The 53,646-nt window shown below is 72.7% G+C and carries 62 protein-coding genes and 2 pseudogenes (2 of these 64 cut by a window edge); 29 read left to right on the plus strand and 35 right to left on the minus strand.

The window, feature by feature from the left end; genetic code table 11:
• Together alr and JYK18_RS26005 are read left to right on the plus strand one after the other, a co-directional pair.
• Positions 1–715 carry the 3' portion of an alanine racemase gene (gene alr / locus JYK18_RS26000; RefSeq protein WP_206806108.1) on the plus strand. It extends 398 nt beyond the left edge of the window, so 715 of the gene's 1,113 nt are visible here — the last part of the coding sequence; its start codon lies off the left edge, out of view; its stop codon occupies positions 713–715.
• On the plus strand, positions 712–1,686 hold the full coding sequence (locus JYK18_RS26005) for a D-alanine--D-alanine ligase family protein (protein WP_206806109.1): 975 nt from the start codon (positions 712–714) through the stop codon (positions 1,684–1,686). Before alr ends, JYK18_RS26005 begins: the two co-directional genes overlap by 4 nt.
• Before the next feature lie 9 nt (positions 1,687–1,695).
• On the opposite strand, the gene JYK18_RS26010 is transcribed toward JYK18_RS26005, so the two are convergent.
• From JYK18_RS26010 to JYK18_RS26045, 8 genes are all read right to left on the minus strand, one after another.
• Positions 1,696–2,193 (minus strand): nitroreductase/quinone reductase family protein, encoded by a 498-nt coding sequence (locus JYK18_RS26010; RefSeq protein ID WP_206806110.1) that lies wholly within the window; start codon positions 2,191–2,193, stop codon positions 1,696–1,698.
• Positions 2,193–2,798 carry a TetR/AcrR family transcriptional regulator gene (locus JYK18_RS26015; protein ID WP_307796062.1) on the minus strand — a complete coding sequence of 202 codons (606 nt, stop codon included), beginning with the start codon at positions 2,796–2,798 and terminating at the stop codon, positions 2,193–2,195. The genes JYK18_RS26010 and JYK18_RS26015 overlap by 1 nt, the downstream gene beginning before the upstream one ends.
• 41 nt (positions 2,799–2,839) lie before the next feature.
• Positions 2,840–4,123 (minus strand): phosphopyruvate hydratase, encoded by a 1,284-nt coding sequence (gene eno / locus JYK18_RS26020; RefSeq protein WP_206806111.1) that lies wholly within the window; start codon positions 4,121–4,123, stop codon positions 2,840–2,842.
• A gap of 117 nt (positions 4,124–4,240) precedes the next feature.
• Entirely contained in the window at positions 4,241–4,915 is a 675-nt protein-coding gene (locus tag JYK18_RS26025; protein WP_206806112.1) for a DUF6766 family protein, read from the minus strand.
• Positions 4,915–5,292 carry a hypothetical protein gene (locus JYK18_RS26030; RefSeq protein WP_206806113.1) on the minus strand — a complete coding sequence of 126 codons (378 nt, stop codon included), beginning with the start codon at positions 5,290–5,292 and terminating at the stop codon, positions 4,915–4,917. The genes JYK18_RS26025 and JYK18_RS26030 overlap by 1 nt, the downstream gene beginning before the upstream one ends.
• Before the next feature lie 52 nt (positions 5,293–5,344).
• Entirely contained in the window at positions 5,345–5,764 is a 420-nt protein-coding gene (locus tag JYK18_RS26035) for a CBS domain-containing protein (protein WP_206806114.1), read from the minus strand.
• Between the two features lie 56 nt (positions 5,765–5,820).
• A complete protein-coding gene (locus JYK18_RS47625) occupies positions 5,821–6,951 on the minus strand; it encodes an ANTAR domain-containing protein (protein ID WP_307796063.1) in 1,131 nt (376 codons plus the stop codon).
• A 4-nt stretch (positions 6,952–6,955) separates the two neighbouring features.
• Complete coding sequence (locus JYK18_RS26045) at positions 6,956–7,897, minus strand: SDR family oxidoreductase (RefSeq protein ID WP_206806115.1); 942 nt, start codon at positions 7,895–7,897, stop codon at positions 6,956–6,958.
• Between the two features lie 107 nt (positions 7,898–8,004).
• Between JYK18_RS26045 and JYK18_RS26050 the strand changes: the two genes are divergently transcribed.
• Positions 8,005–8,643, plus strand: coding sequence for a TetR/AcrR family transcriptional regulator (locus JYK18_RS26050; RefSeq protein WP_206806116.1), 639 nt, complete (start codon positions 8,005–8,007; stop codon positions 8,641–8,643).
• Positions 8,644–8,652: 9 nt separating this feature from the next.
• On the opposite strand, the gene JYK18_RS47630 is transcribed toward JYK18_RS26050, so the two are convergent.
• The 6 genes and pseudogenes from JYK18_RS47630 to JYK18_RS47640 form a co-directional block, all read right to left on the minus strand.
• Entirely contained in the window at positions 8,653–8,910 is a 258-nt protein-coding gene (locus JYK18_RS47630) for an SDR family oxidoreductase (protein WP_277992301.1), read from the minus strand.
• Entirely contained in the window at positions 8,907–9,377 is a 471-nt protein-coding gene (locus JYK18_RS47635) for an SDR family NAD(P)-dependent oxidoreductase (protein ID WP_277992302.1), read from the minus strand. The genes JYK18_RS47630 and JYK18_RS47635 overlap by 4 nt, the downstream gene beginning before the upstream one ends.
• Before the next feature lies 1 nt (position 9,378).
• Positions 9,379–9,666, minus strand: coding sequence for an SDR family oxidoreductase (locus JYK18_RS46915; protein WP_307796064.1), 288 nt, complete (start codon positions 9,664–9,666; stop codon positions 9,379–9,381).
• 58 nt (positions 9,667–9,724) lie between these two features.
• Positions 9,725–9,883: pseudogene (locus JYK18_RS46920) on the minus strand (SDR family NAD(P)-dependent oxidoreductase); the annotation flags it as partial.
• Entirely contained in the window at positions 9,880–10,224 is a 345-nt protein-coding gene (locus JYK18_RS46925; protein WP_242582095.1) for an MFS transporter, read from the minus strand. The pseudogene JYK18_RS46920 and the gene JYK18_RS46925, both read right to left, overlap by 4 nt.
• A gap of 154 nt (positions 10,225–10,378) precedes the next feature.
• Positions 10,379–10,513 (minus strand): hypothetical protein, encoded by a 135-nt coding sequence (locus JYK18_RS47640; protein ID WP_277992303.1) that lies wholly within the window; start codon positions 10,511–10,513, stop codon positions 10,379–10,381.
• A 98-nt stretch (positions 10,514–10,611) separates the two neighbouring features.
• On the opposite strand from JYK18_RS47640, the gene JYK18_RS46930 reads away from it, so the two are divergent.
• The 3 genes from JYK18_RS46930 (at position 10,612) to JYK18_RS26080 (ending at position 13,139) form a co-directional block, all read left to right on the plus strand.
• Positions 10,612–10,752 (plus strand): hypothetical protein, encoded by a 141-nt coding sequence (locus tag JYK18_RS46930; protein WP_242582097.1) that lies wholly within the window; start codon positions 10,612–10,614, stop codon positions 10,750–10,752.
• Between the two features lie 186 nt (positions 10,753–10,938).
• Positions 10,939–12,129, plus strand: a complete 1,191-nt coding sequence (locus tag JYK18_RS26075) for a fatty acid--CoA ligase family protein (protein ID WP_307796065.1) — start codon at positions 10,939–10,941, stop codon at positions 12,127–12,129.
• Positions 12,111–13,139 (plus strand): alcohol dehydrogenase catalytic domain-containing protein, encoded by a 1,029-nt coding sequence (locus tag JYK18_RS26080; protein WP_307796066.1) that lies wholly within the window; start codon positions 12,111–12,113, stop codon positions 13,137–13,139. The genes JYK18_RS26075 and JYK18_RS26080 overlap by 19 nt, the downstream gene beginning before the upstream one ends.
• On the opposite strand, the gene JYK18_RS26085 is transcribed toward JYK18_RS26080, so the two are convergent.
• Positions 13,136–13,702, minus strand: a complete 567-nt coding sequence (locus tag JYK18_RS26085) for a TetR/AcrR family transcriptional regulator (protein WP_307796067.1) — start codon at positions 13,700–13,702, stop codon at positions 13,136–13,138. The two genes, JYK18_RS26080 and JYK18_RS26085, sit on opposite strands and share 4 nt — an antisense overlap.
• A gap of 112 nt (positions 13,703–13,814) precedes the next feature.
• Between JYK18_RS26085 and JYK18_RS26090 the strand changes: the two genes are divergently transcribed.
• From JYK18_RS26090 to ykgO, 3 genes are read left to right on the plus strand one after another with little or no spacing between them, the layout of a single operon-like run.
• On the plus strand, positions 13,815–14,987 hold the full coding sequence (locus JYK18_RS26090) for an acyl-CoA dehydrogenase family protein (RefSeq protein ID WP_206806118.1): 1,173 nt from the start codon (positions 13,815–13,817) through the stop codon (positions 14,985–14,987).
• On the plus strand, positions 14,974–15,978 hold the full coding sequence (locus tag JYK18_RS26095; RefSeq protein ID WP_206806119.1) for a phosphotransferase family protein: 1,005 nt from the start codon (positions 14,974–14,976) through the stop codon (positions 15,976–15,978). The genes JYK18_RS26090 and JYK18_RS26095 overlap by 14 nt, the downstream gene beginning before the upstream one ends.
• A 54-nt stretch (positions 15,979–16,032) precedes the next feature.
• A complete protein-coding gene (gene ykgO, locus JYK18_RS26100) occupies positions 16,033–16,155 on the plus strand; it encodes a type B 50S ribosomal protein L36 (RefSeq protein ID WP_206806120.1) in 123 nt (40 codons plus the stop codon).
• Positions 16,156–16,203: 48 nt separating this feature from the next.
• Here the strand turns inward: ykgO and JYK18_RS26105 are convergent, their stop codons facing one another.
• The 5 genes from JYK18_RS26105 to JYK18_RS26125 are packed head-to-tail and all read right to left on the minus strand — an operon-like array spanning position 16,204 to position 22,655.
• Positions 16,204–17,646: a tryptophanase gene (locus JYK18_RS26105; RefSeq protein ID WP_206806121.1), complete on the minus strand. Its 1,443-nt coding sequence runs from the start codon at positions 17,644–17,646 to the stop codon at positions 16,204–16,206.
• A gap of 1 nt (position 17,647) precedes the next feature.
• On the minus strand, positions 17,648–18,802 hold the full coding sequence (locus tag JYK18_RS26110; protein WP_206806122.1) for a cation:proton antiporter: 1,155 nt from the start codon (positions 18,800–18,802) through the stop codon (positions 17,648–17,650).
• The gene (locus tag JYK18_RS26115) at positions 18,795–20,159 is read right to left on the minus strand and encodes a tryptophan 7-halogenase (RefSeq protein ID WP_206806123.1); all 1,365 of its coding nucleotides are present in this window, start codon (positions 20,157–20,159) and stop codon (positions 18,795–18,797) included. Before JYK18_RS26115 ends, JYK18_RS26110 begins: the two co-directional genes overlap by 8 nt.
• Positions 20,156–21,892: a non-ribosomal peptide synthetase gene (locus JYK18_RS26120; protein WP_206806124.1), complete on the minus strand. Its 1,737-nt coding sequence runs from the start codon at positions 21,890–21,892 to the stop codon at positions 20,156–20,158. The genes JYK18_RS26115 and JYK18_RS26120 overlap by 4 nt, the downstream gene beginning before the upstream one ends.
• On the minus strand, positions 21,885–22,655 hold the full coding sequence (locus JYK18_RS26125; RefSeq protein ID WP_206806125.1) for a thioesterase II family protein: 771 nt from the start codon (positions 22,653–22,655) through the stop codon (positions 21,885–21,887). Before JYK18_RS26125 ends, JYK18_RS26120 begins: the two co-directional genes overlap by 8 nt.
• Positions 22,656–23,091: 436 nt before the next feature.
• On the opposite strand from JYK18_RS26125, the gene JYK18_RS26130 reads away from it, so the two are divergent.
• The gene (locus JYK18_RS26130; RefSeq protein ID WP_307796068.1) at positions 23,092–24,279 is read left to right on the plus strand and encodes a sialidase family protein; all 1,188 of its coding nucleotides are present in this window, start codon (positions 23,092–23,094) and stop codon (positions 24,277–24,279) included.
• A 112-nt stretch (positions 24,280–24,391) separates the two neighbouring features.
• Positions 24,392–25,228 carry a trans-aconitate 2-methyltransferase gene (locus JYK18_RS26135; RefSeq protein WP_206806126.1) on the plus strand — a complete coding sequence of 279 codons (837 nt, stop codon included), beginning with the start codon at positions 24,392–24,394 and terminating at the stop codon, positions 25,226–25,228.
• On the opposite strand, the gene JYK18_RS26140 is transcribed toward JYK18_RS26135, so the two are convergent.
• The 4 genes from JYK18_RS26140 to JYK18_RS26155 form a co-directional block, all read right to left on the minus strand.
• A complete protein-coding gene (locus JYK18_RS26140; protein WP_206806127.1) occupies positions 25,225–25,569 on the minus strand; it encodes a DUF6292 family protein in 345 nt (114 codons plus the stop codon). The genes JYK18_RS26135 and JYK18_RS26140 overlap by 4 nt on opposite strands.
• A 92-nt stretch (positions 25,570–25,661) precedes the next feature.
• Entirely contained in the window at positions 25,662–25,871 is a 210-nt protein-coding gene (locus JYK18_RS26145; RefSeq protein ID WP_206806128.1) for a DUF2945 domain-containing protein, read from the minus strand.
• Positions 25,872–25,923: 52 nt separating this feature from the next.
• Positions 25,924–26,172, minus strand: coding sequence for a hypothetical protein (locus JYK18_RS26150; protein ID WP_206806129.1), 249 nt, complete (start codon positions 26,170–26,172; stop codon positions 25,924–25,926).
• Positions 26,173–26,213: 41 nt separating this feature from the next.
• Positions 26,214–27,083, minus strand: a complete 870-nt coding sequence (locus tag JYK18_RS26155; protein WP_206806130.1) for a manganese catalase family protein — start codon at positions 27,081–27,083, stop codon at positions 26,214–26,216.
• Between the two features lie 161 nt (positions 27,084–27,244).
• Between JYK18_RS26155 and JYK18_RS26160 the strand changes: the two genes are divergently transcribed.
• Complete coding sequence (locus JYK18_RS26160; protein ID WP_206806131.1) at positions 27,245–27,706, plus strand: DUF4383 domain-containing protein; 462 nt, start codon at positions 27,245–27,247, stop codon at positions 27,704–27,706.
• Between the two features lie 106 nt (positions 27,707–27,812).
• On the opposite strand, the pseudogene JYK18_RS48320 reads toward JYK18_RS26160, so the two are convergent.
• Positions 27,813–28,196, minus strand: a pseudogene (locus JYK18_RS48320) (GAF domain-containing protein); the annotation flags it as partial.
• Between the two features lie 55 nt (positions 28,197–28,251).
• On the opposite strand from JYK18_RS48320, the gene JYK18_RS26165 reads away from it, so the two are divergent.
• Positions 28,252–29,256 carry an iron-containing redox enzyme family protein gene (locus JYK18_RS26165; RefSeq protein ID WP_307796069.1) on the plus strand — a complete coding sequence of 335 codons (1,005 nt, stop codon included), beginning with the start codon at positions 28,252–28,254 and terminating at the stop codon, positions 29,254–29,256.
• Here JYK18_RS26165 and JYK18_RS26170 read toward each other — a convergent pair.
• The 4 genes from JYK18_RS26170 to JYK18_RS26185 form a co-directional block, all read right to left on the minus strand.
• Entirely contained in the window at positions 29,245–29,457 is a 213-nt protein-coding gene (locus tag JYK18_RS26170; protein WP_206806132.1) for a CDGSH iron-sulfur domain-containing protein, read from the minus strand. The two genes, JYK18_RS26165 and JYK18_RS26170, sit on opposite strands and share 12 nt — an antisense overlap.
• Entirely contained in the window at positions 29,441–30,127 is a 687-nt protein-coding gene (locus JYK18_RS26175) for a methyltransferase (RefSeq protein ID WP_206806133.1), read from the minus strand. Before JYK18_RS26175 ends, JYK18_RS26170 begins: the two co-directional genes overlap by 17 nt.
• A 97-nt stretch (positions 30,128–30,224) precedes the next feature.
• Entirely contained in the window at positions 30,225–31,028 is an 804-nt protein-coding gene (locus JYK18_RS26180; RefSeq protein ID WP_206806134.1) for a GAF and ANTAR domain-containing protein, read from the minus strand.
• A gap of 16 nt (positions 31,029–31,044) precedes the next feature.
• Complete coding sequence (locus JYK18_RS26185) at positions 31,045–32,004, minus strand: NAD-dependent epimerase/dehydratase family protein (protein WP_206806135.1); 960 nt, start codon at positions 32,002–32,004, stop codon at positions 31,045–31,047.
• Between the two features lie 41 nt (positions 32,005–32,045).
• Here JYK18_RS26185 and JYK18_RS26190 point away from each other — a divergent pair, with 41 nt between their 5' ends.
• The 14 genes from JYK18_RS26190 (at position 32,046) to JYK18_RS26255 (ending at position 47,226) form a co-directional block, all read left to right on the plus strand.
• A complete protein-coding gene (locus JYK18_RS26190) occupies positions 32,046–32,921 on the plus strand; it encodes a polysaccharide pyruvyl transferase family protein (protein WP_206806136.1) in 876 nt (291 codons plus the stop codon).
• Positions 32,918–33,745, plus strand: a complete 828-nt coding sequence (locus tag JYK18_RS26195) for a glycosyltransferase family 2 protein (protein WP_206806137.1) — start codon at positions 32,918–32,920, stop codon at positions 33,743–33,745. Before JYK18_RS26190 ends, JYK18_RS26195 begins: the two co-directional genes overlap by 4 nt.
• Complete coding sequence (locus JYK18_RS26200) at positions 33,742–34,629, plus strand: glycosyltransferase family 2 protein (protein ID WP_206806138.1); 888 nt, start codon at positions 33,742–33,744, stop codon at positions 34,627–34,629. The genes JYK18_RS26195 and JYK18_RS26200 overlap by 4 nt, the downstream gene beginning before the upstream one ends.
• A 65-nt stretch (positions 34,630–34,694) precedes the next feature.
• A complete protein-coding gene (locus tag JYK18_RS26205; protein ID WP_206806139.1) occupies positions 34,695–35,657 on the plus strand; it encodes a glycosyltransferase in 963 nt (320 codons plus the stop codon).
• Positions 35,658–35,679: 22 nt separating this feature from the next.
• Positions 35,680–36,888 (plus strand): glycosyltransferase, encoded by a 1,209-nt coding sequence (locus tag JYK18_RS26210; protein WP_206806140.1) that lies wholly within the window; start codon positions 35,680–35,682, stop codon positions 36,886–36,888.
• A 71-nt stretch (positions 36,889–36,959) separates the two neighbouring features.
• Positions 36,960–38,582: a carbamoyltransferase C-terminal domain-containing protein gene (locus JYK18_RS26215; protein WP_206806141.1), complete on the plus strand. Its 1,623-nt coding sequence runs from the start codon at positions 36,960–36,962 to the stop codon at positions 38,580–38,582.
• Entirely contained in the window at positions 38,579–40,039 is a 1,461-nt protein-coding gene (locus tag JYK18_RS26220) for an HAD-IIIA family hydrolase (protein ID WP_206806142.1), read from the plus strand. The genes JYK18_RS26215 and JYK18_RS26220 overlap by 4 nt, the downstream gene beginning before the upstream one ends.
• Positions 40,036–41,073, plus strand: coding sequence for a glycosyltransferase family 9 protein (locus JYK18_RS26225; protein WP_206806143.1), 1,038 nt, complete (start codon positions 40,036–40,038; stop codon positions 41,071–41,073). Before JYK18_RS26220 ends, JYK18_RS26225 begins: the two co-directional genes overlap by 4 nt.
• Positions 41,070–41,642: an SIS domain-containing protein gene (locus JYK18_RS26230; protein ID WP_206806144.1), complete on the plus strand. Its 573-nt coding sequence runs from the start codon at positions 41,070–41,072 to the stop codon at positions 41,640–41,642. The genes JYK18_RS26225 and JYK18_RS26230 overlap by 4 nt, the downstream gene beginning before the upstream one ends.
• Complete coding sequence (locus JYK18_RS26235) at positions 41,639–43,015, plus strand: PfkB family carbohydrate kinase (RefSeq protein WP_206806145.1); 1,377 nt, start codon at positions 41,639–41,641, stop codon at positions 43,013–43,015. The genes JYK18_RS26230 and JYK18_RS26235 overlap by 4 nt, the downstream gene beginning before the upstream one ends.
• Before the next feature lie 20 nt (positions 43,016–43,035).
• Positions 43,036–43,722 carry an SDR family oxidoreductase gene (locus tag JYK18_RS26240; RefSeq protein WP_206806146.1) on the plus strand — a complete coding sequence of 229 codons (687 nt, stop codon included), beginning with the start codon at positions 43,036–43,038 and terminating at the stop codon, positions 43,720–43,722.
• Positions 43,719–44,654 (plus strand): glycosyltransferase family 9 protein, encoded by a 936-nt coding sequence (locus tag JYK18_RS26245; protein WP_206806147.1) that lies wholly within the window; start codon positions 43,719–43,721, stop codon positions 44,652–44,654. Before JYK18_RS26240 ends, JYK18_RS26245 begins: the two co-directional genes overlap by 4 nt.
• The gene (locus tag JYK18_RS26250) at positions 44,647–45,945 is read left to right on the plus strand and encodes a UDP-glucose/GDP-mannose dehydrogenase family protein (protein ID WP_206806148.1); all 1,299 of its coding nucleotides are present in this window, start codon (positions 44,647–44,649) and stop codon (positions 45,943–45,945) included. Before JYK18_RS26245 ends, JYK18_RS26250 begins: the two co-directional genes overlap by 8 nt.
• A 9-nt stretch (positions 45,946–45,954) precedes the next feature.
• Complete coding sequence (locus JYK18_RS26255; RefSeq protein ID WP_206806149.1) at positions 45,955–47,226, plus strand: aldehyde dehydrogenase; 1,272 nt, start codon at positions 45,955–45,957, stop codon at positions 47,224–47,226.
• A gap of 517 nt (positions 47,227–47,743) precedes the next feature.
• Here the strand turns inward: JYK18_RS26255 and JYK18_RS26260 are convergent.
• The 4 genes from JYK18_RS26260 to JYK18_RS26275 are packed head-to-tail and all read right to left on the minus strand — an operon-like array spanning position 47,744 to position 49,097.
• Positions 47,744–47,908 (minus strand): hypothetical protein, encoded by a 165-nt coding sequence (locus JYK18_RS26260; RefSeq protein WP_206806150.1) that lies wholly within the window; start codon positions 47,906–47,908, stop codon positions 47,744–47,746.
• On the minus strand, positions 47,905–48,081 hold the full coding sequence (locus tag JYK18_RS26265) for a DUF2795 domain-containing protein (protein WP_206806151.1): 177 nt from the start codon (positions 48,079–48,081) through the stop codon (positions 47,905–47,907). The genes JYK18_RS26260 and JYK18_RS26265 overlap by 4 nt, the downstream gene beginning before the upstream one ends.
• Positions 48,082–48,092: 11 nt before the next feature.
• Complete coding sequence (locus JYK18_RS26270; protein ID WP_206806152.1) at positions 48,093–48,896, minus strand: SDR family oxidoreductase; 804 nt, start codon at positions 48,894–48,896, stop codon at positions 48,093–48,095.
• 9 nt (positions 48,897–48,905) lie between these two features.
• Positions 48,906–49,097, minus strand: coding sequence for a hypothetical protein (locus tag JYK18_RS26275; protein ID WP_206806153.1), 192 nt, complete (start codon positions 49,095–49,097; stop codon positions 48,906–48,908).
• A gap of 169 nt (positions 49,098–49,266) precedes the next feature.
• Between JYK18_RS26275 and JYK18_RS26280 the strand changes: the two genes are divergently transcribed.
• The gene (locus tag JYK18_RS26280) at positions 49,267–49,764 is read left to right on the plus strand and encodes a sigma factor-like helix-turn-helix DNA-binding protein (RefSeq protein ID WP_206806154.1); all 498 of its coding nucleotides are present in this window, start codon (positions 49,267–49,269) and stop codon (positions 49,762–49,764) included.
• On the opposite strand, the gene JYK18_RS26285 is transcribed toward JYK18_RS26280, so the two are convergent.
• Entirely contained in the window at positions 49,727–50,215 is a 489-nt protein-coding gene (locus tag JYK18_RS26285) for a bifunctional nuclease family protein (RefSeq protein WP_206806155.1), read from the minus strand. The two genes, JYK18_RS26280 and JYK18_RS26285, sit on opposite strands and share 38 nt — an antisense overlap.
• 43 nt (positions 50,216–50,258) lie before the next feature.
• The gene (locus JYK18_RS26290; protein WP_206806156.1) at positions 50,259–51,248 is read right to left on the minus strand and encodes an NAD-dependent epimerase/dehydratase family protein; all 990 of its coding nucleotides are present in this window, start codon (positions 51,246–51,248) and stop codon (positions 50,259–50,261) included.
• Between the two features lie 163 nt (positions 51,249–51,411).
• On the opposite strand from JYK18_RS26290, the gene JYK18_RS26295 reads away from it, so the two are divergent.
• A protein-coding gene (locus JYK18_RS26295; RefSeq protein ID WP_206806157.1) for a discoidin domain-containing protein crosses the window boundary here: on the plus strand, positions 51,412–53,646 show its 5' portion. Its footprint extends 855 nt past the window's final position; 2,235 of the gene's 3,090 nt are visible here — the first part of the coding sequence; its start codon is at positions 51,412–51,414; its stop codon lies beyond the right edge, outside the window.

Below are 53,646 nucleotides of genomic sequence, written 5' to 3' on the forward strand. Positions count from 1 at the left end.
ACTGGCCCGCGACGGCGCGGCCCCGGGCGACTGGCCCGCGCTGGTGGCCGCCGCCCGGCGCGCCGAGGCCGACGGGCGGATCACCGTGGCCGGCGTGATGGGGCACCTGGCGATGGCCGCCGAACCGGGGCACGCGGCGAACGAGATCGGGCGGCTGGCCTTCCTGCACGGGGTCGACCTGGCCGTCCGGGCCGGGTTGCGCCCGTCGGTGCGCCACCTGGCCGCCACCGCCGCCGCGCTCACCGATCCCGGCACGCACCTGGACCTGGTCCGGATCGGGGCCGGGCTGGTGGGCATCGACCCGAGCGGCACCACGCGCCTGCGGTCCGCGCTGCGGCTCACCGCGCCCGTGGTGCAGGTGCGCCGGGTCCCGGCCAGGGTCGGGATCGGCTACGGGCACACGTACGTGACCGATCGGGCGACCACGCTCGCGTTGTTGCCGCTCGGGTACGCCGACGGCCTGCCGCGCGTGGCGTCCGGGCGGGCGGAGGTGCAGCTGGCCGGTCGCCGTCGCCGGGTGGTCGGGGTGATCTCGATGGACCAGATCGTGGTGGACCTCGGCGACGAGCCGGTCGAGCCGGGTGCCGAGGCGGTGGTGTTCGGCCCGGGTGACCACGGTGAGCCGACCGTCGAGGACTGGGCGGGCTGGGCGGACACCATTCCGCACGAGATCGTCACCGGGATCGGCGCGCGCGTGCGGCGGAGCGTCCGATGAGCGCGCGGCTCCGGGTGGCGTTGATCGGCGGCGGGCAGAACTGCGAGCACGAGGTGTCGCTGGCTTCCGCGGCCTCGGTGCGCGCGGCGCTCGACCCGGCGCGGTACGAGGCCGTGCCGTTGACCATTCTCCGCGACGGCCGGTGGCTGGGCCCGGACGAGGAGGCGCTCGGTTCGTCGGCGGCCGACAGCCTGGCGGCGGCGCTCGCGGTGCTGGCCGGGTGCGATGTGGTCCTGCCCCTGCTGCACGGACCACGCGGGGAGGACGGCACGCTCGCGGCGTTGTGCGAGCTGGCGGGGCTTCCGTGCGCCGGTTCGCCGACGCGCGCGGGGGCGCTCACGATGGACAAGTGGGCGACCAAGCTGGTGGCCGAGGCGGTCGGCGTGCGGACCGCGCCGGGGAGGCTGGTCACCGAGGCCGAGGCGGCGGCCGTGCTGTTCGACGGGCCGGTGGTGGTCAAGCCGGTCGCCGCGGGGTCGAGCTTCGGCGTGTGCCTGGTGGAGACCGAGGAGGCGCTCGAACCGGCGTTGCGGGCGGCGCTGGCCCTGGACGACCGGGTGCTGGTGGAGCAGGTGGTCCGCGGCCGGGAGATCGATGTCGCCGTGCTCGACGACCCGGACCACGGGCGGCGGGTGGGGCCGCCACTGGAGATCCTGGTGGCGCAGCCCCTGTTCGACACCACGACGAAGTACGACGGGAGCGCGGAATTCGTGATCCCCGCGCCGCTGACCGGGACCGAGTCGAAGGCACTGACCGAGGCGGCGCTGCGGGTCTACGACGCACTGGGCTGCCGGGGTCTCGCGCGGGTCGACTTCTTCCTGACCGCGGAGGGGCTGGTGCTGAACGAGGTCAACACGATGCCGGGGCTGACCGCGGAATCGCAGGTGCCGAAGATGTTCGCCGCCGAAGGCCTGCCGTACCCGGAGTTCCTGGACCGCCTCATCCGCTCGACGCCGGGACTCGCCCGCTGAGGACCGGGACTAGTGGCGGCGGAGGACCACCACCGGGATCTCCCGGTCGGTCCACGCCTGGTACTTGGCGAAATCGGCGTAGAGCTCGACCAGGCGCGGCCACAGTTCGGCCCGTTCGCCGGCGTCGGCGACCCGCGCGCGGACCGGCACCGGTGCCTGCTTCTTCAGGTGCACCCGGGTTTCGGCGTCGGCGCGGAGGTTGAAGTACCACTGCGGGTGCTTCGGCAGGCCGCCTTGGGAAGCGACGATCACGAACTCGTCGTCGTTGGCGCGCAAATAAAGCAGCGGCGTGACGAACCGGCGGCCGGAGCGCCGCCCGCGGTGTTCCAGCAGCAGCGTCGGCACCGGTTTGCGGAAGCCCGCGCCGATCCGCCAGGTGCTGCCCACGCGACCGCCGGTCAGGGTGAACACCCGGACCTGGACCCGCGCCATGAGCTTCATCAGCTTGGCGACCACCGGGGAATCCAGGCCCTTCGGCGCGTCCTCCGGCAGGCTGAACCGTCCCATCACTGCCTCCTCGTTTCGGGCGGGCCCGCGAACACGGCGGTGACCAGGTCGACGAGCTGCTCGACCACGGCGTCCCGGCTCCACCTGCCGGTGCCGGAGTCCAGCAGCCGCTGGGTCCGGCCGAGGTCGCCGAGCACGGTGAGCGTCAGGTTCATCGCCTGCGTCAGGCGGAAGTGCAAGGTCGCGTCGTCGGCATCCGGGCTCACTTCGCGCAGCGACCGCACAAACGCCGCGTTGCGGTCGAGGAACGGCTCGGCGATCACGGCCAGCCGGTCGTCTCCCTCCACCAGCAGCCTGCCGACCAGGCGGATCCAGTGCTCGCCACCGGAGCGCAGCACCGCGAGGACCGGCTGGACGAAGGCCCGCGCGAGTTCGCGCTCGGTGGGCGTCAGGTCCGCCAGCAGCGAGTCGCGCTCGTCGGACACCTGGGCGGCGCGGCTCCGGAGCACCGCGTCGAGCAGGCCGCGCTTGCCGCCGAAGTGGTAGTGCACCGCGGCGACGTTGGTGTCGGCGGCCTGCATGATGCCGCGCATCGACACCGCGTCGACGCCCTGCTCCGCGAAGAGGCGCTCGGCCGCGGCGATGAGCCGTTGTTCGGTGCTCACCGCCGCAGCCTATCAACTGATTGAATCGCGCGATAGAACCCTCAGCGGCGGCCGATGACGGTCTGGCTGCCCGCGTAGCGGGCGTCGCCGCCCAGCTCCTCTTCGATGCGGATGAGCTGGTTGTACTTCGCGGTGCGGTCGGAGCGCGAGAGCGAACCGGTCTTGATCTGGCCGCAGTTGGTGGCCACGGCCAGGTCGGCGATGGTGGTGTCCTCGGTCTCGCCGGACCGGTGCGACATCACCACCGAGTACCCGGCCTTGTGCGCGGTTTCCACCGTGGTCAGGGTTTCGGTGAGGGTGCCGATCTGGTTGACCTTGACCAGGATCGAGTTCGCGATCCCGCGGTCGATGCCGTCGTTGAGCAGGTTCACGTTGGTGCAGAACACATCGTCGCCGACCAGCTGGACGCGGTCGCCGATGGAGTCGGTGAGCTGCTTCCACCCGGCGAAGTCGTCCTGGGCCACACCGTCCTCAATGGACACGATGGGGTAGCGGGCGGTGAGGTCGGCGAGATAGGCCACGTGCTCCTCGACGCTGCGCTTGCGGCCCTCACCGGTGTAGTCGTAGACCTCGCCGGTGTAGAACTCCGACGCGGCCGGGTCGAGCAGCAGCGCGATGTCCTCGCCGGGGGTGTAGCCGGACTGCTCGATCGCGCGCAGCACGAACTCCAGCGCTTCGTCGGCCGAGTTGAGGTTCGGCGCGAAACCGCCTTCGTCGCCGACGTTGGTGCCGTGCCCGGCTTCGTGCAGCGACTTGCGCAGGGTGTGGAACACCTCCGAGCCCATCCGCACGGCCTCGGCGAAGGTCTGGGCGCCGAGCGGGCCGATCATGAACTCCTGGAAGTCGATCGGGTTGTCCGCGTGCGCCCCGCCGTTGATGATGTTCATCATCGGCATCGGCAGCAGGTGCGCGAACACCCCGCCGACGTACCGGTACAGCGGCAGCCCGCTGGCGTTCGCGGCGGCCTTGACCACGGCGAGCGAGGTGCCGAGCGTGGCGTTGGCGCCGATCCTGGCCTTGTTCGCGGTGCCGTCCAGCGCGATCAGCGCGCGGTCGACCTCGGCCTGCGCCTCGGCTTCGAGCCCGACGACCGCCTCGGCGATCTCGGTGTTCACCGCCTCGACCGCCTTGCGCACGCCCTTGCCGTGGAAGCGGTCCTTGTCCCCGTCGCGCAGTTCGACGGCTTCCTTGGTGCCGGTGGACGCGCCCGAGGGCACGATGGCCCGGCCGAGCGAACCGTCCGCGAGTTCGACGTCCACCTCCACGGTCGGATTGCCCCGGCTGTCGAGTACTTCGCGGCCCCGGACACGGGTGATCGCGGTCATTGCACACTCCTCGCTGAGTCGGCGCCGGACGTGGCGCGCGGGGGCGGCGCCACGTTGAGCCGCGAAAGCAGGGCGAGGCTAGCAGAAGATCGCTGAATCGATCACGAGCCGAACGGGTCAGCCGGTTTCGTCGGTGGCCGCGTGCGGGGCGCCGACCGGTTTCGACTCGGGGGAGCCGCGCTGGCGCAGGTAGACCGAGAGCACGGCCATCGAGCCGAGGGCGAGGAACTCGGACTGCCAGTTCTGCAGCGAGCGGTTCCAGAAGTCGGCCGAGACGAGGTAGTCCGGCCAGGTGACCGGGTCGGCGAAGGCGAGCAGCTGCTCGGCGTTGTAGGCGGACAGCCCGGCGATCGACTGCGCGGTCCAGGTGGCCAGGAACAGCAGGCCCATCACCAGGCCGAGCGACCGGGAGAACACCGCGGTGCGCCAGCCGCCCGCGCGGGCCCACTTCGGTGAGCGGGCCGTGGCGTGGGAGCCGACCATCTGGTCGCGGTTGCTTTCCGGGCCGATTCTGTTGGCCGGCTTGGATTCCGGGGAGCCGCGCTGGATCAGGTAGACGGTGGCGACCACGTAGAGCAGGAACTGGAGGTACTCGGACTGCCAGTTCTCGGCCACGTCGACGGCGAAGTCCGCCGAGGTCAGGTATTCGAGCAGGCCGGTCGGGGCGCCGCCACCGGCGATCTGGCGGTCGTTGAAGTCGGCGTGCCCGGCGAACGCCTGCCCGATCAGGGCGAGCAGGAACAGCAGCCCGAACGCGAGGCTGAGTCCGTTGTCGCGCAAGAACTTCCGCATCACGGGCCACCGATGAGACAGCGGTAGGGGGCGTCCGCCGTGGTGGGCGTGCAGCCACCGCCGGTGATCCGCCAGCCGTCCTCGAACTGGTGCAGGAACAGGGTTTCCGCCCCGGTCCTGGCTTGGGCATCGGAACCCCACACCACCACGTCGGCCACGCTGCCGCCCGGGGACCGCAGCGTGGGCAGCACGTCGGCGCAGGGCTCACGCCCGTGCCGGGTCAGGTCTTCCAGCGCCCGGGGCGAAAGCAGCCCGCAGGCGGTGGCCGGATCGGCGTCGAGGAACTGCTGTGCGGTGGATCCCACGCCTGGATCCGCCGCCGGGGCGCACCCGGCCAGCAGGAGCGCCCCCGCGATCGGCGGCAAAATCCAACGCACGCCTCGAAAATACTCGCGTGCGCGGGGTACCGCGCGGTGAAGCGGTACCCGATCAGGCGTCGTAGGACAACGCCTCGACCAGTTCACCGGTGCTCGGGTTCGGCAGTGCCCTGGCCACGTCGGCCTGGCTCACCACGCCCACCAGCGTGTGGCCGTCGATCACCGGCAGCCGGCGCACGCGGTGCTCGGTCATCGTCCGCAGGATCTCGTCCGCGGAGTCGTCCGCGCCGATGGTCACGGCCTCGCCCTGGGCGAGTTCCCCGGCGGACAGCGCCCGCACGTCCTTGCCCTCGGCGAGCACCTTCACCACGATGTCGCGGTCGGTGAGCATGCCCTTGAGCTTGTTGTCCTCGCCGCAGATCGGCATCGCGCCGACCCCGAGTTCGGCCATCTTCTTGGCCGCGTCCAGCGCGGTGTCCGACGAACGCACGCAGGTCGCGTCGGCGGTCATGATGTCCCTGGCGGTGGTCATCGATCGTCCTTCCGCTCGGTTTCCTTCTTCCCCAGCGGTACCCGCCGCAGCGCGCCTCACACACTCAGCTCGTCGCGGCGGGCGACGAGCGTGGCGGCGACGTCGGCGAGCTTGACGTTGATGTCCTGCGAAGTGCGGCGCAGCAGCTCGAAGGCTTCCTCCGCGGTGAGGCCCTGGCGGGCCATCAGGATGCCCTTGGCCTGGCCGATCACGTCCCGCGAGGCGATGGCGTCCCGGAGGTGGGCGGCTTCGAGCTGGGCCACTTCGGCGACGTGGCTGCGGGCGAGCGCCAGCGAGGCGTGGGTCGCCAGCAGCAGGGCGCGGTGGCGGTCGTCGGCGGTGATGCCGTTGCGGTGGCTGTAGATGTTGAGCGCCCCGTCCAGCGTGACCGGGGCCGGCGACGGGTGCAGCGCGGTCGACAGCACCGAGCCCAGGCCGTGCCGGGCGGCCACGGTGGAGAACCGCGGCCAGGCGCTGGTGGTGGCGAGGTCCTGGTCGAGCACGTAGGCGGGCCCGTCGGGGCGGGCGGCGTCGACGCACGGGCCGGTCCCGGCTTCGTACTGGGCGCGGTCCAGTTCGGTGGCCACGCCGTGGGTCTCCACCGGGGTGAAGAACTGGCCTGCCGGGTCCCGCAGGGTCACGCTGACCACCTCGGCGTGCGGGACGAGCACGGTGGCGGCCGCGGCGATCTGCCGCAGGACCTGCTCCAGGGTGGTGGCGTCGAGCAGGACGCGGGTCAGCGCGGCGAGCTGCTCGGCGAGGATCTCGTCGGGATCGCGGCCGGCCTGGGGCGTGGGGTGCCAGGAGAGCGCGTCGTCGATCGTGTCGTGTATCGGCAGGAGCGCCGAAGCCACAGCGCCCCGCACGAGCCGGAAGGACTCGGTCCCGTGCCCGAGCACGACGGCCGTCCGGATGCCCCGTGCCCCGTTGTGGCCGGTGAACTCACCCAGCATGCGGGCCGCCGACCCGGACAGTTCGCTGACCCCACGCAGGTCCAGCACCACGAAGCCGGGTGGCGGGACCACGCCGGTCACGTCGGCCAGCTTCACCGCGGTGCGCTCCACCTCCTCGCCGGACAGGGGCCCGCGCAAACGCAGCACGAGAGCCGAGTCGAGCTTTTCGGGGCTGATCAGCACCTCGTCGTGGGGCATGGTTTCGGGTACCGCGGTGGCGAGGAACCGAAACACCGTCTCAGGACGGGAAGGGGACACCGGTCAGTTCCTCGGAGACCTTCCAGATCCGGCGGGCGTCGTCCTCGCCGCGCAGGCGGGAGTACAGCTTCTGCTCGGCGGGCGGGCCAGAGAGGTGCCGGAAGCCGCTGGGCCCGTAGAGGCGGCCGCCGTCGGCGTCGGGGGAGGTGGCGGCGTACAGCGCGGGCAGCAGGGCCGACTCCACCTTGCCGAACAGGATGCCGCGCGAGGACAGCGCCCGGATGAACCGCACCATCGTGGTGTCGTGCCCGCGGCCGACCTCCGGGCGCGCGGCGAGCAGGTTCGTCGGCGTGACCCCGGGGTGGGACAGGTTGCTGGTGATGCCCCAGCCGCCGTCACGGCTGCGCCGGTCGAGTTCGAGGCCGAACAGGCCGAAGGCGATCTTCGACTGGCTGTAGGCGTGGTTGCCCTGGTACTTCCGCTCCCACTGGAGGTCGTCCCAGTTGATGGCGTGCTGGTCGGCGGCGATGCTGATCTGCGAGGTGACCCGGGCCCGGCCCGCGCGCAGGAGCGGGAGGAGGCGGGCCACCAGGGCGAAGTGCCCGAGGTGGTTGGTGCCGAACTGCAGCTCGAACCCGTCCTCGGTGGTCTGGCGGTCGGGCGGGGTCATCACACCGGCGTTGTTCACCAGGATGTGGATCGGACGGCCCTCCTCGGTGAGCCGGTCGGCCACCGCGGCGACGGACGCCAGTGACGAAAGGTCCAGATCGCGCAGGGAAACCTCGGCGCCGGGGTGCTGTTCGCGGATCTTCGCGAGCGCGGCCTCGCCCTTGCGCGGGTTGCGCACCGGCATGACGACCTCCGCGCCCGCCCCGGCGAGCCGGGTGGCCAGGCCCAGGCCGACGCCGTCACTCGCGCCGGTGACCACTGCGAGCTTGCCGGTGAGGTCGGGTACCGGGAGGTCGGGGGTGGGCTGGGGCATGGTTCTTCCTGCTTTCGCCGGGTACTGTCTGACACCTGTCAGATTAAGCGTATCCTGACGGGTGTCAAGTTTTGTCCCCCAGGTGGGGTGCGGTCGGAGGAGGGCGCATGGCGGTGCGAGGACCGGGACGGCCCGGAGCGGACGCGCGTCCGGCGCCGTCGGAGAAGGAGGTGCTCCGCGGCGGCATGGAGGCCTTCGCCGAGCTGGGTTACGACCGGACCTCGGCGCGGGAGCTGGCCAGGCGGCTCGGCGTCAGCCACAACTTCATCAACGACCGCTACGGGTCGAAGGCCAGCTTCTGGCGGGCGGTGGTGGACTCGGCGCTCGAAGGCGACCAGGGGGAGCGGCAGCAACTGCTCGACGCCGATTTGGACGACGCCGAGCTGGTGCGCGCGGTGATCACGCACTTCTACCAGGCGGCGGTCGAAGCGCCGCTGCTCGGCCGCCTGCTCGCCGACGAGTTCGGCCGCGAGTCCGAGCGGCTGGACTACCTGTACGAGAAGTACGTGGCGCCGACGTTCTGGCCCCTGGTCCCCGCGGTCGAACGGCTCATGGCGGCGGGGCGCATGCGCACGGTGCCGGTGGACGTGTTGTTCTTCGCCGTGATCAGCCCGGTGGCCGGCTTGGTGCAACTGCCGCTGGCGCACCGGCTCGGCCGGGCTCGGCCGGTGACCAGGGAAACGCAGGAACGCACCGCCAGGGAACTCGCGGACCTGATCACGGACGGCCTGCTCGGCCGCGAGTGAGGCGGTGGGCTACCGGGCGCACCAGCCGCCGTCGACGTGGAGTTCGGTGCCGGTGGTGTAGGTGGAATCGGGGCCGCCCAGGTAGGCCACGGCCGCGGCGACCTCCGCCGCGCGGCCCAGGCGCATCGGGGTATTGGCCAGCATGGCGGCGTGGCGTTCGGTGTTCCCGTACCGCTCCAGCAGCGGGCGCGTGCCGATGAAACCGGGGACGACGGTGTTCACCCGGACCCCAGCGGTCGCCCAGTGCAGTGCCGCGTTCTTGGTCATGGCCGCACCGCGCCCTTCGCCGCCGCGTAGGAGAAGCTGTTGCCCAGGCCGCCGGTGTGGCCCAGGATCGAGCCGACGTTGACGATCGCGCCACCGCCCGAGCGTTCGAGGAGCGGACCGGCGTGCTTCATGCCCAGCCAGGTCCCCAGCTGGTCGATCGCGACGACCTGGTCCCACCGCTCCCGGCTTTCGGTTTCCACCGTGCCCAGGCTGCCGACGCCCGCGTTGTTCACCAGGACGTGCAGCGAGCCGATCTGGGCGACGACACGCACCCAGTCGTCCTCTTCGGCGACATCGAGCTTCAGCGCGGTGCCGCCGAGCCGCTCGGCCAGCCGCGTGCACGCGTCCACGTCGACGTCGGTGAGCACGAGCGACGCGCCCTCCTCGGCGAGGCGTTCGGCGATCGCCGTGCCCAGGCCGCCGGTGGCGCCGGTGAGCAGGACGTTCTTCCCGCCGAATCGGCGCATGTCACACCGCCGTGTAACCGCCGTCGACCGGGATCGCGGCCCCGGTGACGAACGACGCTTCGGGCGAGAGCGCGAACGCGACGGCCGCCGCGATCTCCGCCGGTTCGGCGGGCCGCGCGAGCGGTGGGCTCACCCGGCCCGCGATGGCGGTCCGCGGCTCGGGGCGGAGGGCGGGGTCGGCGGCGCTGTTGGCGGCCAGGCCGGTGGCGACCAGCCCCGGGCAGACGCAGTTGGCCCGGATTCCCCGGTCCGCGTACTCGGCGGCGAGCCCGCGGGTCAGCGCGAGCACCCCGCCCTTGGTCGCCCGCGCAGGTGACCAACCCGTCGAGCCCGCCCCATTCCGTTGCCACCGCGGCGAAAGCGGCGTCGACGGAGGCGGGATCGGCGACATCGCACCGCGCGGGCCCGGTCAGGTCCAGTGCCGCCACCTCCGCGCCATCCGCGGCCAGCCGGTCGGCGACCGCGCGGCCGATCCCGCTCCCCGCGCCGGTGACCACCACCCTCATCGCCGCACCTCGGGCACCGCGGGTTCGCCCTCCCGCAGCGTGCTGGTCGAGGTCTCGCGCATGGTCGCGATGACCGCGAGCCCGACGAGCGCGGCGAACACGGCGTAGAAGGCCGGAGCCAGCGTGATGCCGGTGACCGCGACCAGCCAGGTGCAGACCAGCGACACGATCCCCGTGCCGACCACCCCGCCGATGTTGAACCCGAGCGCGACGCCGGTGTAGCGGACGCGGGTCGGGAACAGTTCGGAGTACTGGGTGTAGACCACGCCCTGCTGGATGCTGAAGGGGATGTTCAGCACCAGCGCGGCGGCGATCGCCAGCGGGAGCGAACCCTGCTGCATCAACCAGAAGCACGGCGGCCTTGTGCTCGCGGAAGACCTCGGTCAGCGGTGCCGCCTCCTCCACCATTTCCAGGAACAGCGGGGAATCCTCGACGCGCATCCGGTAGAGGACGGCGAGCACCAGCAGTGGCGCGGCGAGCAGGAACGGGACCCGCTACCCCCAGGCGCTCAGCTGCTCGGCCGTGGTGACCGCGCTGAGGGTGCCGACCGTCGCGGCCGCGGCGGCGAGGCCCAGTGAGATGCCGACGGAGGTCGCCGAGCCGAAGAAGCCGCGCCGCCTGCAGTTCATCGACTGGTGGCGTGGTGAGCACGCCGAGCTGACCTATCCGCTGCCCGGCCTGCGCTCGTGGCGGCACACCGCGGTCGGAGGGCTGGGACGGGCTGTCGGTGCTCGGCTTCGACGACGAGCGGGCCGCGTGCGCCGCCCTGGCCAGTCCGGAGTGGACGGCCGCGGTGCGTCACGTCGGGTCGATGCGCGGCAAGCGGATCGCGCTGCTCGGCGAAGAGCGGGAAATGTTCCGCTCGTGAAGGAACTAGCAGCCGAACTGGCGGACCGGGCGGCGGCGGACCCGGACGCCGTGGTCGCGATCGACGGGACCGGCGTGCACACCGCCGGTGCGGTGGCCGGCGCCGCGCACCGCCTCGCCGCGGTGCTGGCGGAGTTGTCCGGGCCGCGGCCGACGCTGATGGTGCAGGCGGACAACCGACGCGCTCGTGGTGTCCCCGGAGACCTTCGAGGGCTGGGAAATCGGGGCGCGCTTCGGGGCGCCGACCGCGGTGCTCGACGGCTGGTGCGCCACCGGTGCCCGGCGGGAGCACGCCGATCGCTGGGCCGGGGGCGTGGTGATCGGGTTGACCTCGGGCTCCACCGGCCGCGCCAAGGGCGTGGTGCAGAGCGAGGCGTCGCTGCGTTACGCGGGCCGGAGCACCATCGACGCGGTCGGGCTGCGGCCCGGCGACCCGGTCGCCGCGCTGGTGCCGCTGTCCTCGGCCGCGGCGGTCTGCTTCGGCCTCTACCTCCCGCTCCTGCTCGGCGGGCCGATCCTGCTGCTGGAGCGCTGGGATCCCGCGGCGGCGGTGCGGTTGATGGCCGAGCACCGGGCGCGGTGGACGATGTGCGTGCCGACGATGGCCCTCCAGATGGGCGCGGCGGCCGACCGGGACGGGGCACTGACCGCGATGACCGCGATGACGGTCGGCGGCGGGCCGATGGACGCTGGTGCGCTGGGCCGGGCCGAACGCCGCCTGGGCACCCGGATCCTGCGTGTCTTCGGCATGTCCGAATGCCTGGGGCACACGACTTCGCTGCCATCGGACGACGAGGGGCGGCGGCTGGGCACCGACGGGATTCCCTTTCCCGGCACGGTCCTGCGTGCGGTCGACGAAGCGGGTGAACCCGTTCCCGGCGGCGAAATCGGCCGGGCCCAGGTCCGCGGGCCTTCGCTGTTCACCGGGTACGCGCAGGCGGGCAGGGCGGTCCCGCCGGACCTCACCGAGGACGGGTTCCTGCCCACCGGGGACCTGATGGAGATCCACGCCGACGGCACGGTTTCGGTGAAGGGACGGGAAAAGGACATCATCATCCGGGGCGGGCGCAACGTCGACGTCACCGAAATCGAGAGCGCGATCGCGCGGCACCCCGAGGCGCAACAGGTCTGCGTCGTCCCGGTGCCCGACGAGGTTCTGGGCGAGCGGATCGCCGCGCTGCTGGTGACCGAACGCCGGAACCTGGGCCTGGAGGAGATCCAGCGCCACCTCGCCGGTGAGGGACTGGCCAAGGGCAAGTGGCCGGAGTACGTCTTCCGCGTCGACGCGCTGCCGCAGAACCAGGTGGGCAAGCTCGCCCGCCGGGAAGCCGCCGAACTGGCCGAGGAGTTGAGGAAAGCGTGCGTGCCTTCCGGATGACCGGGGTGGGCACCGCCGCGCTGGTGGACGTGCCCGAGCCGGTGCCGGGACCCGGTGAGGTCCGGCTCGACGTGCTGGCGGTCGGGGTGTGCCGGTCGGATCTCACGGTGCTGGCCAGGGGCGGTTACCCGCTCCCGTTCACGTTCGGGCACGAGGTCTGCGGACGCGTCGCCGCGCTCGGCCCGGGGCGCCATCCGGTCGCGCTCGGCGACCAGGTGGTGGTCCACGCGCCCCACGGTTGCGGGGAGTGCGCGCGGTGCGTCCGCGGTGAGGCCAACTACTGCGACCGCGGCCGGTCCCTCACCGCGGCGGGCCTCGGCCTCGGGCTCGACGGCGGCATGGCCGAAGCCGTCACGGTCGATTCGAGGAAGCTGGTCGCGGCCGACGGCCTCGATCCGGTCCACGCCTCGGTGCTCGCGGACGCGGGGCTCACCTCGTACCACGCCGTCGCCGGATCGCTGCCGCTGCTGGCCGAGCCCGACGCCGTCGCGGTGGTGATCGGGGTCGGCGGCCTCGGGCACCTCGCGATCAAGGTCCTCGACGCCTTGACCGGGGCACACGTGATCGCGGTGGACACCCGGGAAAGCTCCCTGGAGCTGGCCCGGGCGCAGGGCGTGCGCACGGCGGTCAAGCTCGACTCGGCTGCCGAGGCCGTCACCACGGCCACCGGCGGACGCGGTGCCGACGTCGTCTTCGACTTCGCCGCCGCGCCGAGCAGCGTCGACCTCGCGCCTCAGTTGTTGCGCGTGGCGGGGGATCTGGTCGTCGTCGGCAGTGGGGGCGGGATCCTGCCGGTGGTCAAACCCGGCCCGCTGCCCTCGGGATGCCGGATCCGGCTGCCGTTCTGGGGATCGCGCGACGAACTGGCCGAGGTCGTCGCGCTCGCCCGGCGCGGCTCGCTGCCGGTGCGCACCGAGGTGTTCGGCCTGGCCGAAGCGGACCGCGTGTTCGCCCTGCTGAAGGCCGGGGAGATCACCGGACGGGCGGTGCTCGACCCCCGGCGGGGTTAGGGCACCCCGACCAGGCGGAGGGCGAAGTCGCTGTACTGCCAGACGACCGCGTCCTCGCTGTGCTCGCCGCCGTCGCGGTACCAGGCGGAGACGCCCATGCCCAGGTCCAGCACGGCGTAGGAGGCCAGCCGCACGGAGGTGACGGTGAAGACGCCCGCGTCGACGCCGGCCTGGACGATGGCGCGGAAGCACGATTCGTATTCGGCGCGGAGGTCGAGCACCCGGCCGCGGTGGGGCTCGCGGAGGCTGCGGATCTCGCGGTTCCCGACAAAGGCCTCCAGCCGGTGGCGGGCGTGGTAGCGGACGTGGGCCTCGGTCGCGCGGCGCAGCCGTTCGGCCGGATCGGTGGTGGCGGCGACGGCGGTGTGGTGCGCCGCGAGCAGCTGCTCCATGGTGCCGGTCATGATCCGGGCGAGGATGTCCTGTTTGGACTCGACGTGCTTGTACAGGCTCGGCCCGCGCATGCCGACCGCCGCGCCGATGTCGGTCATCGTGGTGGCCTCGTAGCCCTTGCCGGTGAACAGCTCGAGCGCGGCCTCGCGGATGCCGTCGAATCGGTCCACCCGGTCCTCCTCGGCTAATCGTAGGTAGCCGATCGTAGCTCGGCATTGACGATAAAGCGATCTCATGCCTATCGTCAGGCTAACGGTCATTAGCCGAACGGCAGGAGAGGCCATGACAGGGCTCGTGGAGCGCACCGCGGCGTTCGTCCGCGACGTGGTGATCCCGGTGGAGGAGCGCCACCGCGGCGTGGTGACCTCCGACGAGGTGCGCGTCGAACTGCAGAACGCGGCGAAGGCGGCGGGCGTCTTCGCGCCGCACGTGTCGAAGGAGTACGGCGGGCACGGGCTGGACATGCGTGCGCGGGCGGCGGTGTTCGAGGAGGCCGGGTACTCGCTGCTCGGCCCGCTGGCGCTGAACATCGCCGCGCCGGACGAGGGCAACACGCACCTGCTCGAAGTGGTCGCCACCGAACGGCAGCGGGAGACCTACCTGCGGCCGCTCGCGGCGGGGGAGATCCGGTCGTGCTTCGCGATGACCGAACCCGCGCCGGGAGCCGGCTCGGACCCGGGCGCGCTGACCACCAGGGCGACGCGGGTCGACGGGGGCTGGCGGATCGACGGGCACAAGTGGTTCATCACCGGCGCGGACGGCGCCGCGGTCACCATCTGCATGGCCCGCACCTCCGGTGAACCGGGCGAAACCGGTGGCGCGACGATGTTCCTGGTCGACGCGGACAATCCCGGGATGAAGACGGTCCGGCACATCGACACGCTCGACGAAAGCCTCTACGGCGGGCACGTGGAGCTGGTGTTCGACCACTGCGTGGTGCCCGACGACGCGGTGCTCGGCGAGGTCGACGAAGGGTTCCGGTACGCGCAGGTCCGGCTGGGGCCGGCGCGGATGACGCACTGCATGCGCTGGCTCGGCATCGCGCGGCGGGCACAGGACATCGCCGTCGCGCGGGCCGCGGAGCGGCGGCTGTTCGGCTCCCGGCTGGGCGAACTCGGCATGGTGCAGCAAATGATCGCGGACAACGAGATCGACATCGCCGCCTCGCGCGGGCTGATCCGGCAGGCGTGCGAGGAACTCGACGCGGGGCGGTCGGCCGCCCAGTCCACCTCGATCGCCAAGACCTTCTGCGCGGAGGCGATCTGGCGGGTGGTCGACCGCTCGGTGCAGATCTGCGGTTCGCTCGGCATCTCCGGGGACGTCCTGCTCGGCCGGTTCCTGCGCGAGGTGCGGCCGTTCCGCATCTACGACGGGCCGTCGGAGACCCACCGGTGGTCCATCGCCCGGCGGGTGCTGCGCCGCCACGACCAGGGAGGCCGGAGTGGACGGTCTTGATCTGCCCGCGCTGGAGCGGTTCTTCGGCGAGCACGTGCCGGGGTTCGCCGGTGGGCTGAGCGCGGAACTGGTGCAGGGCGGGCGGTCGAACCTGACCTTCGTGCTCGCCGACGGCCGCCGGCGCTGGATCCTGCGGCGGCCGCCACTGGGCGAGCTGACGCCGTCGGCGCACGACATGGGCCGCGAGTACCGGGTCGTCGCCGCGCTGGCGGGCAGCGGGGTGCCGGTCGCCGGTGCGGTGGCGCTGGCCGGGCCCGAGGTGCTCGGCGTGCCGTTCTCCGTGGTGGAGCACGTGGACGGGCGGGTGATCCGCACGACCGGCGAACTGCACGCGCTCGCCCCGGCCGAGATCACGCGCTGCGCGCACGCCGTGGTCGACGTGCTGGCCCGCCTGCACGAGGTCGAGCCGCGGGCGGTGGGCCTGGCGGACTTCGGGCGGCCGGAGGGGTACCTGGGCAGGCAGGTGCGACGCTGGTACGACCAGTGGGAGCGGGTGCGGACCCGCTCGCTGGCCGATCTCGACACCCTGCGCGAACGCCTGGCCGAGGCGTGCCCGGCGGAAAGCGGGGCCTCGATCGTGCACGGGGACTACCGCATCGACAACACCATTCTCGACGGCGACGACGCCGGTGTGGTGCGCGCGGTGGTGGACTGGGAGATGGCCACCCTCGGCGACCCGCTCGCCGATCTCGGGCTGCACCTGGTCTACGCCGATCCCGCGTTCGCGCCGGTGCTGGCGGGCGCCGCCGCCTCCACCAGCGACCGCCTGCCGTCACCGGACGACCTCGCCGAGCGGTACGCGCGGGCCAGCGGTCGCGATCTGGCGAACCTGCGCTTCTACCTGGGACTGGGGTACTTCAAGATCGCGGTGATCGCGGAGGGCATCCACGCCCGGCACCGCAAGGGCCTGACCCGCGGGGAGGGCTTCGAGCACGTCGGTGCCGCCGTCGCCCCGCTCGCCGCGGCGGGCCTGCGGGCACTGGCAAGTTGAAAACGATAATCATTTCGTACTAGACTGCCGGTGGAACTCGGGAAGGGAAGCCGGATGAAGGTGCGGAAGTCGTTGCGCTCGCTGAAGAACAAGCCGGGCTCGCAGGTGGTGCGCCGCCACGGCAAGACGTTCGTGATCAACAAGAAGAACCCGAAGTACAAGGCCCGCCAGGGCTGACCGGTCCGCGCACCGCGCAGGTCGAGGTGGTAGTAGGTGTCGCGGCCATCAAAACTGCTCCGCCGCGCCGGCGCACCGGCCGGACTGAACCTCCGCGCCGAAGATGCTGGCGCCCCGGCTGGGCACGAACCGGGCCTGGAAGAACCTCAGGTGGGCGGGTTCGTAGTCGAACAGCAGCCCGCCGACGATGCGGTCGCGCTGCCGGTACACCCGGATCACGCTGTCCGCGACCAGATCGAGGTGGCTCTGGGTGTACACCCGCCGGGGGATCGCCAGGCGGAGGAACTCCAGCCGGGGAACGCGGTTCTCGCCGGTGTGCGGGTCGCGCCCGGCCGAAACGCCGCCGCGTTCGACACCGCGGATCCCGGCGTCGAGGTAGACCGCGGCCGCCAGGGTCTGCGCGGCGAACTCGCTGCGCGGGACGTGCGGCAGCGCCGCGGTCGCGTCGATGCACACGCAGTGCCCGCCGACCGGCCGGACGATCGGCACGCCCGCGGCGTGCAGCCGCTCGCCGAGGTATTCGACCTGGGCGACGCGCGCGCCGATGTGCGCCTCGTCCACGGACTCGGTGATGCCCTGCGCGATGGCTTCCATGTCCCGCCCGGCCATGCCGCCGTAGGTGTGCAGACCCTCGTAGAGCAGGACCAGCCCGCGTGCCTGTTCGGCCAGTTCCGGGTCGCGCAGGCCGATCCAGCCGCCGATGTTGGCGAGGGAGTCCTTCTTCGCCGACATCACCGCGCCGTCGGTCGGCGCGCACAGGGCACGCAGGATGTCGGTGATCGAACGGTCCGCCCAACCGGCCTCGCGCTGCTTGACGAACCACGCGTTCTCCACCGCGCGGGCGGTGTCGAGGAACACCGGGATCCCGTGGTGGTGCGCCAGTTCGCAGACCTCGGTCAGGTTGGCCACGCTGATCGGCTGGCCACCGGCCATGTTGACAGTCGCCGCGATCGACAGGTACGGGATCAGCCCGGCGCCGACCTCGCCGATGAGCACTTCGAGCTTGCCGAGGTCCACGTTGCCCTTGAACGGGTGTTCGCAGCCGGGGTCGTGCGCCTCGTCGATGATCACGTCGTGGAAGGTCGCGCCGTTGAGCTCCTGGTGGGCGCGGGTGCTGGGGAAGTACATGTTGCCCGCGACGTGGGTGCCGGGCCGGAGCAGGCAGCGGGACAGGATGTTCTCCCCGCCGCGGCCCTGGTGGACCGGGATGACGTGGTGGTAGCCGTAGTGGGCGCGCACCGCCTCTTCGAGCACGTAGAAGCTGCGCGCCCCGGCGTAGGCCTCGTCCCCGCGCAGCAGCGCCGACCACTGCCGGTCGGACATCGCGTTCGTGCCGGAATCGGTGAACAGGTCGACGTAGACGTCCTCGGACCGCAGCAGGCACGGGTTCCAGCCCGCGGCGCGGATGGCCTGCTCGCGGTACTCCCTGGTGGTCGCCCGGAGCGGTTCGACCATTTTGACGCGCCAGGGTTCCGGCGGGTGTCCGCTCATGTCAGTGCACCTCGTTCGGCTGTCGGAGACGGTTCAGCAGCGGGCCGGTCATCGCCGTGGTGACGAGCGCCATCGCGACCATCGCGGTGTAGAAGGCGCTGTCGATGACACCGAAGCCCAGCCCGATGCTGAGGAAGACGAGTTCGGTGACACCACGGGTGTTCATCAACGCGGCGAACAACGCCGCTTCGGGCGGGGACTGGCCCGCCAGGCGCGCGCCGAGGTAGGCGCCACCGCACTTCCCGAGCACGGCGACCACGATCACGGCGGCCGTCTCGGCGAGCAGGCGGAGGTCGAGCTCGCCCAAGTCGACCTTCTGCCCGACGAGCACGAAGTACAGCGGTGCCAACGCGGAACCCAGTGGGGTGACCACTGTGGACAACTCAGCCTGGCGAACGGACCGGCCGACGGCGACCCCGGTCAGAAAGGCGCCGAACGCGGCGTGGAGGCCGATGGCGTCGGTCGCCGCCGCACCCGCGCTGGCGAGCGCGACCAGGACGGTGAGCGTGGTCTGCCGCGACTGCCGGGCCAGCCAGCGTTCGAACCACGGCCGGGTGAGCCCGTGCAGGACCAGCACGAACGGCACGACCAACACCAAGGGCCACACCGGAGCCCGGTCGTTCAGCGAAGCGGCGACCACGGCGAGCGCGGTCCAGGCGGCGACGTCGGTGAGCGCGGCGGCGCTGAGCGCCTGGTGCCCGGCGGCCTCACCGAGCATGCCCCGTTCGGCGAGAATCCTGGCGAGCACTGGAAAAGCCGTCACCGCCATGGCCGCGGCGGTGAATACCACGAACGCCGTCGTGCCCGCGGGCGCGTGACGCGGAGCGAGCCACAGCGCGAGCACCGCGCCGAGGAGGAACGGCACGACCGCGGCGCCGAACGCGGGCAACGAGGCCGCCTTGGCGTCGCGCCGGGTGAGCGAAGGTCCTAATCGGACACCGATGCAGAACAGGAACAGGACCAAACCGAACTGGGCGATCGCGTCGAGCACCCCGCCGACCGCGACGCTGGGCACGAACACGAGCCCGGCCAGCAGCCCGCACGCGATTTCCCCAACCACCGCGGGCTGCCCCAGCCTCGCGGCGAGCGAGCCGAAGAGCCGCGCCAGGCCCAGCAGGACGGCGAGCGCGGCGAACACCATCGCGAGGTCAGACATCGGGTACCTGCCAGCGACGGCCGTCGGGAGTCGGCACGAGCCCGCCGGGGAACATCGGTGGTTCCGCGCCCGCGGCCGCACCGAGCAGGCCGCGCAACTGCAACTGCGCGCCCTCCGCCAGCACTTCACCCAGCAACTTGCCGGAAAAGTCCACTGAGGACACTCCGCCGACCAGCTCGGCGAAGGCCGCGCCCGCGGTTCCGCCGTGCCGGGTGAGCCGCCGCGCGTGCCGGAAGTACGCGTGCTCGTCGGACCGCGTCTCGTAGAAGGACAGCAGGAACTCGCGGAACAACCCGAATTCGCGGCGGTAGCGGGCTTCGAACTCGGTGAAGCACCGGTGCTCGTCGACCAGGCCGGACAGGGCGCTGTTGATCGACCTGGCGGCCAGCAGCGCGCTGTAGGTGGCCAGGTGCACGCCGGAGGAGAACACCGGATCGAGGAAGCAGGCGGCGTCACCGACCAGAACCAGGCCGGGGCACCACAGAACGGTCCGGTCGTAGGAGTAGTCCTTGCGCACGCGGAGCCGGTCGTAGGGCGGGTCGGCCGCCCGGCGCGCGTCGCGCAGGAACTCCTTGATCAGCGGGCATTCGGCGATCAGCGCGGGGTACGCGACCTCGGGATTGCCCTGCACCTTCGCCGCCGATTCCCGTTTGACGACCGCTCCGACGCTGGTCAGCTCGGCCGACAGCGGGATGTACCAGAACCAGCCGTGGTCGAAGGCGGCGCACAGGATGTTGCCCGAGTTGGGTTCCGGCATCCGGTGGCCGCCGAGGAAGTACCCGAACAACGCGAGGTTGCGGAAGTGCGGCGAGTACTCGCGCCGCCCGCCCGCCGACTGGTGCAGGCGGCTGCCGTGCCCGGAGGCGTCGACCACGAACCGCGCGGTGGCCAGCCGTTCCCGGCCGGTGTCGTCGAGGTACCGGACACCGCGGACCCGGCCGTCCTCCCGGATCGTGCCGAGCACGCGGTGCCCCTGCCGGACGTCGGCACCGAGCCGCGCGGCGTTGTCCAGCAGCATGCTGTCGAACCGGGTGCGCTCGACCTGGTAGGCGTACGAGGTCGGCCCGGCCATCCGCTCGGAGGTGGCGAAGGTGAACGTCCACGGCTCGGGGTTGGTGCCCCAGCGGAACGTGCCGCCACGCTTGCGGACGAACCCGGCCCGTTCGATCTCCTCGCGCAGGCCGAGCATCGCGCAGATCCCGTGCACCGTGGCGGGCAGCAGCGACTCGCCGATCTGGTACCGGGGAAAGGTTTCCTGGTCGAGCAGGAGCACGCGGTGGCCTTCGGCGGCGGTGAGCCCGGCGGCCGTCGAGCCACCCGGCCCGCCACCGACGACGATCACGTCGTGGTCGGTCATGTGGCCACCCGTCCTTCCTGGCTGTGGGGGAGGAGCTCGGCGAGCTGGGCGACGACCGGGCGGAGCAGGACGTCGCGCAGGGAGCACGCGGCCCCCAGCATCCGCAGCTGCCCGGCGAGCGCGGCGGCGGTCAGGCTGTGCCCGCCGAGGGTGAAGAAGTCGCTGCTCGCGGTGACTTCGCGGACCCCGAGCACGGTTCGGAACGCGGCCGCGACCAGTTCCTCCGCCGGGGTCAGCGGCCTGGACGGCGCCTCGGACGGCACCGGCAGCGCGGCGCGGTCGATCTTGCCGTGCGGTCCCAGCGGCAACGCGTCGAGCGGGACCACGGCGGCGGGCACCAGGTAGGCCGGGAGCACCCGGCGAAGCCGTTCGTGCAGTTCGTCGGCAGTGCCGGTGCCGAGCACCACGTAGGCGACCAGTCGCGTGCCGTCGGCCACGACCGCCGCCTGCCGCACCCCGGACTGGGCGAGCAGGGTGTGCTCCACCTCGCCCGGTTCGATCCGGTAACCGTTGATCTTGACCTGGTCGTCGAGGCGGCCCAGCCACTCCAGCTGCCCGCCGGGCAGGCAGCGGCCGAGGTCGCCGGTCCGGTAGGCACGCCGTCCCGCGGTGACGAACCGCTCGGCGGTCAGGTCCGGCCTGCCCAGGTACTCGCGCGCCAGCCCGGCTCCGCTGATCAGCAACTCGCCGGGTTCCCCCACCGGCACCGGTCGCAGCCCGGGGTCCACCACCTGCACGCGGGTGTTGCCGATCGGCCGCCCGATCACCGGCGCCTCGTGCTCGGCCGTCCGGGCGGCGGTGGCGAACACGGTGCACTCCGTCGGGCCGTAGAGGTTGACCGCCGCCACCCGGGACGCCCGGAGCCGGGACCACAGGTCCTGGCTGACCGCCTCCCCGCCCATGAGCAGCGACTCCGGCCGGGGGTCACCGTCGAGCAGGCCGGCGTCGAGCAGCGCGGTCAGGTGCGCGGGCACGGCTTCCACCACCGAGAGCCGGTGCGTGCGGGCGAACTCGACGTACCGGTCCGGATCGGTGCGCACCTCGTCGGGCACCAGGTGGACCTCGTGCCCGCCGAGCAGCCACAGCACCGGGTTCCACGAAGCGTCGAAGGCGAACGGCAGGCCGTGGGCCACGCGCTGGACCTTCGCCGGGAAGAAGTTCGCGGTCAGCTCGCGGTACAGGTTCACCAGGCTCCGGTGACCCACCACGACGCCCTTGGGACGGCCGGTGGAACCGGAGGTGTAGATGACGTACGCCGGACCGCCGGCGGTGGTGTCCGGGAGCGGCTGCTCGCCGTACCGGCCCAGGCGGTCCAGCCAGTCGTCGCCGGTGAGCGCCACGTCGGCCCGCGGGGCGAACCGCGCCACGTCGGTCAGCAGGACCGCCGGGCGGGCGTCGGCGAGGATCGTGGCCACCCGGGCGTCGGGCAGACCGGGGTCGAGCGGGAGGTAGGTCGCGCCGGTCTTCGCGACGGCGAGCACGGCCAGTACCGCCCGCGCGGACCGGGACATCGCGCAGGCGACCACCTCGCCCGGCGCGGCACCCGCCTCGCGCAGCAGGCGGGCGAGGCGGTTGCTCCAGCGGTCGAGCGCGCGGAAGGTCCAGGTGTCCAGTTCGGACACCAGCGCCACGCGGTCCGGGTGCAACTCGGCCCGGCGTTCGAACAACGCGCGCCACGGCACCCGCGGCAGCCGCCGGGCCGGGCCGTCGAGCACGGACAGTCCCTCAGACATCGGCCACCTCCGGATCGATGAGGGTCGACTCGGCGCGCCGCAGCCAGGTCCAGAAGCCCGGCTCCCGGCCGGGGTCGAGGATCCCGAGGTGCCCGCCGGGCACCACCCCGGCGACGAACCGGCCGGAGGTCCAGGCGCGCCACGCCTCCGTCGCGTCCTCCGTGGCGCAGGCGGGGTCCTCGCTTCCGCAGAGCGCGGCGACCGGGCACGGCAGCGGGGTCACCGACGGCCCGCGGTACGCGCTCACCAGGCGCAGGTCGCGGCGGAGCAGGTCGAGCGCGTACTCCCAGACCTCGGGGTTCCGGCGGTAACCCAGCACCGGGGTCAGCCCGTCGCGGCGCAGCAACCGGCCGAGCGCCGCGGCGTCGGTGCGCGCGTAGGCACCCGGGACCCGCCGCTGCGGGGCGACGGCACCCACGACGACCAGTGCGGCGGGGACCACGCGCCGGGCCAGTTCGAGTGCGACGAAGGCACCCATGCTGAACCCGACCACCACCGTTCTCGCGAGATCGCCGGGCGGGAAAAGGCTGGTCAGTTCCCGGGCGAGCGGTTCGGCGAGTTCTTCCAGCGAATCGGGGAACGGCTCGGCGGCGCGGCCGCCCCGGCCCGGGTACTCCGCGCCCCACACCTCGCCCGACGGCGCGGCCGAGGCCAGATCACCCAGTGTGCCAAGGGATCCACCGGCCGGTGGCAGGCACAGGTACCGGCGCCAGCCCGGCCCCGGACGGTCCACCTTGGACAAAGTTCTGATCGCCCCTGCCATGGCGCCATCCTCTGCACGATAAAGAGAAAAAGGAGTGGGGGAATTCGCCCGCGGGCCGCCGATGGCAGCCACGAGAATGGGGGACCGGGCCGATTGTGTCAGTTGTCGGTCGTGGGCGTTAGTCCGAAAAGATACGACTCGACTGGGCCGTTTGGGGTAACGGTTCGGTAGCGAACCCCCAGGTCGGCGCGTACCTCACCCCCGCGGGGGAGCAGGGTGCGGGAAGAAGAATTTCCTTCCGGTTTTCCGGTCGCGCGGGCCGCCGGGGCGGGTTTCGGCAAATCCCCATTTGCATTTTCTCGCCCATTCCGGGCCGGGTGCCGCCGCGGCCCCGCCCTTGACGGCGGCCCCGCCGGATCCTAAGTTACCGGACATCGGACATGGGACGTCCCATGTCGGATCTCTCCCTGGTCCTCAACGAGGAGGCGGAACCCCGGTGAAACCGCGTTCAAGGCTGGCTGCGTCCCTGCTCGCCGCCGCTGTGCTCTGCTTGCCGCTCGCTCCCCAGGCCTCGGCCGCCCCGGCACCCGGCGGGTGCACGTCCTCGGTGCCGTTCGTCTCGGGCACCGAGGGCTACCACACCTTCCGGATCCCGGCGATCGTGCGCACGGCGACCGGCTCGCTGCTCGCCTTCGCCGAAGGGCGCCTCGAATCGGCGGGTGACTCCGGGGCGATCAAGGTCGTCTCGCGGTCCTCGGCCGACGGCGGGTGCACCTGGGGCCCGCTGACCGTGGTGTCCTCGAACGGCGACGCCACCGCGGGCAACCCCGCCCCGGTGCTCACCCGCGGCGGTGACCTGGTCCTGCTCACCACGCGCAACGGCCGGGTGTCCGAGGACGAGATCATGGCCGGGAAGGTGTCCGAACAGGACAGCAGGCGGGTGTTCGTCCAACGCAGCAAGGACCACGGCCGCACCTGGACCGAGGCCACCGACATCACCGCGGCGACCAAGCAGCCGGACTGGCGCTGGTACGCCACCGGCCCCGGGCACGCGATCGTGCTGCGGCACGGTCCGCACGCGGGCCGGATCGTGGTGCCCGCCAACCACTCCAGCGCCCCGCCCGCCGGTTCGCCGGACACCGGCACGGAGGACAAGTACTACGGCGGCCACGACCTCTACAGCGACGACGACGGGCGGACCTGGCACATCGGCTTCCGCGACAACCACACCGACGGCGTGATCGCGCCCAACGAGACCACCGTCGCCGAACTGCCGGACGGCACGCTGTACTTCTCCAGCCGCAACCAGGGTTCGGCGCCGGAGCACCGGCTCGGTGCCTACAGCAAGGACGGCGGGAAGACCCTCACCGCGCCCTACCGGGTCGAACCGTCGTTGAGCGGGCCGATCGTCCAGGCCAGCGTGCTGCAGACGGTGGTGCCGGGCGTGCTGCTGTTCTCCGGCCCCGCCGATCCCGCCAAGCGGCGCCAGATGCAACTCCGGATCAGCTTCGACGGCGGCCGAGACTGGCACCCGGGGCTGACCGTGACCACCGGCCCGGCCGCCTACTCGGACCTGGTGCAGGCCGACCTCACCACGATCGGGCTGCTCTACGAGACCGGGGTGAGCGGATCGAGCGAAACCGTGGCGTTCCAGCGGATCCCGCTGTGGCGCATCGCCGGTTGACGGACTCGGGTGCACCGGCGGGGCTTGCGCGACCGGCAAGCCCCGCCACCACCCTCTTGCTCTTCGGGCAAGACTCCGTGCATCTGGGGCATGACCGACCTACCGTGACGGCATGGCACACGACCACAGACACGACCTGGACGTCCAGGCGGACATCCTCGACCTCGACGCGGAACTCCTCGCCGGGCACACCGCGTCCCTCATCGACTGGCTGCCCCTCGCGGCGAACCCGCGCCGGATCGTGGATCTGGGGTGCGGGACCGGGGCCGGGACGTTCGCGCTGCTCGACCGCTTCCCCGAGGCGCGGGTCACCGCCGTCGACACCTCCGCCGAGCACCTCGAACGCCTGCGGGACAAGGCTGTCCAGCACGGTCTGGCCGACCGCGTGCGGACCGTGCAAGCCGATCTCGAAGGGGAGTGGCCGGACCTCGGCGAGCCCGAACTGGTGTGGGCGTCGGCGTCACTGCACCACCTGGCCGATCCCGACCGCACCCTGCGCCGGGTGCACGACGCGCTCGCGCCCGGTGGTGTGTTCGCCGTGGTCGAACTCGCCGGCTTCCCGCGGTTCCTGCCCGACGAGGCCCCCGAGGAGCGTCCGGGACTGGAGAAGCGGGTCCACGCCGCGAGCGAGCGCCGCCACGCCGAGCACCTGCCCCACCGCGGTGCCGACTGGGGCGTCAAACTGACCGCGGCGGGCTTCACCGTGAAAGGTGAGCGCACCATCGCGGTCGAGGTCGGACGCTCCCACTCCGAGGCGGTCGGCCGCTACGCCCTCGGCGGCCTGCGGCGCATGCGCCAGGCGGTGGCCAACGTGCTCTCCGCGGACGACCTCACCGCGCTGGACCAACTGCTCGATCCCGGCAGCCCGCACAGCATCCTGCGCCGCGACGACCTCGCCGTCCGCACCGAACGCACCGCGTGGGCCGCTGTCCCGGCGGGTCTCGGCTAAGCGCGTACGCACCCGGGTTCCGGCTGGGTCGAGCCCAGCAACCGGCTTTCCGCGAAGGCGGCGACGTCCCCCGGTGCGGGCCGGATCCCGTCCGGGCAGCGGGAGATCACCACCGGGTCCTCGGTGCTCTCGGTTTCCAGTGCCAGCGCCCAGCCGTTCTGCTCGTCCCACACCAGTGCCACGTCCCGGCCGGGGAAGGCGGCCAGGTGCCCGTCCAGCGCCAGGTAGGCGGCCAGCGGCGTGCCCTGCACGTAGAAGCTGTCGCCCTGCTGCCCGAGGGCACCGGCGACCATGCGCACGTAGCGCCGCAGCTCGTTCACTTCGGCTTCGTGGAATTCCATACCCAGCACCGCGACCACCCCGTCACCCGTAGATCCTCGGAAACATCGCCTCGTGCCGCGGAAGTACCCGCGCGGTACCGGGGCAAACCTGGTCACGCGGGATGGATCTTGTCGGGGTGGTGCACCGCCGTCCGGCCCGACTTCTCGCTGCGCACCAGGTACTGCGGCTGGTCGGGCGACGCCTTGACGTGCCGCCCGCCCGCCTCGGTTTCCGAGGTGAGCACGTCCTCGACGGTGCCGATCGAACTCTGGTTGCCCGCGTCCCAGCGAACCCGGTCGCCCTTGCGGAATTTCTTCGTCATACCGGCGGCTACCCGGGCGCGCCCCGGCTGAACCATCCCCTGTGGACGGTGATCAGGCGGTGGCGGCGATGCCCTGGTTCGTGGCGGCGAGCGCCGCCTGCAGTTCGCGGGCTTCGGCGGCGGACAGGTCGAGCCGGGTGGTCGACGGACCGCGGTCACCGTCCGGCGGGCTGGTCAGCTCCAGCCTCGCCGAACGGTGACCCGGCCGGAGCCGGATCCGCCCACCACCGGACAACGCCAGGGTGATGGTGTCGTCCTCCCGCGGCGGCCCGAGCCTGCCGCGCAACCACGCCAAGATCATGCGCCGGGACTACCCCGCTCGATCAGCCTGAAACACCCGGCTCAGCTGAGCTTCTTCTTGGCCTGCTTGGCCTTGCCCTTCGCCGTGCCGGCCGCGTTCTTGACCGCGGAGTAGGTGCCGTACAGCGCCGGGTCCGGCTTCGGCGCGGTGCCCGGGCCGCCCAGCGGTTCCGGGTCCATCAGGTACTCGATGGCGTCCTCACCGTCGCTCCAGCCGCCGGACGCGCCGTCGGGGCCGTCGGAGAGGTGCCAGATGGTGTTGTTGTGCGTCTGGTCTTCCTCGTCGAACAGGGCGTTGGGCGCGAACGGCGTGGCCTCCAGGCCGTCGGCCTCGAGTTCGGCGATCGCGGCCAGCCACTGCTTCTGGTGGACGGTGTCCCTGGCGAGGTTGAACTTGAGCATTTCCTTCACGCCGGGGTCGTCGGTCATGTTGTACAACCGCGCGGTCTGCAACCGGCCCTGCGCCTCGGCGGCCGCGTTCGCGCGGAAGTCGGCCAGCAGGTTCCCGCTGGCCACGATGTAGGAGCCCATCCACGGCACGCCCTGGGCGTTGTTGGGCATCGCCCCGCCACCGGCCACGATCGCCTGCTGCGGGTCCATGCCACCCAGGACAGCGGCCATCACCGGGTCCTTGACCGCCTCCGCGGTGGCCGTCGCGGGTGCGCCTTCGAGCAGCCGGGCCACCATGGTCGCGAGCATCTCCACGTGCCCGATCTCCTCGGTGGCGGTGTCCATGATCAGGTCCTTGTACTTGCCCTCCATGCGGCAGTTCCAGCCCTGGAACAGGTACTGCATGGTCACCGTCATCTCGCCGTAGGCGCCGCCGATGAGTTCCTGCAGCTTCCGCGCGTAGAGCGCGTCGGGCTTTTCCGGCTTGGCTTCACACTGCAGCAATTTCGTATGCCGGAACATCGTGGGTGAACCTCCTGGAATCGGGAAGATGTCCACCCCGGCTTCCCGTGCTGAGGCCGTTCATGCGCGTGGTTTCGCGGTTGGGCCGTTCGAGGCGTGTGAATCGTCCTCGCCGGGGAATGCCAGCACAGGTCAGCGAAAACCCTCGGAAGGGAGTTCCCATGTCACGCCCCCACCAGCCCCCGGACACCGGTGCGGTGACCTCCCGGCGCACCCCGGTCCAGCTGGTTTCGATGGTCTACGGCGTGGTGTTCCTGCTGGTCGGTGCCCTGGGCTTCGTGCCGGGGGTGACCACGGGGTTCGACACGCTCACCTTCGCCGGGCACGAGTCCTCGGCCCTGCTGCTCGGCGTGTTCGCCGTCTCCGTGCTGCACAACCTGGTGCACCTGCTGTTCGGCGTGGCGGGCCTGGTACTGGCGCGCACCCCGGCCGGGGCCCGCGGGTTCCTGATCGGCGGCGGAGTGATCTACCTGGTGCTGTGGCTCTACGGGCTGTTCATCGACCACGGTTCCTCGGCCAACTTCGTGCCGGTGAACGCCGCGGACAACTGGCTGCACCTCGGCCTGGCGGTGACCATGATCGCCTTCGGGCTGGCGCTCGGCCGGGGCCTGCGCCGCGCCTGAGCCCCAGCTGCGCGGCCAGCATGCCGGAGGCGATGTTCACCTCGTCGTAGAAACCCGGCTCGCCGGGCCACGACCTCCGCTGGTGGTCCGCCACCAGCGCGGTCGTGGCCAGCTCGGCCAGTATCGAGGCGTCGGCCAGGTCCGCGCTGGTGAGCGTGCCTGGCCGGCGGCGGTAGAGCGTCAGCGTGCCCAGCCGGACCGCCCCGGCCAGCAACGGGAACGCGAACACGGCGCCGACGCCGCCGGCCGCGGCCTCCTCGGTGAAGCCCGGCCACCGGGACGCCGTCGCCAGCAGGTCGCCCGCCAGCACCGGTTCCCCCGCTTCGAACGCGGCCACCCCCGGCCCTTCACCGACGGTGTATTGCAGTTCCTCCAGCGATTCCGCCCATTCGCCGCTGGCCGCGACCAGATCCTGCGACAGCGTGCTCGTGCGCATCGTGACCGCCGCGGCGTCCACCCGCCACCACCGATCACGGCGTTGCCCGTCCACCGCTTCCCACCCCCGCCCGCGCTTGAACCACTTCCCGCCGGGTACCCGAGCGCGCGTGACTAGAACGGCGACGATTTCCGCGCACCTCGCGGCAGAACTGCCCGCCCCACGTGGCCCGATCTCGGCCGCGGTCCTGGACGTGCTGAGCGGACGGTGCCACGAGGAAGCACTCCGGGGCCCCACCATCGAGGATGCTTTCGGTGAAGACGTGCAACTGGCCCTGCACATTTGTTACGAGCTGCACTACCGCGGCTTCCGCGGAGTCGACCCCGAGTGGGAATGGGCGCCGGAACTGCTGCGGCTGCGCGCGGAGCTGGAACGGGCCTTCGTTTCCGCGCTGCGCGAGGAGGTCCCCGGCGGTGACGACGTGGCGGGCGAACTGGACGCGCTGCTGGTCGAACCGGTGCCGGGCCGCGGGTTGAGCCACTTCCTCTGCGACGAAGCCGAATGGTGGCAGGTGCGGGAGTTCTTCGCGCACCGGTCTATCTACCACCTCAAGGAGGCCGATCCGCACGCCTGGGTCATCCCGCGGCTGTCCGGGCGGCCGAAGGCGGCACTGGTCGCGGTGGAGTTCGACGAGTTCGGCGGCGGGCACGCCGACCGGGTGCACGCGCAGCTGTACGCGGATCTCCTCGACGCGGCCGGGCTGTCGTCGCGCTACCTGCACTACCTGGAGAGCGCGCCGGCGTGCATGCTCGCCGTGGTCAACCTGATGTCGCTGTTCGGCCTGCACCGGCGGTGGCGCGGCGCGCTGGTCGGGCACTTCACCGCCGCCGAGATCACCACCGGGCCCAGCGCGCAGCGACTGGAGAAGGGGCTGACCCGCCTCGGCGCGGCGCCGGAGTGCCGCCGGTTCTACACCGAGCACATCGAAGCGGACGCCGTGCACGAGCAGGTGATGCGGCACGAGGTCGTGGGCGGCCTGCTCGCGCAGGAGCCGGAGCTGGCCGCGGACATCGTGTTCGGCGTCCAGGCCACGGAACTGCTGGAGGGGCGCTTCGCCGAGCACGTGCTGGGGCGGTGGGCGCACGGGCGGTCGTCCTCGCGCTCAACCGGCTGAGTCCTGGCGGACCCGCTTGCGGTGGCTGGTGTCGCACAACGGGAACCGCTTGCTGCGGCGGCACGCGCAGACCGCGACCATGAACCGGTCGCAGTGCTGCGTGGTGCCGTCCGGCAGGACCAATTCGACCGGTCCTTCGACCAGGATCGGGCCGCCGGGCTCGACGATGACGCGGCGACGGTGTTCAGGCTCGTCCGGCACGGATCACCACCAGGTCCTCGTACCTGCGGCCGGCCGGGATCAGCCCGGCGCGCTCCAGGAACGCCGCCCGCGACTGCATCACCGGGCCGAAGGGGTTGCGCTGGCGCGCGACCTCGTCGGCCACCAAGCCCGACGAGCGCAGCAGTTCCAGTGTGGTGTCCACTCCGGACACATCCGAGTGCACCAGTAGCAGCTGCCCCGACGGCCGCAGCAACCGCGGCGCCAGCAGGCACAGCGGGTCGAGCAGCGCCCGGCCGTCGGCACCCGCGTCCCAGCACCGCGCGCGGCCGCTGGGCACCGCGGTGGTGGCGGGCACGTAGGGCGGATTGGCCAGCACCAGATCGAAGGTGCCGTCGAAGTCCACAAAGGAGCGTCGGTGCACGCGGGCCGGTAGCCCGAGGCGCCGGGCGTTGAGCCGGGCGGTGAGCACCGCGCGCCGGGAGATGTCGATGGCGGTGACCTCGGTGCAACCGCGCCGCGCGGCGCTCATGGCCAGCGCGCCGGTGCCGGTGCAGACGTCCAGGACGCGGGCCGCCGGCGGCAGTTCCGTCCGCGACAGCACCGAAGCCAGCAATCGGGTGTCCGCCTGGGGCTGGTACACCCCGGGCAACCGGACCAGGCCCGCGGTGTCCGAAGTGGTCCGTGGACGGGCCGTCTGCGTGGTGGCCATGAGGCACTCCTGGGACGTCGGGTGACACGACCACCGTCGACCGTGCCGGAAGCCCCGGAATACCCCAAGATCTCCGGCCGAACCGTCCGCCGGGGAACTATCCGTCCAATTCGGAGTGCCTGCTGGTCAGCGTTTCGGCGAGCTGCCCCAGCTTCACGTTGAGTTCCTGGGAAGTGCGGCGCAGCACGTCGAAGGCCTCCTCGGCGGTGCAGCCGCGCCGGGCCATCAGGATGCCCTTGGCCTGCCCGATGACGTCGCGCGACTCGATGGCCCGCCGCAGTTGCGCCTCGCGCAACTCGGCCTGGTCGCGCAGGTCGACACGGGCGAGGGCCAGGGTGGCGTGGGTGGCCAGCAGCAGGGCGAGTTCGTGCGCGTTGGCGGGGAGCGCGCCCGCCGCACGGGAGTAGATGTTCAGCGCCGCGATGGGCGCGGAGGTGGGGTTGCCGGGCAGCAATGTGGTGGACAGCACGGCGGAGACGCCGCGGTCGGCGGCCTGGGGGCCGAACTCGGGCCACGCCGGTTCGCGGCCGAGGTCGTCGGTGCGGATGTACCCCGGGCCGGTCGCCTCGGCGGCGGTCAGGCACGGGCCTTCCCCGGTGCGGTACTGCAGCTGGTCCAGTTCGGTGGCGAGCGGATCGGTCTCCACCGGGGTTTCGTAGCGGCCGTCCTCGGTGCGGAAGGTGACCGACACCAGGTCCGCGCCCGGCACCACGCCGTGGGACGCGGTGACCACGCGTTCGAGCACCTCGTGCGCGGTCGACGCGGCCAGCAGCGTGTGGGTCAGCTGCGCGAACTGCCCGGCCAGCAGGCCTTCGCCGAAGAACGCGGCCGTCGGCTCGGCGTGCCGGGCGTAGCTGGTGAACTCGGCCTTCTCCTGGCCCCAGTCCTGTTCGGTGGTCATGCTTGCTCACCTGCCTTCAGGCCGACCGGCTGGCCGGCCCGCCGAACCAGCGAAGGGTGCGGGCCAGCCCGTCGGCCGAGGTGATCTCGGGTGCCCAGCCGAGTTCCGCGCGGGCCAGGCCGATGTCCGGGCACCGCCGCCGCGGGTCGTCCTCGGCCGCGGGGATGTGGCGGATCGGGGCGCGGGTCCCGGTCAGCCGGCGGATCTCCTCGGCGATCTCCAGCACGGTCAGCTCGTGCGGGTTGCCGATGTTGACCGGGCCGGGGTGCGTGCTCGCGGCGAGGGCCAGCAGGCCGGTCACCGTGTCGTCGACGTAGCAGATCGACCGCGTCTGCTCGCCCGATCCGGCCACGGTCAGCGGTTCCCCGCGCAGCGCCTGCCCGGCGAACGCGGGGATCATCCGGCCGTCCTCGGCGCGCATGCGGGGGCCGTAGGTGTTGAAGATGCGGGCGATGGTGGTGTCCGCCTGCCATTCGCGTCGCGCGGCCGCCGTGTACGCCTCGGCGTAGCGCTTCGCTTCGTCGTACACGCTGCGCGGGCCGATCGGGTTGACGTTGCCCCAGTAGTCCTCGCGCTGGGGGTGCTGCCCGGGGTCGCCGTAGACCTCGCTGGTCGAGGCGAGCAGGAACCGGGCGTCGTGGCGGCGGGCCAGGTCGAGCGCCCACGCCGTGCCGGTGGACCCCGCCGCCAGCGTCTCGAAGGGCAGGCGGAGGTAGTCCCGCGGCGAGGCGGGGCTCGCCAGGTGGAAGACCAGGTCGACGTCGCCGGGCGGATCGGCGGGCCAGGTGGTGACGTCGGCTTCGACCAGGCTGAACCCCGGTGTGTCCAGCAGTTCCCAGAGGTTTTCGCGGGCACCGGTGGCGAAGTTGTCCACGCAGACCACCTTGGTGCCCAGGGAGAGCAGGCGTTCGCACAGGTGCGAGCCGACGAAGCCGGCGCCCCCGGTCACCACCGCACTGGCGAAGTTCCAGTCCATGTCCCGGGGTGTACCCGGCGAGCGGCCGGGTATGCGGGGGCATGCGCGTTCTGCTGACGGGGTGGCCGAGTTTCGTGGACGGGGAGGCCACCGCCGGTGACGTGTTGAGCCTCCGCTCGGTGCGGGCCGCGCTGGCCGGCGCCGGGATCGACACCGAGACCGCGTGGAGCCCGGTGTTCCGGCCCGACGGGCTGCGGCTGGAGGACGCCGACCCGGCGCGGTACTCCGATGTGGTCTTCGTCTGCGGACCGGCACACGGCCCCCAGGTGCGGCGGCTGCACGAGCGGTTCCCGGACTGCCGCCGCATCGCCGCCGGGGTGTCGGTGCTCAATCCGGACGATCCGGCGGTGACCGGGTTCCACCGGGTGTTCGCCCGCGACGAGCCCGGTGGTGCGCGGCCGGATCTGGCGTGGCACGTGGGCACCGACCACACCCCGGTGATCGGCGTGGCGCTGGCTCCCGGGCAGCGCGAGTACGGCGGGAAGCGGCGGCACGACGTGGTGCACGCGGCGCTGGGGGAGTGGCTGACCACGCTGGACTGCGCGCGGTTGCCGCTGGACACCCGGCTCGACACCCGGGACTGGCGTAACTGCGCGACGCCGGACCAGTTCGCCTCGCTGGTGTCCCGGCTGGACGCGCTGGTCACCACCCGGCTGCACGGACTGGTGTTCGGCCTGCGGGCCGGGATCCCGGTGCTGGCGGTCGATCCGGTGGCTGGCGGGGGCAAGGTGTCCGCACAGGCCCGCGTACTGGGCTGGCCCGCACTGGTCGGGGCCGAGTCGGCGGTCGAACCCGGCGCGCTGGACCACTGGTGGGCGTGGTGCCTGTCCGAGCGCGGCCGGGTGGTGGCGCGCCGCCGCCCGCCGGAGGCCGCGGTGCTGGACGAACTCGTGAGCGGCCTGCGGGAGCGGTCATGAAGACGACCGTGGTGATCGCGACCCGCAACCGGGCCGGCGAACTGGCGCGAACCCTGCGCGAACTCGCCGCGCTGCGACCGCCGCCGCCGGTCATCGTGGTGGACAACGCGTCGACCGACGACTCCGCCGAAGTGGCCCGCGCGGCGGGCGCGCGATTGCTCGCCCTGCCGCGGAACCTCGGTGCGTCGGCGCGGAACCTCGGTGTCGCGGCCGCGCGCACGCCGTACGTCGCGTTCAGCGACGACGATTCGTGGTGGGCACCGGACGCGCTGGCCAAGGCGGAGCAGTTGTTCGACCGGCACCCCCGGCTCGGCCTGATCGCCGGGAAAACGTTGGTGGGGCCGGAGAACCGGCCCGATCCGGTGGTGGAACTGATGGCGCGCAGCCCGCTCGGCCGGGACCCGGGTGCCCCGGGCCCCTCGGTACTGGGGTTCCTGGCCTGCTCGGCGCTCGTGCGCGTTCAGTCCTATTCGGACTGTGGTGGCTTCGACCCGCTGCTCCACTTCGGCGCGGAGGAGAAGCTGCTGTCCTACGACCTCGCCGCCCGCGGCTGGCAGCTGTGCTACGTCGAGGAGATCGTGGCGCACCACCACCCGTCGCCGTCGCGCATGCCCGCCGAGCGTCGACGGCGGCTGGAGGAACGCAACAACCTGTTGATCAGCTGGCTCCGCCGGAACCCGCGAAACTGCCTGGCCGCAACGGTTTCCACCTCGCCACGCGCCCTCGCCGGGGCCGCGCGGCGGCTGCCGGGGGTTTGGCGGCGACGGCGGCGGCTGCCCCGGGAAGTGGAAGCCCGAGTCCGGCTGCTGGAGGGAGACCGATGAGGACGACCGTGGTGATCATCACCCGTGACCGGTGCGCGGAGCTGCGGCGAACCTTGACGCAGATGACCGCTTTGCCCGATGCCGCGCCGATCGTGGTGGTGGACAACGGTTCCACCGACGGAACCGCGGACCTGGCCCGCGAACGCTTCCCCGGGGTCGAACTGATCCGCGCCGAGCGCAACCTCGGCGCGCTCGGCCGCAACCTCGCGGTGAGCCGGATCACCACGCCGTACGTGGCGTTCTGCGACGACGACACCCGCTGGCAACCCGGGGCGCTGACCAGGGCGGCGGAGCTGCTCGACGCGCACCCCGGCCTGGCCTCGGTGACCGGGCGCTGCCTGGTCGAACCGGAGCTCACCGAGGACCCGATCACCCCGGAACTGCGGTACTCCCCGGTGCGCGGCCCGGACTGGCTGCCCGGCCCGGCGTTGCTCGGCGTGATGGCCGGGCTGTCGATGTTCCGGGTGAGCGCGTTCGAAGAAGTCGGCGGCTTCTCCCGGCGGATGTGGTTCGGCGGTGAGGAGGAACTGCTCGCGCTCGACCTCGCCGCGGCGGGCTGGTGGATGTGCTGGGCCGAGGACGTGGTGGTGCACCACGCCCCGTCGACGGCGCGGGACCCCCGGCGGCGAAGGCAGCTCGGGATCCGCAATACGTTGTGGACACTGTGGTTGCGGCGTCCGGTGCGCAGCGCGTGGCGGCGCACGCGGACCGTGCTCGGCTCGGCCCCGCGTGACCGGTACACCGCCGGTGCGGTCGTGGCGGCGCTTCGCGGCCTGCCCTGGGTCCTCCGGTCGCGACGGGTGGTCCCCGCGGCGGTCGAGGCCGGGCTGGTCGACCTGGAGGAGTCGCAGCGGGCTTCGGTGGCCCGGCGCTACGTCGGCTGACCACGCACGCAAAGCAATTGGCCGATTCGGTGTTTAGTCCACCCGGGGCCGTCAACTCCTTCACCATGAAAGTGCTCGCCTGGCATGTTCACGGTTCGTGGATGGACGCGTTCGTCCGAGGCCGGCACACCTACGTGTTGCCGGTGCGGCCCGAAGGCGGTCCGTGGGGCCTCGGCCGGGCGGACCGGCCTTGGCCGGACAACGTGGTCGAAGCGGACGAAGCGGAACTCGCCGACTCCGAATTGGACCTGGTCGTCCTGCAACGGCCGGAGGAGATCGAGCGCGCGGAGCGGTTGCTCGGCCGCCGCCCCGGCCGGGACGTGCCCGCGGTTTTCGTCGAGCACAACACCCCGCTGGGCGGCGTGCCGGACACCCGGCACCCGCTGGCGGACCAGAGCGAGATCCCGATCGTCCACGTCACCCACTTCAACCAGCTGATCTGGGATTCCGGCCAGGCGCCGGTGATGGTCATCCCGCACGGCGTGCCCGATCCCGGCGAGCAGTACACCGGGGCCACCGAACGCGCGGCCGTGGTGATCAACGAACCCCGGCGCCGCGGCAGGCGCACCGGCACCGATCTGCTGCCCGCGTTCTGCCGGGCCGCGCCGGTCGACCTGTTCGGCATGGGACTGGCCGGGATCAACGAGCACACCGGGGTGGACGGGGAGCGGCTCCGGCCGATCGGTGACCTGCCGCTCGCCGACCTGCACCGGGAACTGGCGACGCGGCGCCTCTACCTGCACACCGCGCGGTGGACCTCGCTGGGCCTGTCCCTGATCGAGGCCATGCACCTGGGCATGCCGGTGGTGGCGCTGGCGACCACCGAAGCCGCGGTGACCGTGCCGAAGGAGGCGGGCTTCGTCGCCACCGACGTCGGCGCGCTGACCACGGCGATCCGGCAACTGATCGACGATCCCGGGCTGGCGCGGGCCGCCGGGAAGGCCGCGCGCGAGCACGCGCTGGCACACCACGGGCTCGAGGCGTTCCTGCACAACTGGGACACGCTGTTCGGCCGCTTGATGGCATGACCGATTCCGCAGGAGGTAGCCGATGAGGATCGCGATGGTCTCGGAGCACGCCAACCCGCTGGCGGCACTGGGCGGGGTGGACGCGGGCGGGCAGAACCTGCACGTGGCCGAGCTTTCGGCCGCGCTGGTCAGGGCGGGACATCGCGTCACCGTGCACACCCGGCGGGATGATCCGGACCAACCCGGCGAGGTGCTCACCTCGGCCGGGTTCACCGTGCGGCACGTGACAGCGGGTCCGGCCCGGCCGGTGCCGAAGGACGAACTCCTGCCGCACATGAACGAGTTCGCGTTGCGCCTGGAACAGGACTGGCTGGCCGAACCGCCGGACGTGGTCCACGCGCACTTCTGGATGTCGGGGCTGGCCTCGGTGCTGGCGGCGAAGTCCGCCGGCGTCCCGGTGGTCCAGACCTTCCACGCGCTCGGCGTGGTGAAGCGGCGGCACCAGGGCGAGGCGGACACCAGCCCGCCGGACCGGCTCCAGATCGAGCGCATGGTGGGCAAGCACGTGGCGCGGATCGCGGCGACCTGTTCGGACGAGGTGTTCGAGCTGATCCGGATGGGCGTGCCCCGGTCGGCGATCTCGGTGGTGCCGTGCGGGGTGGACCTGAGCCGGTTCGTCCCCACCGGGCCCGCCGAGGAGAAGGGCGCTCGGCACCGCCTGGTGGCCGTGGGCAGATTGGTGCCGCGCAAGGGTTTCTCCACCGCGATCGCGGCGTTGCGCGGGGTGCCGGACACCGAACTGGTGATCGCCGGCGGCGAGAACGGGCAGGAGCGGGAGGCCGCGCGGCTGCGCTGGTTCGCGGAGCGGATGGGCGTGGCGGACCGCGTGCACCTGCGGGGCGCGGTGTCCCGCGAGGACATGCCCGCGTTGCTGCGCTCGGCCGACCTGGTGGTCTGCACCCCGTGGTACGAGCCGTTCGGGATCGTGCCGCTGGAGGCGATGGCCTGCGGGGTGCCGGTGGTGGCCGCGGCGGTCGGCGGGCTGAGCGACACCGTGGTCGACGGGGTCACCGGGGCGCTGGTCCCACCGCGGCAACCGGGCCCGCTGGCGGCGAAGCTCCGCGAACTGCTGGCCGATCCGGGCGCGCGCGACGGTTTCTCCGCGGCGGCGGTGGACCGGGCCGGTGCGCGGTATTCCTGGGATCGCGTCGCCGCGGACACGAGCCGCGTCTACGCGAACGTGCTTTCCGCGCGGGTGACCGCGCCGATGGCGGCGGGTTCGGCGCGGTGAAGCGTTTCGCCCGGCGCTGACCGGGTAGCGGTAAGGAAAGAGCCAGGCACGATTCACGGAGGTGTGACCGGATGCGGATTCTCGGGATCAATGCCGTGTTCCACGACCCCGCGGCGGCCCTCGTGATCGACGGCCGGGTGGTGGCCGCGGCGGAGGAAGAACGGTTCAGCCGCCGCAAGCACGGCAAGCGGCCGGTGCCGTTCTCCGCCTGGGAGCAACCGGAACAGGCCGCGCGGTGGTGCCTGGAGCAGGGCGGCATCGACGTGTCCGAACTGGACGCGGTCGGGTATTCCTACGACCCCTCGCTGGTCGAACCCGACGGCGGTAGCCTGGATCCGGCGTGGGAGGAATTGCGCACCACCTATGCGCGCCGGGCCCCGCATTTCCTGAAAAGCGCGTTGCCGGGACTCGACCCGGATATCGTCCGGTTCGTCCGTCACCACGTCGCCCACGCGGCCTCGACCGGGCTCGCCGCACCATTCCGGGATTCGGCGGTCATGGTGGCCGACGGCCGTGGCGAGAACATTTCCTACCTGGCTGGGGAATACCGCGACGGCAAACTGCTGGAATGGGCCACCCAAGCGCTGCCCCACTCGCTGGGACTGCTCTACGAGGACCTCACCGAGCACCTCGGCTTCGCCCGGTCCAGTGACGAGTACAAGGTGATGGCGCTGGCCTCTTACGGCAGGCCGCGCTTCGAACGCGAGTTCCGGGAACTGGTGCACGTCACCGGCGACGGCGGCTTCCGCACCGAGCCGGTCGACTGGACCGCGTTCGCGCCCTACCGGAGCGGCGGGTTCGAGCAGGAGCACGCCGATCTGGCCGCGACCGTCCAAAAGCGACTCGAAGACGTGCTGCTCGAACTGGCGCGGTGGCTGCACGAGCAGACCGGGCAGAGCAGGCTGACGCTGGCCGGCGGCACCGCGCTCAACTGCGTGGCGAACAGCCGTCTGCACAACGAAGGGCCGTTCGAGGAGATCTGGGTGCAACCGGCATCCGGTGATTCGGGCACCGCCCTCGGCGCGGCACTGCACCTCGCCGCGGAAGCGGGTGAACCGATCGAGCCCATGCCCGGTGCCGACCTCGGCCGCGGCTGGACCGACGAGGAACTGCGGGGCTGGCTCGATCGCGCCGGGGTGCGGTACGAACGCCCGGACGACGTGGCGGACACCGTCGCCGAAGCCTTGGCGGACAACCGGGTTGTCGCCTGGTTCCAAGGCCGCGCCGAATTCGGGCCGAGGGCGCTGGGGCACCGTTCCCTGCTCGCGCACCCCGGGCACAAGGAGAACCTGGAGCGCCTCAACGACGTCAAGGGCCGTGAGCAGTTCCGGCCGGTGGCGCCGATGGTGCTCGCCGAGCGGGCGGCCGAGATCTTCGGTGGTGGTCCGCTGCCCAGCCCGTACATGCTCTTCGTGCACCGGGTCGCTCCCGAGTGGACGGACCGGATCCCGGCGGTGACCCATGTGGACGGTACCGCCCGCATCCAGACCGTGGCCGCCGAGGAAAAGCCGTTGCTGGCCAAGATGTTGCGCGGGTTCGCCGAGCGCACCGGCCTGCCGGTGGTGGTCAACACCAGCCTGAACACCGCGGGCCGCCCGATGGTCGACGACCCGCGCGACGCACTCGAATGCTTCGGCTCCAGCCCGGTCGACCTGCTGGCCATCGGCCCCTTCGTGGTGCGGAGGCGGTCATGACCGAGTACACCGTGGTGGTGCCGACCACCGGACGGCCGACCCTGCACACCCTGCTCGGCGGGCTCGACCACGGGGACGGCCCGGCGCCCGCGGAGATCATCGTGGTCGACGACCGGCCCGGCGGTGAGGAACTCGAACTGCCGCAGCTGACCTTGCCGGTCCGCGTGCTGCGCAGCGGCGGCCGCGGCCCGGCGGGTGCGCGGAACCTGGGCTGGCAGGCGGCGAACACCGAATGGATCGCCTTCCTCGACGACGACGTCCGCGTGCCCCACGACTGGCGGAAGCTCCTGGCCGAGGATCTGCGGGACGACGTCGACGCCTCGCAGGGACGGATTCACGTGCCCCTGCCACCGGACCGCCGCCCCACCGACGACGAGCGCGGCACGGCCGGACTCGCCACTGCCCGCTGGATCACCGCCGACATGGCCTACCGCCGCCGGGTGCTGGTCGCCGTGGGCGGTTTCGACGAACGCTTCCCCCGCGCCTTCCGGGAAGACGCCGATCTCGCCCTGCGCGCGGAGCGGGCGGGCCACCGGCTCGCGATGGGGGGCCGGGTCGCGATCCACCCCGCCCGCCGCGCCGACTTCTTCGCCAGCGTGCGCGCGCAACGCGGGAACGCCGACAACGCCTTGATGCGCGCGAAGTTCGGGCGCAACTGGCGCACCGACACCGGCGAAGGGCCCGGGCGCATCGGCAGGCACGCGCTGACCACCGCGAGCGCCGCCGCGGCGCTCGGCCTGGCGGTGGCGAAGCACCCGTTGGCCAAGTTCGCCGCCGGAGCCTGGCTGGGGTTGACCCTCGAGTTCGCCGCGCGCCGGATCCTGCCGGGGCCGAAGACGGCCGACGAACTCGCGCGCATGCTGGTGACGAGCGTGCTCATCCCGCCGGCCGCGTCGGCGTACCGGCTGGCCGGGGAACTCCGCGTGCGCTCGGCTCGCCCGCCCGCCGCGGTGCTGTTCGACCGCGACGACACGCTGATCACCGACGTGCCCTACCTCGCCGACGCGGATCAGGTCAAACCCCTGCCCGGTGTCGAGGAAGCGTTGCGGCGCCTGCGTTCGCGCGGTGTCCGCGTCGGTGTGGTGAGCAACCAGTCGGGGGTTTCGCACGGGCTGATCACCCCCGAGCAACTGACCGCGGTGAACTCCAAAGTGGACGAACTGCTCGGCCCGTTCGACACCTGGCAGGTCTGCGTGCACCGCGACGCCGACGCGTGCGGGTGCCGCAAACCCCAGCCGGGCCTGGTCGAACAGGCCGCGCGGGAACTGGACGTGCCGGTCGGGCGGTGCGTGGTCATCGGTGACATCGGCTCGGACGTGCGCGCGGCGCTGTCGGCGGGCGCGCGGGCGATCCTGGTGCCGACCGAGAAGACCAAGCCCGAGGAGATCGAGCACGCGCGCCGGTACGCCCAGGTCGCGGAAACCGTGGACGACGCCGTCGAATTGGTCTTCTCGTGAGCGGGCACGTGCTGGTGGTCCGGTCGGACAACCTCGGTGACGTGCTGCTGGCCGGGCCCGCGGTCCGCGCCGTGGCGGCCGGTGCCGGCGAGGTGACGTTCCTGGCGGGACCACGTGGCCGGGCGGCGGCGGAGCTGCTGCCCGGCGTGGACCGCGTGCTGGAGTGGTGCGCGCCGTGGATCGACCCGGAACCGCCCGAGGTCACCGCGGCGGGCATGGCCGCGTTCCGCGACCGGATCCACGCGCTGGCCCCGGATCGCGCCCTCGTGCTGACCTCGTTCCACCAGTCGCCGTTGCCGATGGCACTGGCCCTGCGGGAAGCCGGGGTGCGGTGGATCGGTGCGATCAGCGAGGACTACCCGGGCGCGCTGCTCGATCTGCGGCACCGGGTCGACGGTGATCCGCCCGAAGCGGAGCGGGCGCTGTCGCTGGCCGAGGCCGCCGGATTCCGGCTGCCCGCCGGTGACGACGGGGGGCTGGCGATCACCGGTCCACTGCCCGACGTTTCCGCGCTCACCGGCGAACCCGGTTACGTGGTCGTGCACCCCGCCGCGTCCGCGCCCGCCAGGGAATGGGGCGTGGACCGGTACGCGGCGGCGGTCCGGTTGCTGGTCGAGCACGGGCACCGGGTGGTGCTCACCGGCGCGCCCGGTGACCGGGAACTGACCCGGCGGATCGCCTGCCCCGGTGCGCTGGACCTGACCGGCCGCACCGGACTGGCCGGGCTGGCCGCGGTGCTGGCCGGGGCGGCGGTGGTGGTGGCGCCCAACACCGGACCCGCCCACCTCGCCGCCGCCGTGGGCACGCCGGTGGTCTCGCTGTTCGCCCCGGTGGTGCCCGCCGCCCGCTGGGCGCCCTACGGCGTGCCCGTGGTGCTGCTGGGCGACCAGGACGCGGCCTGCCGCGGCAGCCGGGCGAGGCAGTGCCCGGTGCCCGGCCACCCGTGCCTGGACCGGGTGGGCGTGGACGAGGTGCTGAACGCGGTGCGGCGGCTCACTTCGGTGGAACTGGAGCAAACGGGAGGTGCAGCGTGATCACGGAACATTTCACGGCGCTCAGTGAAGCGCTGGGGCGGCTGGGTTCGGCCGCCCCGACGATCGACCGGTGGGGACGGCACCTCGCCACCGTGCTGGGGTCCGGCGGGCGGCTGCTGGCCGCGGGAAACGGCGGCAGCGCCGCGGAAGCCCAGCACCTGACCGGCGAACTGGTCGGCCGGTACCTGCACGACCGGCCGCCGTTCTCGGCGATCGCGCTGCACGCGGACACCTCCGCCGGTACCGCGATCGTCAACGACTACGGCGAGCAGGAACTGTTCGCCCGCCAGGTGCAGGCCCACGGCCGCGCCGGGGACGTGCTGGTGCTGCTGTCCACCAGCGGCCGCAGCCAGAACGTCTGCGCCGCCGCGAAGGTCGCGCACGAGGAGGGCTTGACCACCTGGGCGATGACCGGCCCGCTGCCGAACAACCTGGCCGCGTTGTGCGACGACACCATCGCCGTCGAAGCCGAGTCCACCGCGACCGTGCAGGAGGCGCACCTGGCGATCGTGCACACCCTCTGCGCGGTCTTCGACCGGGCCATCGGCGTGGAAGGCATGGTCGCGTGAGCCCCGCCGGACGAGGTCCGCTGGTCGTCGTCGGCGACGCGCTGCTCGACGTCGACGTGGACGGCACCGCGGACCGGTTGTGCCCCGACGCCCCGGTCCCGGTGGTGGACGTGGTGCGCGAGTGGCAGCGCCCCGGGGGCGCGGGCCTGGCCGCCAAGCTCGCCGCGCGCTCGGCGCCGGAGGTCGTGCTGCTCACCGCGCTCGGTGACGACGAGGCGGGCGAGCGGCTGCGGGCGTTGCTGGGCACCGAGGTCGACGTGCTCGCCCTGCCGCTGGCGGGCGGCACTCCGAGCAAGAAGCGGATCCGCGCGGGTGGTCAGCCGATCGTCCGCCTCGACGAGGGCGACGGGCGGCTGGCCGACGTCCGGTCCCACGCCGGCGCCACCGAACTGCTGCGGAGTGCGTCCGGGGTGCTGGTCGCCGACTACGGCCGGGGCGTCGCGGCCAACGCGATGATCCGCCGCCTGCTCGCCGAAGCGGCCCGCCGGGTGCCGCTGGTGTGGGACCCGCACCCCCGCGGTGCCCCGCCGGTGCGCGGCAGCAGGCTGGTCACGCCCAACGACAGCGAGGCCGCGCGGTTCGCCGGTGGCCAGGGACCGCCCGACGAGCTGGCCCGGACCCTGCGGATGACCTGGGGCTGTGCCGCTGTCGCGGTGACGCTGGGCGCCGACGGCGCGGTGCTCGCCGACGCCGAGCAGACCCGGATGACCGTGGTGCCCGACGGGTGCCGCGTCTCCGCCGGTTCGCGGCCGGACACCTGCGGCGCGGGCGACCGGTTCTCCAGCGCCGCGGCGGCCGCGCTGCACGACGGCGCCGACACCGCCGAAGCCGTGGACATCGCGGTCGAGGCGGCGGCCCGGTTCGTCGCGGCGGGTGCGGCGGGCTCGCTCTCCGAACAACCACCCCTGCCGCGCGGGGCCTTGGAAGCCGCCGGGCAGTCGGCGTTCGCGCTGGCGGCGAAGGTCCGGGCCCGCGGCGGGAAGCTGGTGGCCACCGGCGGCTGCTTCGACCTGCTGCACCCCGGCCACCTGACCTTGCTGGAACACGCCCGCTCGCTGGGGGACGCGCTGGTCGTCTGCCTGAACTCCGACGAATCCGTCCGGCGCCTGAAGGGCGAGACCCGGCCGATCCTGGCCGCGCCCGACCGGGCCCGGCTGCTGAACGGCCTCGCCGCGGTCGACGCGGTGGTGGTGTTCGGCGAGGACACCCCGGAACGGGTGCTCGACCGGCTCGCCCCGGACGTGTGGGTCAAGGGCGGCGACTACGCCGGGCCGGACCTGCCCGAGGCCGGGGTGGTCCGGCGGCACGGCGGCGAAGTCGTGCTGGTGCCGGTGCTGGACGGCTACTCGACCAGCCGCCTGGTCGCCCGATGAGCGTTGTGCGAAGGAGGAACATGACAGAGCTGGGCACGGTACTGATCTCCGGCGGCGCCTCCGGACTCGGTGCCGCCACGGTCGAAGCGGTGCGGGAAGCCGGTGGCTCCCCGGTGGTGCTCGACCGCGATCCGCCCGCGAGCGGCGTGCCGCACGAGCGGGTCGACGTGACCGACACCGAGGCGACCACCGCGGCGGTGCACCGGCTCGCCGAGGAAGCGGGTGGGCTCGACGCGGTGTTCACCGCGGCGGGCGTGGACGTGCCGGGCACGCTGACCTCGGTGCCGGTGGACACCTGGGAGAACGTGGTCCGGGTCAACCTGTTCGGCACCGCCGCCGTGGTGCGGGCCGCCCTGCCGCACCTCGAGCGCTCGCGGGGTTCGGTGGTCACCTGCGCCTCCACCCTCGGCATCAAGGCGGTCAGCGACGCCACCGCCTACTGCGCCGGGAAGTTCGGCGTGGTCGGCTTCACCAGGGCGCTGGCCGCGGAGACGGCCGGCCGGGTCGGGGTCACCCTGCTGGTGCCCGGCGGCATGCACACCGCCTTCTTCGACGCCAGGGAGGACCGGTACAAACCACCGGCGGACGCGAAGCTGAACCGGCCGGAGGACGTGGCCAGGACCGTGGTGTTCGCGCTGAGCCAGCCGGCCGGCTCTCAGGTGCGTGAGCTCGTGGTCTGCTCGGACGAAGAATCCTCCTGGCCATGAGCGGGGTACTGGTGCTGCGCGCGCTCGGGCTCGGGGATCTGCTGGTCGCCGTGCCCGCGCTGCGCGGGCTGCGGCGCGCGTTCCCCGGCGAACGGATCACGCTGGCCGCGCCCGAACAGTTCCGCGACCTGCTTTCCGAGGTCGTGGACGAGGTGCTGCCGACGTCGGGGCTCGGCGCGTTGCGTGCCCCGCCCGAGCGTCCTTCGGTGCTGGTCAACCTGCACGGCAGCGGGCCGGAAAGCCTCGCGGATCTCGACGCGGTGGCTGAGGGCGCACCGGTGCTGACCCACGCCCACCCCGCCTTCCCGCACCACCAAGGTCCACAGTGGATCGAAGACCAGCCGGAACGGGTGCGCTGGTGCCGGTTGCTGGCCCACTACGGGATCGACGCGGACCCTGACGAACTGGGCATCGCGCGACCCGGCGAACCGAGCCCGGCCCCCGGCGCGGTGGTGGTGCACCCGGGGGCCGCCTTCGCTGCCCGGCGCTGGCCCGCCGCGCGGTTTTCCGCCGTCGCCAGGGAATTGGCGGCGACCGGGTGGCGCGTGGTGATCACCGGTTCGGCGGCGGAGCGGGAGCTGGCCGAGGAAGTGGCCGCGGGCGCCGGGCTCGGCCCCGGCGCGGTTTTCGCCGGGCGGACCGATCTCCGGACGCTGACCGCCCTGGTTTCCGAGGCGTGCCTGCTGGTCTGCGGGGACACCGGGGTGGCGCACCTGGCCACCGCCCGCGGCACCGCCTCGGTCCTGCTGTTCGGGCCCACGCCGCCGTCGCGGTGGGGGCCACCACCCGGCCGGCCGGAGCACGTCGTGCTCTGGCCGGGCACCACCGGCGACCCGTTCGCCGCCCGCCCGGACCCCGGCCTGCTGCGGATCGAGGTCCCCGACGTGGTGTCGGCCGCCCGGCTGGCACTGGGAGGTGTGCGTGATGGCTGAGCGTCCGGTCGGGGTGGTCGGGGCCGGGTACGTCGGCCTGACCACCGCCGCCTGCCTGGCCCACCTGGGGCACCGGGTGACCTGCACGGAGATCGACGAGTCCAAAGTGGACAAACTGGGCCGCGGTGAGGTGCCGATCAGCGAACCCGGCCTGGCCGAGCTGGTCGCCGAGGGACTCGGCACCGGGCGGCTGCGGTTCACCACCTCGGCCGCCGGACTGCGGGACGCCGAAGTCGTCTTCGTCTGCGTGCCGACGCCGATGGGGGAGCGGGGCGAAGCGGACCTGAGCGCGCTGGAGTCGGCGCTGCGGGACCTGGGCGCGCGGCTCGCGCCCGGTACCGTGCTGGTGCTCAAGTCGACCGTGCCGGTGGGCACCACCGCCCGCGTGCCCGAGCTGACCGGCCGCGACGACCTCCCGGCGGTGAGCAATCCCGAGTTCCTGCGCGAGGGGTTCGCCGTGCGGGACTTCCTCGAACCCGACCGGATCGTGCTCGGCGGCGACCAGGGACTGGACCGGGTGGCGGCGTTGTACACCGCGCTGGACGCCCCGGTGATCCGCACCAACGCGGCGAGCGCCGAACTCGGGAAGTACGCCAGCAACGCCTTTCTCGCGTTGAAGCTGTCCTACGCCAACGAACTGGCCGAGCTGTGCGAACAGGTCGGCGCGGACGTCCGGCAGGTGACCACGACGATGGGGCTCGACGACCGGATCGGCCCGGCCTTCCTGCGGCCCGGCCCCGGCTGGGGCGGGTCCTGCCTGCCGAAGGACGTGGCGGCGCTGCGGCGGTCCGCGAGCGACCGCGGCCTGCGGTTCGGGTTGCTGCGGGCCGCCGAGCGCACCAACACCGCCCAGCACGAGCGGATCGTCGGCAAGGTCCAGGAACTGCTCACCGGCTCGCCCTACGGCTCACCGGCCGGCGCCAGGATCGGCCTGCTCGGCCTGACCTTCAAGGCGGGCACCGACGATCTGCGGGATTCACCGGCACTGGCGATCGCCGCCCGGCTCGCCGCGCGGGGCGCGGTGCTGACCGGGTACGACCCCGCGGTGCCCGCGGCCAGGGGCGGCCCGCTCGCCGACGTGCACGTGGTGGACGACCCGTTGCTGGTGGCCAAGGACGCCGCCGCACTGGTGGTGCTCACCGAATGGCCCGAGTTCCGCGAACTGGACTGGGCGCAGCTGGCCCAGCTCGCCGAGCGCCCCGCGGTGGTCGACACCCGGAACCTGCTGGACGCCGAACGCCTGGCGGGGCACGGGTTCACCTGCCGGGGCCTCGGCGTCCCGATCGGATGAGGAGAGTCCATGCCCAAGATCAGCGAACTGCTCACCACCGCCCGGCAGGCCCAGCGGGGCTGGGCCGCCACCCCGGTCACCGAGCGGGGTGCCGCGTTGCGGGCGGCCGCCGCGGCCCTGCGGGAGCGGGTGGGGGAACTGGCCAAGGCCAACGAATCCGACACCGGCCGCCCGGAAACCGAAGCGGCCGAGGGGGTGCTCGCCGGGGCCGGGACGCTGGAGCAGTACGCCGAACTGGGCCCGGCGCACCGCGGCCGCACGTTGCGCGGTGACCTGTCGGCGACGGACTTCATGGTGCCCGAACCCCGGGGCGTGGTGGTCGCGCTGACGCCGTGGAACGACCCGGTGGCCGTCTCGTGCGGGCTGCTCGGCGCGGCACTGGTCACCGGGAACGCGGTGGTGCACAAGCCGAGCGAGCGCGCACCGCTGACCGGCGCGCTGCTCGGCGAGATCCTCGAGGACTGCCTCCCGGACGGCGTGCTGCGCACCGTGCCCGGTGACGGGCTGGTCGGCGCGGAGCTGGCCGGGCACCACGGGGTCGACCTGGTCGCGCACGTGGGCAGCGTCCGCGCCGGGCGCGCGATCGCGCTGGCCACCGCGCGCACCGGGGCGAAGGCGTTGCTGGAGAACGGCGGCAACGATCCGCTGGTGGTCGACGGGGACGTCGATCCGGCCTGGGCGGCGGGTCAGGCGGCGCTGGGCGCGTTCGCCAACTCCGGGCAGATCTGCGTCGCGGTGGAACGGATCTACGTGCACGAGGCCATCGCCGAGCCGTTCCTGGCGGCGCTGGCGGTCGAAGCCCGTTCGCGCGGTCTGCTCCCGCTGGTGGACAACCGGCAGCGCGACGAGGTCGACGCGCACGTCCGCGACGCGGTGGCGAACGGTGCCCGGCTGGTGACCGGCGGGGAGCCGCCCGCGGGCCCGCAGTACCCGGCCACCGTGCTCACCGGCTGCACCGGAGCGCTGCGCGTGATGCGGGAGGAGACGTTCGGCCCGGTCGCGCCGGTGCAGGTGGTCCGCGACTTCGACGAGGGCATGGCCGAAGCGGCCACCGGCGAGTACGGGCTCGCGGCCACCGTGCTGACCCGGTCGATGGCGCACGCGCAGCGGGCGTGGCGTGAACTGCCCGTGGGCACGGTGAAGGTGAACTCCGTCTTCGGCGGTGCGCCCGGCGGTGCGGCCGAGCCGCGAGGCGTCAGCGGCAACGGTTTCGGCTACGGCCCGGAACTCCTCGACGAGATGACCACGACGAAGGTGGTGCACCTCGAAGCCGCGCCATGATCGAGCTCGCCGTGGCGGTCGGACGGGGGCGTGCGCCGTCCGCGGCGGGCCGTGATGGTGCCCTCGGCCTGGCCGATCAGGCCTTGCCGGTCCAGCGCAACGGGATCCGTTCGGGTTCGGCCCGGCTGACCGCGTCGGTCTCGGCGATGGCCAGCGAAGCGTGCGTGGCCGGCAGCAGCACCAGGTTCGGGTCCACCTCGGCCAGTCCGCCCGGCCTGCTGGAGTAGAGCGGACCGCAGTGCAGCGTTGCCTCACCACCGCACGCAGTTCCGTGCCCACCTCGCCCACCGCCGCGGGATCGAGATCGCCCCTGAGCCCCACCACCACCGCGGCATCCGCCGACACGTCCGCGCGCCTTGTCATCTCCACCCCGCCGTCGGGCCCAACCGTCACGAGGACTCGCGCGAGCTACGCGAGCGCGGTCGCGGAAGGCGGAAAACCCGGCGCCCCAGGGGCTTTCGCCCGTTCCGGTGAGGGCTCAGGCGGTGTCCGGCAAGTCAGGCTCGCCGGACATCGCCTACGCGGGGTCCATCCCGCCGCGGTCGCCGTCGGGGTCGTCCAGGTCCTCGTCCGCGGGACCGGGGTGCTGGTCGCGGTAGGTCGGCTCGGTGTGCTCATCGCCGATGTCCGCGTCCTCCTCCATGCTCTCGGCCGTCACCGGGTCGATCTCCGGGGTGCTCATTTCGCCTCCAGTTCGCGGTGGACGGTGTCGTAGCAGTCGTACTCCCGCTCGGGCAGCGTGCCCAGCCGTCCGATCACCTGGTCGCCTGCCCCTTCGGCGGTGGCGGCACGCAGGAGTTCGGCGCGGTCGCACGGGTAACGGACGCCGGTCAGGTAGCTCTGCACCTCGGGCATGTCTCCTCCTTTCATTCGGCGGCGGAGCCGGGTTCGGACATCCGGCGGTGCTGCCGGGCCACGGCCGGGTCGGGCAGGACGTTGCCCGCGGCCGCCTGGACCTTGTTCTTCGGCGAGCCGGCCACCACGTGGTCCTCACCGGCCATCAGCGCGTCGTACCCCTGCTTGGCGACCACCGCCGCGCTGTCCTTGTCGCCCGCGCCGACCTTGGTGTCGAGCATGTCCGCGCGGTCGAAGAACTCGGTCTCGGTGGGGCCGGGCATCAGCGTGGTCACCGTGACCCCGGTCTCGCGCAGTTCCTCGCGCAGCGCTTCGGCGAACGACTTGAGGAATGCCTTCGACGCGTTGTAGACGGACTGGAACGGTCCCGGCGCGGTGGCGGCGACCGAGGAGGTGAACAGCACGCGGCCCGAACCGCGCTCGGTCATCGGCGGCAGCAGCCGGTGGGCCAGGTGCACCGAGGAACGCACGTTGAGGTCCACCACGGCCAGGTTGTCCTCCAGCGAGGTGCCGCCGACGAAGGCGCCACCCGCACCGACCCCGGCGTTCAGCGCGAGCGCGGCCACCGGGCGGCCGCTCGCCGCGACCTCGTCCGCCAGCTTGTCCACTCCCCCCTCGGTGGCGAGATCGGCCCGCACGGTGTCCACGCGGGTCCCGAATTCGCGTACTTCTTCCGCGGCGGCGACCAGTTCATCGTCTTCGGCGGTCACCAGCACGTCGAAACCGTGCTTGGCGAACTGCTTGGCCAGTTCGAGCCCGATCCCGCTGGACGCGCCGGTCACCACGGCATAGGGCTTGCCCATCGTCGAGTTCATGCCCTTCGGCTACCCGTCGGCGGGCCCCCCGACACCCGCCCGCGGGTCGGCGCGGTGACGCGGGCAGGCGGTGCACACCATGGTCTGGCCGATCGCGGTGCCGTTGTCCGCCACCAGCCGGGCGACGTGCAGGGTCGGGTGACCGCAGTGCTCGCACGGCAGGGCGGCGCTTTCGGGGTCGATCTGGAGGCGGGTGCTCATCGTGTGCTGCCTTTCGCCGGTGTGGGGGAACCGGTCGGCTACCCGGCACGCCGCCGGATAGCCGCCAGCGCCGCGCGCGTCACCCGATCGGCGGTGCGGCGCGGTTCGGCCGGGCCAGGGCGGGTACCCGGGCCTGTTGGCGCCGACGTCGTGGGCGGAGCGTGGACCGATGAGCAGTACCGCAGGATGGGCACCGCCGAGGTGGGGCTTCCGGTGGCCGCGCACCGGGCGCCACCCCGAATCCGATCGGCTGGCCGAGCTGGTCTGCCGGGTCACCGTGGGCATCGGCCTGCCCCGGCGCGACTCGGTCCGGATCTGCCGCCAGCTGCGCCGCGAAGGCCTCCTGCCGCGGTCACCCCGGCTGTCGCGGACCGAACGCGACGACGTGGTGGCGGCACTGCGCACCGCGCTGGAGTCGCGTGTGGACAAAGAGGTGCTGGACCAGGTGGTGGTGGACGCGGTCCTCCTCGATGAGTACCACACCCTGCCCGAGGCGCAGCGCGAAGTGCTGCGCGCGGTGCTCTGGGGCGGGCGCAGCGTGGACGAGCTCGCCGACGACCTCGACGTGTCCATCCTCGAAGTGCACGCCCGGCTGCGCGACGGCCTCCGCATGCTCACCTCGGGTGAACTCAACCGGACGGCGGACCTTCGAAATCCTCCGGGGTGACCTCGTCGAGCTGCCCGCGGAACTCCGCGATCTGCTGCTCCGGGTCGTCCTCGACCACCTTCAATTCCGTCGCGGCCGTCGCCAGGACGGACTCGGCCACCTGAAGCGGTGCGTCGGCCCGCACGCCGATGGCCACGGCGTCGCTGGGCCGCGCCGAGACGCGCAGGCCGTTGTCGAGGACGAGTTCGGCGAAGAACACGTCCGCGTCCAGCGCCGTCACCTCCACGCACTGGACCTGCCTGCCGAAGGCGGCGAGCACCTGCCCGATCAGTTCGACCGTGTCCGGCCGGGCGTTGGCGAGTTGCTCGCACGCCGCGACCAGCGCGACCGCCTCGGGGGAACCGATCGAGATCGGCAGCCACCGCCGCGCCCCGGAGATCTCCCGGAGCAGCATCACCGGGGTTTCGTGGGGCGGCAGGAGCGCGACCCCGTGCACGTGTACGGGGATCAACGGCGGACCTCCTCGGTTCGGCGGGACAACATCAATCGGGGTATCAATCGGGGTGCAGTGGCGGGGTGGCGTGGCCTTCCCCGCTGTGCAGCCCGGCGAGCAGTTCGCCGACCGCTTCCCAGGCGGTGACGCGGGGGACCCAGCCGAGCTGGTCCCTGGCCCGGCCGGTGTCCATCAACGGCAGCCTGGCCACCGTGTCGAACAGGCCGGGATCGACCGGGAGCGCGCGGGCGTGCCAGGCACCCGCGAGCATCGTCCGCGCCACCGACCTCGGCAACCGGACGGTGCGCTTGCCCAGGTGGGCCGCCAGGCCCCGCGCGTCGATCGGCGGTTCGGCCGCCAGGTTGAACGCGCCCCGCACGGGCCGCAGCAGCGCGCGGCGGACCGCGTCGGCGACGTCGTCGGCGTGCACGACCTGCACCCGCAGCCCGGGAACGTCCGGCACGACGGGCAGCCACTCGGGCCGGATGAGTTGCCCCGGCACCAGCGGACCGGCGAAGATGCGCCGCTGCTCCGGTGCGGCGGGCCGCTGGAACACGAACGCCGGGCGCAGCCGCACCACCCGCAGTTCCGGGTAGGCCCGCTCGAAGGCGTCCAGGCAACGCTCCAAATAGGACTTCTCCCGCGGGTAGGCGGCACCGGGCCAGCCGTGGGTCGGCCAGTCCTCGGCCACGCGGTCGTCCTTCGGCCCGGGGGCGTACGTGCCCACCGACGAGGCGTGGACCAGCGTCGCGCCGGCCCGTGCCGCGGCTTCGAACACCCGCAGGGAGCCGAGCACGTTCGCTTCCCAGGTCCGTTCCGGGTGCCGGGCGGGCTGGAACTGCCACGCCAGGTGCACCACCGCGTCGGCGCCGGTGAAGTCCGGTTCCTCGGTGGCCACGTCGATCTCGGCGAACTCGACGCCTTCCGGCCGCCACGCCGGGCGCCGTCGCGCCAGCCCGGTCACCGAGGTCACCGCCGGTTCCCCGGCCAGCGCGCGGAGCACCGCCACGCCGAGATTGCCGGTCGCGCCGGTGACGATCACGTGGGACATACCCCTCCGGTACCCGGCCACGGCTCCGGCAAACGAAGCCAGAACACCGGCCAGGAATCGCCGCGGTGGTTGCCGTGGCCGGGCGTGATCCGGTAGATCTGGCTGGCGATCGCGCGTTCACGACGATTGACAACGTTGTCACCAAGGTCAGAGGTGGAGCACCATGAGCGTCGAGCCCTCCCGCCGGACGGTCCTGCAAGCGTTCGGCCTCGCGCTGGTGGCCACCGGACTGGTGACCCCGGCCGCCCGGGCCAGGCCGGGTGCGGCGCCCGGCGGTGCCCCCGACGCGGTGGCGGCCGCCTACCACTCGGCACTGCTGCGGCACACGCGCTGGGCCGAGCAGCAGTTCGACCGGGCCGCGGGCATCTACCCGGCCAAGGACTTCACCTTCGCGGTCGTGCTCGGCAACGCGGTCCTGCTGACCCGCGACGGCTACGACGCGGCGGCCGCCGGGGTCGAACGGGAGGTGCTGCACCGGCACACCGTCGACACCATCCGGCACTTCGCCCGCTCGAACCGGGTGCTCGGCGGGACCGAATGGGGGAAGCGGCTGTTCTTCGACACCACCTTCCAGTCCTACTTCCAGCTCGCCGGCCGTCTGCTGTGGACGGACCTCGACGCGGAGACCAGGGCGAACCTGGACCGGATAGCCGGCGGCCAGGCGGAGTACACGGCGAGCCTCGGCACCGGCAACGACCCGATGTCGGGCGACTGGACGCCGCGCGGGTTGTCCGGCGGGTACGTCGGGGACACCAAGCTGGAGGAGATGGGCGTCTACACCCAGGCGCTGGCCCCGGGCCTCGCGTGGGCGCCGTCGGACGCGCGCGCCGCGGCGTGGCGGGAGTGGTTCGGCAAGTGGAGCCGCAACGAGGGCGGACTGCCGCCGGCGGACCTGGCCAACCCGCGGGTGGTGGACGGCGTGCCGATCTCGGCCAACACGGCGGAGAACCTGTACGACACCTTCCTGGTCGAGAACCACGGCTCGTTCGGCCCGCACTACCAGGAGGAGCTGTGGCGCACCTCTGGCCGCAACGCCCTGCACTTCCTGCTCGCCGGGCAACCGCTGCCGGAGGTGCTCACCGCGCAGCCGAACGGCGAACGGCTGTGGCACACCATGCTGCTGATGGCGAGCGACGCGGGCGAGCCGCTGATGCCGATGGTGGCCGACCGCGAGCACCTCTACGGTCGTGACGTGCTCCCGCTCGCCTTCCGCGCCCAGGTCCTCGGAGACCGTTACGCCGCACGGGCCGAGGCCCAGCTGGCCGAGCGACTCCAGCCGTACCAGGCCTTCCCGCCGGTCGACCGGCTCACGAAGTTCTCCGGTGAGCCCAAGTACGAGCCGGAAGCCCGGGCGGAGATCGCGATCAGCTACCTGCTGCACGAGTGGCGCGCGAATGACCCGGTGCGGCCGGTGAGCCAGGAGGAGTTCAACGCCTACGCCGTGGGCACCCGCGATTTCGGGGCGGGTCCGGGACTGCTGGCGCACCGGACGCCGAGCGCGTGGGCGGCGGCGGTCAGCAAACCGGGCTACACCAAGTTCGCCTGGCAACCGCGCCACGACGACTGGCTCTTCGGGGTCAGCGGCAGCACGCCGATGCTCCTGCCGTCGACGGCGCTGAAGCCGGTCGAACGGCGCGCCACGGCCTGGACGAAGGTGCGCGACGGGTTCGACGGCACCGCCGCGGTGCTGAAGTTCGACCAGGGGTACGCCGGTTTCGCCACCCTGCCCTCGGGTGCCGCGGTCTACGCGACGACCGGACTGGCAGCGGGCGAGGGCGCGGTGTCGGTGTACAACCTCGACATGCCGGGCATGCCGGGGCTGACCGGGAGCCGTACCTACCGCACGGCCGAGGGCTCGGTCACCGTCCCGGTCCCGCCGGCGCCCCCGGCGGGCGGGCGGACCGACGAGGTGTCCTTCCCGGCGGTGACCGCGCGCTACGTCCGGATGCTCGGGGTGCTCCCGGATCCGGCGTACGGCTATTCCCTGTGGTCCTTCGAAGTCCGTGACGGCGCGGGCGGAACCGACCTCGCCAGGACGGGCACCGCGTCGGCATCCTCCTTCACACCGGGCCGGGAAGCGAAGTACGCGATCGATGGCAGCGCCACCACCCGCTGGGCGGTGTCCACAGTGGATCGTCCACGCGCGGACAGCTGGCTCGCCGTCGATCTCGGCTCCGCGGTGGAGTTCGACCGGGTCAAGATCGCGTGGGAAGCCGCGGCGGGCCGCCGCTACCGCGTCGAGACCTCGCCGGACGGGCTCTCCTGGACCACCGCCGCGACCCATCCGCTCCCGGCGGTCAGCACCACCGGCGGCTGGCTCGACGTCGACGGGCGCGCCGGGTTCGCCGTCTCCGGTTCCCCGCACCCGATCACCGTCACCGGCAACCAGATCCTGCTG

The sequence above is a fragment of the Amycolatopsis sp. 195334CR genome, from assembly GCF_017309385.1.
GTDB lineage: Bacteria > Actinomycetota > Actinomycetes > Mycobacteriales > Pseudonocardiaceae > Amycolatopsis.

Bases quoted from the DNA above. Each gene is read 5' to 3' on its own strand.
- JYK18_RS26005 (WP_206806109.1), top strand. From the start codon at position 712: ATGAGCGCGCGGCTCCGGGTGGCGTTGATCGGCGGCGGGCAGAACTGC.
- JYK18_RS26010 (WP_206806110.1), bottom strand. From the start codon at position 2,193: ATGGGACGGTTCAGCCTGCCGGAGGACGCGCCGAAGGGCCTGGATTCC.
- eno (WP_206806111.1), bottom strand. From the start codon at position 4,123: ATGACCGCGATCACCCGTGTCCGGGGCCGCGAAGTACTCGACAGCCGG.
- JYK18_RS26025 (WP_206806112.1), bottom strand. From the start codon at position 4,915: ATGCGGAAGTTCTTGCGCGACAACGGACTCAGCCTCGCGTTCGGGCTG.
- JYK18_RS26035 (WP_206806114.1), bottom strand. From the start codon at position 5,764: ATGACCACCGCCAGGGACATCATGACCGCCGACGCGACCTGCGTGCGT.
- JYK18_RS26045 (WP_206806115.1), bottom strand. From the start codon at position 7,897: ATGCCCCAGCCCACCCCCGACCTCCCGGTACCCGACCTCACCGGCAAG.
- JYK18_RS26050 (WP_206806116.1), top strand. From the start codon at position 8,005: ATGGCGGTGCGAGGACCGGGACGGCCCGGAGCGGACGCGCGTCCGGCG.
- JYK18_RS47630 (WP_277992301.1), bottom strand. From the start codon at position 8,910: ATGACCAAGAACGCGGCACTGCACTGGGCGACCGCTGGGGTCCGGGTG.
- JYK18_RS47635 (WP_277992302.1), bottom strand. From the start codon at position 9,377: ATGCGCCGATTCGGCGGGAAGAACGTCCTGCTCACCGGCGCCACCGGC.
- JYK18_RS46925 (WP_242582095.1), bottom strand. From the start codon at position 10,224: ATGCAGCAGGGTTCGCTCCCGCTGGCGATCGCCGCCGCGCTGGTGCTG.
- JYK18_RS47640 (WP_277992303.1), bottom strand. From the start codon at position 10,513: ATGAACTGCAGGCGGCGCGGCTTCTTCGGCTCGGCGACCTCCGTCGGC.
- JYK18_RS26090 (WP_206806118.1), top strand. From the start codon at position 13,815: ATGACAGGGCTCGTGGAGCGCACCGCGGCGTTCGTCCGCGACGTGGTG.
- ykgO (WP_206806120.1), top strand. From the start codon at position 16,033: ATGAAGGTGCGGAAGTCGTTGCGCTCGCTGAAGAACAAGCCGGGCTCG.
- JYK18_RS26105 (WP_206806121.1), bottom strand. From the start codon at position 17,646: ATGAGCGGACACCCGCCGGAACCCTGGCGCGTCAAAATGGTCGAACCG.
- JYK18_RS26110 (WP_206806122.1), bottom strand. From the start codon at position 18,802: ATGTCTGACCTCGCGATGGTGTTCGCCGCGCTCGCCGTCCTGCTGGGC.
- JYK18_RS26115 (WP_206806123.1), bottom strand. From the start codon at position 20,159: ATGACCGACCACGACGTGATCGTCGTCGGTGGCGGGCCGGGTGGCTCG.
- JYK18_RS26120 (WP_206806124.1), bottom strand. From the start codon at position 21,892: ATGTCTGAGGGACTGTCCGTGCTCGACGGCCCGGCCCGGCGGCTGCCG.
- JYK18_RS26125 (WP_206806125.1), bottom strand. From the start codon at position 22,655: ATGGCAGGGGCGATCAGAACTTTGTCCAAGGTGGACCGTCCGGGGCCG.
- JYK18_RS26135 (WP_206806126.1), top strand. From the start codon at position 24,392: ATGGCACACGACCACAGACACGACCTGGACGTCCAGGCGGACATCCTC.
- JYK18_RS26140 (WP_206806127.1), bottom strand. From the start codon at position 25,569: ATGGAATTCCACGAAGCCGAAGTGAACGAGCTGCGGCGCTACGTGCGC.
- JYK18_RS26145 (WP_206806128.1), bottom strand. From the start codon at position 25,871: ATGACGAAGAAATTCCGCAAGGGCGACCGGGTTCGCTGGGACGCGGGC.
- JYK18_RS26150 (WP_206806129.1), bottom strand. From the start codon at position 26,172: ATGATCTTGGCGTGGTTGCGCGGCAGGCTCGGGCCGCCGCGGGAGGAC.
- JYK18_RS26155 (WP_206806130.1), bottom strand. From the start codon at position 27,083: ATGTTCCGGCATACGAAATTGCTGCAGTGTGAAGCCAAGCCGGAAAAG.
- JYK18_RS26160 (WP_206806131.1), top strand. From the start codon at position 27,245: ATGTCACGCCCCCACCAGCCCCCGGACACCGGTGCGGTGACCTCCCGG.
- JYK18_RS26175 (WP_206806133.1), bottom strand. From the start codon at position 30,127: ATGGCCACCACGCAGACGGCCCGTCCACGGACCACTTCGGACACCGCG.
- JYK18_RS26180 (WP_206806134.1), bottom strand. From the start codon at position 31,028: ATGACCACCGAACAGGACTGGGGCCAGGAGAAGGCCGAGTTCACCAGC.
- JYK18_RS26185 (WP_206806135.1), bottom strand. From the start codon at position 32,004: ATGGACTGGAACTTCGCCAGTGCGGTGGTGACCGGGGGCGCCGGCTTC.
- JYK18_RS26190 (WP_206806136.1), top strand. From the start codon at position 32,046: ATGCGCGTTCTGCTGACGGGGTGGCCGAGTTTCGTGGACGGGGAGGCC.
- JYK18_RS26195 (WP_206806137.1), top strand. From the start codon at position 32,918: ATGAAGACGACCGTGGTGATCGCGACCCGCAACCGGGCCGGCGAACTG.
- JYK18_RS26200 (WP_206806138.1), top strand. From the start codon at position 33,742: ATGAGGACGACCGTGGTGATCATCACCCGTGACCGGTGCGCGGAGCTG.
- JYK18_RS26205 (WP_206806139.1), top strand. From the start codon at position 34,695: ATGAAAGTGCTCGCCTGGCATGTTCACGGTTCGTGGATGGACGCGTTC.
- JYK18_RS26210 (WP_206806140.1), top strand. From the start codon at position 35,680: ATGAGGATCGCGATGGTCTCGGAGCACGCCAACCCGCTGGCGGCACTG.
- JYK18_RS26215 (WP_206806141.1), top strand. From the start codon at position 36,960: ATGCGGATTCTCGGGATCAATGCCGTGTTCCACGACCCCGCGGCGGCC.
- JYK18_RS26220 (WP_206806142.1), top strand. From the start codon at position 38,579: ATGACCGAGTACACCGTGGTGGTGCCGACCACCGGACGGCCGACCCTG.
- JYK18_RS26240 (WP_206806146.1), top strand. From the start codon at position 43,036: ATGACAGAGCTGGGCACGGTACTGATCTCCGGCGGCGCCTCCGGACTC.
- JYK18_RS26245 (WP_206806147.1), top strand. From the start codon at position 43,719: ATGAGCGGGGTACTGGTGCTGCGCGCGCTCGGGCTCGGGGATCTGCTG.
- JYK18_RS26250 (WP_206806148.1), top strand. From the start codon at position 44,647: ATGGCTGAGCGTCCGGTCGGGGTGGTCGGGGCCGGGTACGTCGGCCTG.
- JYK18_RS26255 (WP_206806149.1), top strand. From the start codon at position 45,955: ATGCCCAAGATCAGCGAACTGCTCACCACCGCCCGGCAGGCCCAGCGG.
- JYK18_RS26260 (WP_206806150.1), bottom strand. From the start codon at position 47,908: ATGAGCACCCCGGAGATCGACCCGGTGACGGCCGAGAGCATGGAGGAG.
- JYK18_RS26265 (WP_206806151.1), bottom strand. From the start codon at position 48,081: ATGCCCGAGGTGCAGAGCTACCTGACCGGCGTCCGTTACCCGTGCGAC.
- JYK18_RS26270 (WP_206806152.1), bottom strand. From the start codon at position 48,896: ATGAACTCGACGATGGGCAAGCCCTATGCCGTGGTGACCGGCGCGTCC.
- JYK18_RS26275 (WP_206806153.1), bottom strand. From the start codon at position 49,097: ATGAGCACCCGCCTCCAGATCGACCCCGAAAGCGCCGCCCTGCCGTGC.
- JYK18_RS26280 (WP_206806154.1), top strand. From the start codon at position 49,267: ATGAGCAGTACCGCAGGATGGGCACCGCCGAGGTGGGGCTTCCGGTGG.
- JYK18_RS26290 (WP_206806156.1), bottom strand. From the start codon at position 51,248: ATGTCCCACGTGATCGTCACCGGCGCGACCGGCAATCTCGGCGTGGCG.